The organism is Streptomyces sp. NPDC004134, from assembly GCF_042874195.1.
In the GTDB taxonomy this organism is placed as follows: Bacteria; Actinomycetota; Actinomycetes; order Streptomycetales; family Streptomycetaceae; genus Streptomyces.
Window position 1 is genome coordinate 171,288 of record NZ_JBIAMS010000002.1, and the last position, 54,408, is coordinate 225,695.

The window sequence follows — 54,408 nt, forward strand, 5'->3', positions numbered from 1 at the left end:
CCAGAGCAGGATCAGCGCGATGACGGCGTAGAGCGTGACCGCAAACGGGGTGTTGACGAGGCCGCTCAGGCTGCCGTCGCTGAGTTGCAGCGCCCGGCGCATCTGCTGCTCGGCGGCCGGGCCGAGGATGACGCCGATGATCGCCGGCAGCACCGGCAGCCCGTAGCGCCGCATGCCGAGCCCGATCAGGCCGATCACCAGCAGGATGACCAGGTCGACCGCCTCGCCGCTGACGGCGTACGCGCCGACCGCGGCGAAGAAGAGGATGCCCGCGTAGAGGTACGGCCGCGGGATGCGCAGCAGCTTGGCCCAGACGGGCGCCAGCGGCAGGTTGATGAGCAGCAGCAGGAACATCCCGACGAACAGCGACGCGATCAGGCCCCACACCAGGTCGGGTTCGCGGTCGAAGAGCAGCGGGCCCGGCTGGATGCCGTACTGCTGGAACGCGGCCAGCATCACGGCGGCGGTCGCGGTGGTCGGCAGGCCGAGCGTGAGCATCGACACCAGCGTCCCGGCCGCGGAGGCGGACGCCGCCGACTCCGGCCCCGCGACGCCCTCGATGGCGCCCTTGCCGAACTCGTCCTTGTGCTTCGACAGCCGCTTCTCCGTCACGTACGACAGGAAGGTCGGGATCTCCGCGCCGCCCGCGGGGATCGCCCCGAACGGGAAGCCGATCGCCGGCCCGCGCAGCCACGGCTTCCAGGTGCGCCGCACGTCGGAACGGGCCAGCCACGGGCGGCCGACGGGTATCGCGCCCTGGTTGTCCGAGCGCAGCCGGGCGGCCACCCACAGCGCCTCGCCGACCGCGAAGAGGCCGACCGCGACGATGATGACGTCGATGCCGTCGGCGAGTTGCAGCGAGCCGAACGTCAGCCGCTCCTGGCCGGTCATCTGGTCGAGTCCGACCAGGCCGATGGTCAGCCCGACGAGCAGCGAGGCGAAGCCGCGGATGCGGGAGCGGCCCAGCACGGAGGTCACCGCGATGAACGCGAGGACCATGATGGCGAAGTAGTCCGGCGCGCCGATGTCGACGGCCAGGTCGGCGATCAGCGGGGCCAGCGCGACCAGCAGGATCGTGCCGATCATGCCGCCCGCGAAGTGCCCGATCGCGGCGGCGGCCAGGGCCTGCGGGCCGCGGCCCGACTTGGCCATCGGATGGCCCTCGATGGCCGCGACCACCGCGGCGCTCTCCCCCGGGGTGTTGAGGAGGATCGAGGTGGTGGAGCCGCCGAACATGCCGCCGTAGTAGATGCCGGCGAACATGATGAGCGCGGCGGTGGGCTCGAGGCCGTACGTCACGGGGAGCAGCAGCGCGACGGCCATCGCCGGGCCGATGCCGGGCAGGACGCCGATCGCGGTGCCGAGGAGGACGCCGACGGCGGCCCAGAGGAGGTGGGCGGGCGTCAGCGCGGTGCCGAAGCCGTCGATGAGAGAGGTGAAGGAGTCCATCTCACAGCACCTCCATGAGCGGCCCGCCGGGCAGCGGGACGCCCAGCAGATTGTTGAAGACGGTGTACGTGACCACCGACAGCACGGCGGCCACCAGCGGATCGGTGGCGAACGCCCGGCTGCCCAGGGCGTAGGCCGCGCCCCAGAACAGCAGGGCGCCGGCGATGGGGAAGCCGACTTCGCCGATGAGGAAGGCGGAGGCGAGGAAGACCCCGGCGAGCAGCAGCACGGTGCGCCACTCTGAGGCCGCGTCCAGGTCGATGTCCTCGCCGCCCTCCGCCTCGCCCCTGCCGCCGCGCAGCACGTCGACGGCGAGGAGGGCGGCGACGACGAGGAGGGCGATGCCGATGACGGTGGGGACGGCCTCGGGGCCGACCGGGCCGCGCTGGGCGTAGTCGGTGTCCATGGTCAGCGCGTCGATCAGCACCACCACGCCGAGGGCCAGCAGCAGGACGCAGACGCCGAGTTCGGACTTGCCGCGCAGCAGCGCGAGCGGGCCGCCGGGGCCGCCGGCCGGGGCGGGCCCGGCGTCCGGGGCCGCGGTGCCGTCCTTGCCGTCCTTGCCGTCCGGGGCGTCCTTGCCGTCCGGCGGTTCCGCGGGGGTACGGGTCCCGCCCGCCGCCGGCTCGCTTCTCTTCGGCTCGTTCGTCACAGGCCCAGCTCCTTCAGCACCGAGACCACGCGCCGGTCCTGCGCGTCGAGGTAGTCGCCGAACTTCTCGCCGGTGAGGAAGGCGTCGGTCCAGCCGTTCGTCTTCAGCGACTGCCGCCACTCGTCGGTGTCGTGCAGCTTCTCGAAGAGGTGGATGAGGTTCTTGCGTTCGGTGTCGGACAGCCCCGGCGGGGCGACGAAGCCGCGCCAGTTGGTGAACGCCACGTCGATGCCCGTCTCGCGCAGCGTCGGCGCGTCCAGACCCGGGTGCCGCTCGCCGCCGGTGACCGCGAGCACCCGCAGGTCGCCCGCCTCGATCTGGTCGAGGTACTCGCCGACGCCGGAGACGCCGAACGCGACCTTCCCGCCGAGGATCGACGCGAGCAGCTCGCCGCCGCCGTCGTACGGGACGTAGTTGACCTCCTTGGGCACGATCCCGGCGGCCCGGGCCATCAGCATCGGCGCCAGGTGGTCAGGGCCGCCGGGGGACGAGCCGCCGCCGACCGGGGTCTTGCCCGGGGAGGCTTTCCAGTCGGCCAGCAGATCCTCGAACGTCTCGTACGGGGAGTCCGCGGGGACCACGACGATGTCGGGCTCCTCGGTCACCCGCGCGATCGGGGTGGTGTCGGCGAGCGTGTGGCCGGTGGTGTTGGTACGCACCGCGCCGCTGACCCCGAGCCCCATGGACATCGCGAGCTTGCCGTTGCCGTGCTCGTTGACCAGCCGGGACAGGCCCACGGTGCCGCCGGCGCCGGGGAGGTTGAAGACCTCGACGTTGCTGCCGAGGTCGGCCTCCTCGATGTTCCTCGCGATGGTCCTGGCGGTGATGTCGTAGCCCCCGCCCGGGGTGTTGGGCACCATCAGCTCCAGGCCGGGGATCCGGCTGCCGGTCGCCGCGCCGTCCCCCTCCGTGATGAGCGGCGGGCCGAGGAGCACCAGCAGCGCCGCCGCCGCGAGCGCGAACGGGGTGCGTAGAGTGGTCGGCAGACGCACGGTACGGGTCACCGCCTCTTCGTCGAGGAGCCGGCTCCGCGGAGCCGTGGATGATCACTGGGGTCCGGATGTCGCCACATGCTCCCGCCGCGGTCCCCAGGTGTCGCGCTTGTGAACGCAAGGAAACTTCTGGTCGTTCTGGTCCCGGCGCGGACCGCCCCGGAGCGCTAGCCTGACCGCCGTGATCCGGGTACTGGTGGTCGACGACGACTTCATGGTGGCCAAGCTGCACAGCCGCTACGTCGCGGCGACCGAGGGCTTCGAGGTGGCCGGCGTCGCGCACAGCGGCGCGGAGGCGCTGCGCGCCGTGGCGCGGCTGCGCCCCGACCTGGTGCTGCTCGACGTCTATCTGCCGGACATGGACGGCATCGGGGTGCTGCGGCGGCTGCGCGCGGGGGAACACGCGGACACCGACGTACTCATGATCACCGCGTCCCGGGACGCCGAAACCATCCGCGGCGCGCTGCACGGCGGCGCGCTGCACTACGTGATCAAGCCGTTCAGCCAGGCCGCGCTGCAGGAGCAGTTGCGCCACTTCGCCGCCACCCGGGCCCGGCTCGACGCACTCGACGACACCGGCGGGGTCCAGCAGGCGCACGTCGACCGCCTCTTCAGCACCCGCCCCACCGTCTCCGGCGCGCTGCCCAAGGGGCTCAACGTGCGCACCGCGGAGCTGGTGGAGCGGGTGCTGCGCGAGCATCCCGAGGGGCTCTCGGCCAGCGAGTGCGCGGAGGCGGCGGCCATCTCCCGGGTGGCCGCCCGGCGTTACCTGGAGCACTTCGCCGACTCCGGCCGCGCCGAGCTGTCGCTGAAGTACGGCGGCACGGGGCGGCCCGAGCACCGCTACCGCTGGGCCGGCTGAAGCGCACGCACCCGGCCGCGCCGGCGCGGGCGCGCGCACGCCCGGCCCGTACGCCCGCGGGCGGCGCCGTATACGACCCGTGACCGACCCGCACGCGCGCCCCGCGCGTCACCCCTACGGGTGCTTCCCGGGGTGCCGGCGCGACGCGGGGGGTAGTGCTGCCCCGGGCGCTGGACGCGAACGAACCCGGGGAGGGGCGGATGCCGCCTAAGCAGCCGTTCGAACTGCCGACCTTCTATCTGCCGTGGCCCGCGCGGCTCAACCCGCACGTCGAGCAGGCGCGGGCGCACTCGCGGGCGTGGGCGCGCGGGATGGGGATGCTGGAGGGCTCGGGCATCTGGGACACCGCCGACCTCGACGCACACGACTACGCGCTGCTGTGCGCGTACACCCACCCCGAGTGCTCGGCGGACGTGCTGTCGCTGGTCACGGACTGGTACGTGTGGGTGTTCTTCTTCGACGACCACTTCGTGGAGGCGTTCAAGCGCGACCGCGACCGGGCCGGCGCCAAGGCGTACCTCGACCGGCTGCCCGCGTTCATGCCGCCGGCGTCGTCCGGCGCGGACATGCCGGAGCCGCGCAACCCGGTGGAGGCGGGGCTCGCGGACCTGTGGGCCAGGACCGTGCCCGCGATGTCGGCGGGGTGGCGGCGGCGGTTCGCGCAGAGCACGGTCAACCTGCTCGACGAGTCGCTGTGGGAGCTGGCCAACATCGACGAGGGGCGGGTGGCCAACCCCGTCGAGTACGTCGAGATGCGGCGCAAGGTGGGCGGGGCGCCGTGGTCCGCGGGGCTGGTGGAGTACGCGGCGGCGGCGGAGGTGCCGGACCGGGTGGCCGGGTCCCGGCCCCTGCTGGTGCTGCGCGACACCTTCTCCGACGCCGTGCACCTGCGCAACGACCTCTTCTCGTACCAGCGCGAGGTGGAGGACGAGGGCGAGCTGAGCAACGGCGTCCTGGTGATGGAGACGTTCCTCGGCTGCGGTACGCAGGAGGCAGCCGAGCGCGTCAACGACCTGCTGACGTCCCGGATGCAGCAGTTCGAGCACACGGCGCTCACCGAACTGCCCCTGCTCTTCGCCGAGGAGGAGCTGACGCCGGCGGAGTGCGCGCGGGTGGTCGCGTACGCGAAGGGGATGCAGGACTGGCAGTCGGGCGGGCACGAGTGGCACCTGCGCTCCAGCCGGTACATGAACGAGGGCGCCGCCGCCGGCCCGCCCGCCCTGCCGTACGCGGCCGCGGCGCCCGGGGTGGACGTGCGCGGGCTGCTGACGGCGACCGGGGCGGCGCGGCTGCGCTCGTACGCGCACGTGCCGCACCGGCGGGTCGGCCCGTCGCCGGTGCCGGAGCTGCCCATGCCGTACGGGCTGCGCCTCTCGCCGCACCTCGACGCGGCCCGGACCCGGACGGTCGACTGGGCCCGCCGCACGGGTCTCCTCCAGCCCCAGCCCGGGGTGCCCGGCTCGCACATCTGGGACGGGCCGCGGCTGCGCGGCTACGACTTCCCGCTCTGCGCCGCCGGGCTGCACCCGGACGCGGACGAGGAGGAACTGGAGCTCGTCGCGCTGTGGCTGACGTGGGGCACGTACGCGGACGACTACTTCCCGGCCGTCTTCGGCCGCGCCCGCGACCTGGCGGGGGCGCGGACCGCGGCCGAGCGGCTGAAGCTGTGCATGCCGCTGACGGAGGCAACGCCCGTACCGCCGGCGGCGAACGCCATGGAGGCCGGGCTGACCGACCTGTGGGCGCGCACGGCCGGCCCGCAGGCGCCCCAGCGGCGGACGGCCTTCCGCGCGGCGGTGGACGTGATGCTGGACGCCTGGCTGTGGGAGCTGGGCAACCGGGTGCAGAACCGCATCCCCGACCCGGTCGACTACGCCGAGATGCGCCGGGCGACGTTCGGTGCGGATCTGACGATGTGCCTGGGCCGGCTGCGCCGCGGGCACGGGGTGCCGCCGGAGGTGTCCGGGTCCGGTCCCGTGCGCGCGCTGGAGAACTCGGCGGCCGACTACGCCTGCCTGCTCAACGACCTGTTCTCGTACCAGAAGGAGATCGAGTACGAGGGCGACATCCACAACGCGGTGCTGGTGGTGGAGAGCTTCTTCGGCGTCGGCCGTCCGGAGGCGGTGCGGATCGTGCACGACCTCGCGGCGGGGCGGTTGCGGGAGTTCGAGCACGTGGTGGCGGCCGGGCTGCCGGTGCTGTACGCGGACGTGGAGGCGGCGGAGGAGGTGCGCGCGGCGGTCGCGGGCTACGTACGCGATCTGCAGAACTGGATGGCCGGGATCCGCAACTGGCACCTGCACGTGCGGCGGTACGGGGCCGCGGAGCTGGCGGAGGACGCGGGCGGCCCCGGGCTGCCGGGCGGGGCACCGGCGGGTCTGGGCACGGCGGCGGCGCGGCCGGGGGCATGGGCCGGGGCGTGAGGGCCTGGCGGGGGAACCCGGCCCGGTACGGGCGGGGGCGCCCGGCTGAGTGCGGGCGGCCCGGGATCAGCCGAGCCAGCCGGGGCGTACCAGCCCCGACTCGTACGCCTGCACCACCAGTTGGGCCCGGTCCCGCACGCCGAGCTTGACCATGGTCCGGCTCACGTGCGTCTTCGCCGTCAGCGGGCTGACCACCAGGCGGCGGGCGATCTCGTCGTTCGACAGGCCCATGCCCACCAGCGCCATGACCTCCCGCTCGCGCTCGGTCAGCTCGTCCAGCGCCGCCGCCGCCGCGGGCTCCTTGGAGCGGGCGGCGAACTCGGAGATCAGCCGGCGGGTGACGCCCGGGGAGAGCAGCGCGTCGCCCTCGACCACGGCCCGTACCGCGCGCACCAGTTCCTCCGGCTCGGTGTCCTTGACCAGGAAGCCGGAGGCGCCGGAGCGGATCGCCTCGAAGACGTACTCGTCCAGCTCGAAGGTGGTGAGCATGACGACCTTGACGCCCGCCAGGTCCGGGTCGCGGGTGATCCTGCGGGTGGCCTCCAGGCCGTCGAGGACCGGCATGCGGATGTCCATCAGGACGACGTCCGGGCGCTGTTCGCGGACGAGGGCCACCGCCTGCTCGCCGTCCGCCGCCTCGCCGCACACCTCCAGGTCCTGCTGGGCGTCGAGGAGGGCGCTGAAGCCGGCCCGTACGAGCACCTGGTCGTCGGCGAGCATCACGCGGATCACTGGCGCTCCTCTGGGGTGTGGCGGGCGGGGGTCTCGCGGCCGGCGCTCACGGTATCCGCCGGGAGCGGGATGCGGGCCCGTACCCGGAAGCCGCCGTCGGCGCGGGTGGCGGCCTCGACGGTGCCGCCGAGTGCGGAGGCGCGCTCGCGCATGCCGACCAGGCCGTTGCCGCCGCCGGTGAGGCCGCTCGCGGTGGCGGGTCCTTCGTCGTCGATCTGGAGCTCCAGCTCGCCGGGGGCGTGGCGGACCAGGACGCGGGCGGTGCGCGAGCCGGAGTGGCGGACGACGTTGGTCAGCGCCTCCTGCACGATGCGGAACGCGGCCAGTTCGGTGCCCGGCGGCAGCGCGGCCCGCTCCCCCTCGACGGTGACGTCCACGGTGAGGCCGGCCGCGGCGGCCTGCTCCTTCAGCTCGCCGAGCCGGTCGAGGCCGGGGGCGGGCGAGCGCGGGGCGCCGCCGGGGGTGCGCAGCGCGTCGAGCACCTGGCGGACCTCGCCGAGGGCTTCCTTGCTGGCGGACTTGATCGTGGTCAGCGCCTCGCGGGCCTTCTCGGGCTGCTGGTCGAGGAGCGCGAGGCCCACTCCCGCCTGGATGTTGATGACGGAGATGCTGTGCGCCAGCACGTCGTGCAGCTCGCGGGCGATGCGCAGCCGCTCCTCGTCGGCGCGGCGGCGCTTGGCCTCCTCGCGCTCGGCCCGGGCGGCGGCCCACTGCTCGCGGCGCGTACGCATCAACTCCCCGCCCGCGACCACCGCCAGCACCCAGGCGATGACGAACAGCACCTGGCCCCAGTGGCCGCCGCCGTCGTCGCTCGGCGGCAGCCAGCGGTAGAGGACGGAGGTGTACGCGACGTGGCCGGCGAAGAGCAGCGCGAGCGCCCCCCAGACGGCGTGCCGCTCCCCCACCGAGATGGCGGCGAAGCAGGCCACGGCGGCGCTGAGGAAGATCGGCCCGTACGGGAAGCCCGTGGCCAGATAGCCGAGGCAGACGGCGACGGTGCCGAAGGCGGCGGTGCGCGGGTAGCGGTGGCGCAGCAGGAGGAGGACGGCGGCGGCGAGGAGGAAGCCGATGGCGCCGGGGAAGGGGTCGACGCGGTCGGTGGCCTGGGCGGCGCCGCGGGTGCCGATGACCATGAAGAAGGTCAGGAAGAGGGTGGAGCGCCAGGGGAGGCGGTCGCGGCTGGGCAGCCAGCGGAGCATGCCGGGCAGGCGGCCGCCGTCGTCGGGGGCGGTGCGCGGGCCGCCGGGGGCGTGGGGCCCGCCGAACGGGGGCCCCGGCCACCGCCGGCCGCCGGCCTCGTCGTCCCGTCCCCACCACGGGGGTCCTCCGCGTCGCATGGCTGAAACGCTAACCGGCGGCGGCGCCTTCGGGCGTCAGCCGTACGCGGACACCCGGCGTACTCCCGGTGGAGTACCTGCTCAGCGGGGGTGAGGCCGGTGGTTGCAGCAGGCACGCGATGCCGGGCCCCGGGGACGCGGGGCCCGGGGCGGTCACGGCCGGCCCGCCTCGGGGCGGCTACGCGGCGGGGGCGCGCAGCCCTATGCCGCGGCCCAGGTCCGCGGCGGCCCGCTCGAAGAACTCCTCGCGGGCGTGGACGACCTCGTGGAACTGGCCGAACACCTCGAAGCCGACGAGGCCGAAGAGCTGCGACCAGGCGGCGACCAGCCGCGCCATCGCCGCCGGGGGCAGCCGTACGTCCAGGCGGCGCACCAGTCGCTCGGCGTCGCGGAGCACGTCGGCGGACTCGACGGTCGCGGGGTGGAGCAGCCCGGCGTCGTCGGCGTCCTCGGCGACGCCGACGAGCGCGCGGGCGACGCGGGAGGCGTGGGCGGTGGTGGTCTCGGGGGCGGCGTAGCCGGGGACCGGGGAGCCGTAGAGGAGGGCGTACTCGTGCGGGTGGGCCAGCCCCCAGCGGCGTACGGCCTGGCAGGCGGCGGTCCAGCGGACGACGGGGTCGGCGGCGGGCGCGGCGGCGACGGCGCGCTCCACCGCGGCGCCGACGGCGTCGTAGGCGTCGATGATCAGCGCGGTGAGGAGGTCGTCGCGGCAGGGGTAATAGCGGTAGAGCGCCGAGGAGACCATGCCCAGCTCGCGGGCGACGGCGCGCAGCGAGAGGCGGGCGGCTCCCGCGTCGGCGAGCTGGCGCCTGGCCTCGGCCTTGATGCTCTCGGCGATCTCGGTGCGGGCGCGCTCCCTGGCTCCTGTGACCCTCGTCATGGGGCCCAGTCTGCCATCGGGAGAGCAGTGCACACAAACGAGATCGGCGCACAGAAACGAGATCAGTGCTCTTGATTTGGACCACCGCTCTAGTGCACACTGCTCTCCAGAGAGAGCAGTGCTCTCGGTTCAGATCAGCGCTCACCCCAGGAGGTCACGATGACCACGCAGCCCTACTACCTCAAGACCGGCCCCGTGGCCACGCGGCTCAACAAGGTGGTGGGCTGGCTCGCCCGCCACGGCGTCAGCATCATGGGCACCACGGAGCTGTCCGTACGCGGCCGCAAGTCGGGCAATATGCTGCGCCTGCCCGTCAACCTGCACGAGCACGACGGCGACCGGTACCTCGTCTCCGCCCGCGGCCACTCCCAGTGGGTCCGCAACATGCGCGCGGCCGGCGGCGGCGAGCTCCGCGTCGGCCGCAAGGTGCGCGCCTTCACCGTCGAGGAGCTGCCGCCCGCCGTCGCCGTGCCCGTGCTGCGCAGCTACCTCAAGCGCTGGGGCTGGGAGGTCAACCAGTACTTCAAGGGGGTGACGGCGGAGTCCTCCGACGAGGAGCTGCTCGCCGCCGCGCCCGACCACCCGGTCTTCCGCCTCACCGAGACCCGTTGAGCGCGCTCTTCCGGTCCAGCAGCCACAGCGCCCGGTGGGCCACGGGGTGGGTGCGGACGATCTCGCCGAGCGTCGTCGACCCCTGCGTGACCTTCGTGAACATGTGCCACGCCGGCCGGAATCCGGTCAGCGCCGCGTGGAACACCGCGGGGTGCCGCTCGAAGGCCGCCAGCATCCGCCGTCCGACCGCCATCTCCACGCCGAGGCCGGCCTTCACGGCGAACGCGTAGTTGAGCGCCTGGCGCCGCGCGTCCACCGCGTCCTGGGCCTCGGCGATCCGCACCGCCCACTCCCCCGCGAGCCGGCCGGAGCGCAGCGCGTACGAGATGCCCTCCCGGGTCCACGGCTCCAGCAGTCCCGCGGCGTCGCCGCAGACGACGACCCGGCCGCGGGACAGCGGCGAGTTGTGCGCCCGGCAGCGCGTGAGGTGGCCCGACGACAGGCTCGGCTCGAAGCCCGCAAGCCCGAGCCGGGCGGTGAACTCCTCCAGATAGCGCTTCGTCGCGGCGCCGTCGCCGCGGGCGGAGATCACACCGACCGTCAGCGTGTCGCCCTTGGGGAAGACCCAGCCGTAACTCCCGGGCAGCGGGCCCCAGTCGATGAGCACCCGGCCGCGCCAGTCGTCGGCGACCTCCGGCGGCACCGGGATCTCCGCCTCCAGACCCAGGTCCACCTGCTCCAGCTCCACGCCGACGTGGCTGCTGGTCCGCCCCGCGCTGCCGTCCGCGCCGACCACGGCACGGGCCAGCACCTTCTCGCCGCCCGACAGGTGCACGGCCACCGTGCGCCGGTCCGGCACGTCGGGCCCGTGCTGCTCGACCCGCGCGACGGTCACGCCCGTACGCAGCCGCGCCCCCGCGCTCTGCGCGGCCTCGGCGAGCCGGGCGTCCAGCTCGGCGCGGTTGACGAGCCCGAACAGGGTGCGGCGGGAGCGGCGCGTGCGGCCGAGGCGGCCGCGCATGGTGAACGTCACGGCGTTGACGCGGTCGCGCAGCGGCAGTTCGACGCCGTCGGGGAGCGCCTCGCGGGACAGCCCGATGATGCCGCCGCCGCAGGTCTTGTAGCGCGGCAGCTCCGAGCGCTCCAGGAGCAGGACGCTGCGGCCCTGTCCGGCGGCGGCGTACGCCGCGGAGGCACCGGCGGGGCCGGCGCCGATCACCACGACGTCCCAGACCTTCGGCTCCCCGCCGGCTTCTCCCCCGCCCTCGGCACGGGCCTCGGCGCCGACCTCCGCACGGGCCTCGGCACCGGTCTCCGCACCGGCCTCGGCACCGGTCTCAGTACCGGGCGCCACCGGCGGCGTCTTCGCGGCCCCTTCGTCCGGCGCCGCCTCCCCCGCCGCGTCCCGTGCGTCGCCCGGCGAACGGCCGTCCGCCGCTTCGCCCGCTTCGTTGCCCGCCTCGTTCTCGCTGGTCACGTTGGCTCTCTGCTCCTGTTTCCGGCCTCCCCCGCCCGGGGGCGCCCACCTGCCGCATCCTAGAACGACGTACCGCTGTGCGATGATCGTCACCGCTCGCCCCGATTCCGGGACCCGACACCGCAGGACACAACGCAGTTCGCCCGAGGAGCGTTCCCATGGACACCGATCGGCTCGCCGGCACCGTCGCCGGTCTGCTGCCGCGCGCCCGCACCGAACTGGCCGAGTTGGTCTCCTTCCGCTCGGTCGCGCTCATCGATCCGGAGCGCTTCCCGGCGACCGAATCCGACGCCGCCGCCCACTGGATCACCGACTCGCTGACCGCCGAGGGCTTCACGGACGTGCGGCTGCTCGACACCCCGGACGGCACCCGTTCGGTGTACGGGTACCTGCCAGGACCGGCCGGCGCCCCCACGGTGCTGCTCTACGCCCACTACGACGTACAGCCGCCGCTCGACGAATCCGCGTGGCTCAGCCCGCCGTTCGAGCTGACCGAGCGCGACGGCCGGTGGTACGGGCGCGGCGCCGCGGACTGCAAGGGCGGCGTCCTCATGCATCTGACCGCGCTGCGCGCGCTGCGCGAGAACGGCGGCGTGCCGGTCTCGGTCAAGGTCATCGTGGAGGGCTCGGAGGAGCAGGGCACCGGCGGGCTGCAGCAGTACGCCGAGCAGCACCCGGAGTTGCTGGCCGCCGACACGATCGTCATCGGCGACGTCGGCAACTTCCGCGTCGGGCTGCCCACGGTCACGGCCACGCTGCGCGGCATGACGATGCTGCGCGTGCAGGTGGACGCGCTGGCGGGGAACCTGCACTCGGGGCAGTTCGGCGGCGCCGCCCCGGACGCCCTCGGCGCCCTCATCCGGATCCTCGACTCGCTGCGCGCCCCCGACGGCTCGACCACGGTCGACGGCCTGGCGCCCGGTTCCCGGTGGGACGGCCTGGCCTACCCGGAGGAAACCTTCCGCCGCGACGCCAAGGTGCTGGACGGCGTGGAGCTGATCGGCACGGGCAGCGTCGCGGACCGCATCTGGGCCAGCCCCGCGGTGTCGGTGATCGGGATGGACGTTCCCTCGGTGGCCGAGGCGACGCCCTCGGTGCAGGCCACCGCCGCGGCGCTGGTGAGCCTGCGGCTGCCGCCGGGCCACGACTCGGCGGAGGCGACGGAGCGCCTGACGGCGCACTTCGAGGCGCACGCGCCCTGGGGCGTACGGGTGACCACCGAGTCGTACGGCTCGGGCGAGCCGTTCCGCGCCGACGTCACCAGCCCCGCGTACCGCGCGATGGCCGAGGCGCTGCGTGCGGCGTACCCGGGCGAGGAGATGCAGGTCGCCGGGCAGGGCGGGACTATCCCGCTGTGCAACACCCTGGCCGAGCTGTACCCGCGGGCGGAGATCCTGCTCATCGGGCTCTCCGAGCCGGAGGCGCAGATCCACGCGGTGAACGAGAGCGTGTCGCCGGAGGAGCTGGAGCGGCTGTCGTTCGCGGAGGCGCTGTTCCTGCACCGGTACGCGGCCGGGCGCGAGGACTGAGTCCGCGGGCCGGCGACGGCGGCCCCGCGGCCGGGCGGCCGGGCGCCGGCTTCGGCGAGCCGGTCCGGGGAATCCGCCCCGGACGGCCGGTCCGGGAAACAGGCCGGCGGGGTACGTCTGCCGGCGCGGGCGTCAGGCGACGTCCGTGAGCCGGGCGAAGACGACGACGTTGCCCTCGTAGCCGGGGTCGTTCCCGTCGCGGTAGCGGCCGCCGCAGGTGAGCACGCGGAGTTCGGCCCGGTCGGTGTCGCCGTAGACGCGCCGGCTGGGGAAGTCGGCGGCGTCGAAGACCTCGACGGCGTAGACGGTGAACTCCGCCGTGCTGCCGTCCTCCCGGTCGACCTTGACGACGTCGCCGCGCTTCAGGCCGCCGAGGCGGTAGAAGACGGCGGGTCCGGCCGCGTCGTCGACGTGCCCGGTGACGACGGCGGTGCCGGTGGCGCCGGGGGTGGCGGCGTCCCGGTACCAGCCGGCGAGGTTGCGCACGCCGGGCGGCGGCGCGGCGAGCCAGCCGTCGGGGTCGAGACCGACGTCGGTCAGCGGTGCGTCGACGCCGATGGCGGGGATCCGGATCGTGGCCGGCCGCGAGGCGGCCAGCGGCGGGTGCGCGGGCGGGCCGTCGTCGGCCAGGGCGCTCTCCGCGGAGGGCTGCGGCGGGCCGAAGCCGCCGGTGAGCGCGGTGTGGATCATCCCGATGCCCAGGAGCATGACGCAGATGACGACGCCCGCGGCGAACCTGTTGCGCAGCGTGCCGGCCACGCTCCGGCCGCCCCCGCCCCCGCCGTCGCCGCCGGGGTCAGGGGGCGGGCCGCCGGGCGCGGTGCCGTTCGGGGTGGCGCCGTACCCGGTCGTGTCGTGGGGCAGCGTGCCGTGCGGGGTCATGCCGTAGGGCATCGCGGCGTACGGGTCGATGGTGCGTTGCTCGTGCATGGTGCGGACCGTTTCTGCCCGAGGGAGCGCGGGGAGCCACGCGGGAAGGGGCGCGGGGCGGCGTACGGGAGCATCGTGCGCCCCGCGGCCCGGGGGCCGCGGGGCGGCACGCGCGATGCGGACCGGTGCCTGCGCCGGCTCAGTCGTCGCCGGGCGTCTCCCGGCGGCGTAGCAGCAGGGCCCCGCCGAACGCGCCGGCCGCGGTCAGCCCGGCGCCGCCGGAGAGCATCACGGTGTGGTCCTCCTGGGAGCCGCCGAGGCCGCCGCGGGCCGGATGGGCCGGCTTCGCCTGCTGCTCGGGCTCGGCGGGGCGGACCGCTTCCTTGCCCGGCTCGGCGGGCTCCGCGCCCTCCTTCCCCGGCTGCGACGGGAGCGCCGACTGGGTCGCCTCCTTGCCCTGTTGCTGACGCGGCCTGGACGTGGCGCCGATCTCCGACTTGCCGCCACCGGCGCCCGCGATGGTCAGCGGTGCGGTGCCGGACTCGGCGCCGCAGGTGAACGTCACGTCGAAGGCGGCGCCCGGCTTGGCGTCCAGGTCGACCACCACCTGCGCGCTCTGGGTGCCGCCGCCGGTGCCGAGGGCCGTCTTGTCGAAGACCGCCGACGAGGCCGTGGCTTCCTTCTCGCACTCGGTCACGGTCAGCTCGACAGTGCCGCCCGGCTTGACCGTCTTGGGGGAGACCGTGAAGCCGAAGGAGGTGATGTTGTCGTCGTTGCCCTGCGCCGTCGCCACCGTGGCCGTGAGGCCGGCGGCGAGGGCACCGACGGCCGCGGCGGCCAGCGCCGTGGATATGATCCGCATCGGTCGTTCGCTCCTGAAGTGGGGGACGCGACGACGTGGGCCGCCGCTAGCAGAGACGCTATGCAGCCGGAGCCGGTGACACTCACTCAAAAACTGCTGAATGGGGCAATAGCAGGGCCAATGGGGTTGCCACGGCCACCCCGCCGTCCCGCCACGTCCCTCGCGCTCCGCAGCCCTCGCTCCCTCGCGCCCTCGCTTCCTCGCGTCCCCCTAGGGCTACGCCCCGTCCGCGACCGGCGCCCCGCCCTCCAGGTAGACCGCCGCCCCCTGCCGCCGCGCCCGCAGCGCCCAGCGCAACCGGCTGAACCGCACCGACGGCAGCAGCCCGCCCGCCTCGTCCTCCGTGACGAACCGCCAGGCGCGCAGCTCCGGACCCGGCAGCAGCACACCGGCCGCCTCCGCGGGGCCCAGCCGCCCGCCGTCGTAGAGCAGCCGCAGCCCGCCGTACTCGGGCGGCCGGGGCGGCTCCCAGTCCACGACCAGCAGCCGCGGCGCCCGCCGCAGGCTCAGCCCCAGCTCCTCCGCCACCTCCCGGACGCCGCCGCGCGCCGGCGCCTCGCCGGGCTCGACGACGCCGCCGGGGAACTCCCAGCCCGGCTTGTACGTGGGGTCGACGAGGAGCACCCGGTCGTCCTCATCGAAGAGCAGCACGCCGGCGGCGAGCGTCTCGCCGGTGGGCTCGGAGTTCTGCACGATGTCGCAGTATCCGGCCCCGGCGCCGAGGCAGGAGGCGATCTCCTCGGCGGCCTCGCGTGCACTCTGACCTGCGGTGTCGACGAGATGAGCGTCACCGGCGAGCCAGTGCGGGAAGGACCCGGTGTGCAGGATCGTTTCGTCAAAAGAGACCAGCAAATGGCGTACTTCAAAGCCGCGCGAGGCCAGCCTGCCGAAGATCTCGTCGCGGTGCTCCTCGCGCCACAGCGCCGCCGGCACCACGAGCGGACCGTCCGCCTCCGCCAGCAGCGCCGCCGCCGTCTCGACCACCAGCCGGCGCCACGACGGCAGCTCCCGCTCGTCGCCCACCTCGTCCAGGCGCTTCTGCGGCAGCAGTGCGCGCAGTTGCCCGCCCGTCAGCTCCGGGTCGTAGAGAATGCTCCCCGGCGTCATCTCCACCAGCTCGTGCGCGACGCGGCGCAGACCCGTATCCCATGCACCGTTCAACCAGACGATCACATGTTCCCCCTCTCAGCCGCCCCCAGAGAGTTGCCCGCTACCCGCTCCCGGGGAAACTCCGTGCGAAGAGTTTGGCCGCAGGGCTACGTCACACCGCCGTAACCCGGCGCAATGACGCCGGGTCGGGGACGAAGCCGGGCGGCCGCGTGGCGCGTACGCGCTCATGCCCGGCCCAATCGTGCCGGACGGGGTCCGGCTGGGGGCCGTTCGGCCCCTCCACCGCACCCCGCCCACCAGGCAGGATGACGCCCACCTGCCCGCCTCGCGCGGGCCGGGTTCGGCGGCCCGGTCCGGAGGTCAGATGGGCTGACCGACGGCTCCCCCCGGGCCGCCGTAGCCCTTCCCCCTCGGGCCGCCGTCCGCTTCCCCGGCCGCGTCACCCCTTGGTCGAGCCGAGCGTGAGACCGGCGATGAAGTGCCGCTGCAGCAGCAGGAAGACGATGATCGTCGGCAGCGCGACCAGCACGGATCCGGCCGCGAGCAGGTTGTAGTCGGTGAAGAACTGGCCGCGCAGGTTGTTGAGCGCCGAGGTGATGGGGAGCTTGTCGCCGTCGGAGATGAAGACCAGCGCCCACAGGAAGTCGTTGTACATCCAGGTGAACTGCAGCGTCCCCAGCGCCGCCAGCGCCGGGCGGCACAGGGGCAGGGTGATCCGCCAGTACTGGGTCCACACCCCGGCGCCGTCGACGACCGCCGCCTCCAGGATCTCGGTGGGCAGCGCGCGCATGAAGTTCGCCAGCACGAAGATGCAGAAGCCGAGCTGGAAGCCGACGTTGACGGAGATGACGGCCCAGTACGAGTCGTACATCGTCATCGACTCGGACATCCAGTACGGCAGCTCGATGCGGTTGAACATCACGTACAGCGGCGTGACGATGACCTGCTGCGGCAGCAGGTTGCCCGCGGTGAAGAGGATGAGCAGGAAGAAGCCGCCGCGGATGCGCAGCCGGGCCAGCACGAAGGCGGCGAACGACGCCAGGAACAGCACGATCAGGACGCCGGGCACGGCGATGATGAGCGAGTTGACGAAGTACTTGCTCATCTCCGAGTCGGAGAACGCCTGCCGGTAGTAGTCGAAGGACAGCTTGCGGGGGAAGGAGAAGTAGCCGTGCTCGGCGGTCTCCTCGTACGGGCGCAGCGAGGCGTACACGGCGAGCAGCAGCGGGGCGAGGAAGGCCAGGGAGACCCCGCCGAGGAAGATGTGCACGCCGAACCGGCCGCGGCGCGGCCTCTTCCCGGCCGCCCGGTCCGGCTTCTCCGCCGGCGCCGCGGCGGGGCGCGGCGTGGTCGCTGTGGGTGTGTCGGCGGTCATCGGTGCTCCTCCCCGCGCATCTCCTGCACCAGGTACGTCACGATGAATCCCAGGGAGACGGTGAGCAGCACCACGGCGATGGCGGAGCCGAAGCCGATGCGGCTGGCCTCGCCGATGATGTTGTCGGTGACGAGCACGGAGAGCAGTTCCAGGCCGTTTCTGCCCTTGTTGATGGCGTAGACGATGTCGAAGGCGCGTAGCGCTTCGATGACGGTGATGACGAGGACGACGACGTTGACCGGCCGCATGGTGGGGAAGACCACGCGCAGGAAGGTCTGCCGCTCGTTCGCGCCGTCGATGGCGGCGGCCTCCTTCAGCTCGGGCGCCACCGCCTTGAGTCCGGCCAGATAGAGGATCATCACGTAGCCGGTGTGCCGCCAGCCGGCGGCCAGCAGCACCATCCAGATGTTGAGGTCGCGGTCGCCGAGCCAGTCGGTGGGGTTGTTCTCGTTGCCCAGGATGGCGTTCAGCGCGCCCTGGTCGCGGGAGAAGATCAGTTGGGCGATGAAGCCGACGACGGCGAGGGAGAGCACCACCGGCAGGTAGATCGTGGACTGGTAGAAGCGCGAGAAGCGCACGCCGCGGTCGATGACGACCGCGAGCAGCAGCCCGAAGGGCGTGGCGACCAGTCCCAGGAACGCGATCCACAGCAGGTTGTTGCGCACCGCCGGCCAGAACGGCGGGTAGTCGCCGCCGGCGAGCGTGTCGTAGTTGTCGCCGCCGACCCAGCTCAGGTCGGACAGGCCGTCCCAGGAGGAGAAGGAGAGGGTGATGGAGGCGACGGTCGGCCCCCAGATGATGAACAGGTCGAGCAGGATGGTGAAGCCCAGCAGCACGCCGATGACGGCGAGGTCGCGGGCGGTGAACCGCCTCGGACCCCGCCGTCGGGTGCGCCGCGCGTGGTTGACGAGCGGCACGGCGGGCTACTCCTGGCTCTCGGCGAAGATGGTCTTCTTCTGGCTCTCGATGCCGTTGAGCAGGCCGTCGATGTCGTCCGGGTCGTCGATGAAGTCCTGGAGCGCCTTGATCATGACCGTCGAGGCGAAGTCGGGGCGGGTGTCCCGGTCGAGGAACTGGGATATCTGTTTGGCGTTCGAGACCATCTCCGCCGCCTTCTTCTGCAGCGTGGAGTAGGCGGAGGTGTCGGCGCCGGAGTGCACGGCGACGTTGTTGGGGTCGGACTTCAGATACGCGTCCTCGGCGGCCGGGGTGGCGAGGAACTTCAGCAGCTCCTGGGCGCCTTCCTCGTTCTTGACCTTGGACGACATCAGGAAGCCGTCGATGGGCGCCTCGACCGCGTCCTGCCCGTGCTCGGGGGATATCTCGGGGAACGGGAAGAAGTCGAGGTCCTCGCGGTCGGCCTCGGCGAACTGCTGGCCGGGGTGCGGCAGGCCGAGCACGGCCATGCCGGTCTTCTTCTGCGCCAGCGACTGCGCGGCCTCCTGCCAGGTGCGGCCGTTGGCGCCCTTGTCGTGGTACGGCATGAGGCCGCGCCACAGGTCGAAGACCTCGCGCACCCGGGGGTCGGTCCAGGACTCCTCGCCGGCCATCAGCGACTTGTGGAACTCGTACCCGTTGGCGCGCATGTCGAGATAGTCGAACGTGCCCATGGCCGGCCAGCCGTCCTTGTCGCCGAAGGCGAACGGGACCAGGCCGTCCTTCTGCATCTGCTTGGCCAGGGCGGTGTACTGGTCGAAGGTCGTCGGTATCTCGTAGCCGCCCTGCTCGAAGACGCTCTTCCGGTAGAAGACCGCCCACGGGTAGTAGTAGAACGGCACGAAGTACTGCTTGCCGTCGGCGCCGGTGGACTGGTCCTTCAGCGCGCCGGAGAAGCCGTCGAAGCCCTTCCACAGGTCGCTGATCTCCGTGAGCAGCCCGCGCTCGGCGAAGAACTGCATGCGGTAGCCGGCGAACCACATGAACACGTCGTCCGGCTGGCCCTGCAGATAGCGGTTGATGTTCTCCTGGAACGTGTTGTGGTCGACGGTGTTGACCTCGACCTTCTTCTTCGATTTCTTCTCAAACAGGTCGAACGCGTCCTGGAACGCCTTGCGGGGCACCTCGTCGGAGGCGTTCGACCCCAGCGTCACGGTCTTGCCGTCCCCGCCCGGGCCGCTTCCGCAGGCGGCGAGCAGGGTCGGGAGGGTGACGGCACCGGCGCCGAGAGCGGCTCCTCGCAGCAGACTCCGGCGCGTCATCGGTGGTGCGGTGGTGGGGCGGCCTACAGTCCTGCTGGCAGAAGATGAGGCGCTCATCGCTCCCCTTCCGTGGAGTGTTAACCAAACACAACCGAACGAAGATTGTGGGATCACACCTCCACCCACCGGCACTGTCAAGGGTTTTGACCGAGTGTCAGCCAACTGTTACCGCATCTCTTCCGACAGAAGCGAACAAGCTCTACCGTAAACGCTCGTGTGACGCGTCCATGACCCAACACGTTCGCAGCACCCCCACCCAGAGGAGTGGATCCGATGCGGAAACTGCCATCCGCACGAAGAGCCGCCAGACCGTACGCGCGCGCGGTGATCGGTGCCGCGGGAGCGGTCGCGCTGTGCGCGGTCCTCACCGCGCCGGTCGCGGCGGCGCCCACGGGAGCCCAGACGCAGAGCGCGACCGCCGCCGCGAAGCCGGCGGCTCGGCCCGGGGCCCAGCCCGCGGTTCAACCCGGGGCGCAGCCGGCCGTGCGGCTGCCCGACGGGCTCGCGAAGACCCCGCCCATGGGCTTCAACAACTGGAACTCCACCCACTGCCGGGCGGAGTTCGACCACGAGATGGTCAAGGGCATCGCCGACATCTTCGTCGAGCGCGGCCTGAAGGACGCCGGCTACGAGTACGTGAACCTCGACGACTGCTGGGCACTCCCCCAGCGCGACGCGAACGGCAAGCTCGTCCCCGACCCCGTGCGCTTCCCCGACGGGATCAAGGCCGTGGCCGACTACGTCCACTCCAAGGGCCTGAAGATCGGCATCTACACCAGCGCCGGCACCAAGACCTGCAACTCCGCCGGCTTCCCCGGTGCCCTCGGGCACGAGGAGAGCGACGCGATGCAGTTCGCGGAGTGGGGCATCGACTACCTCAAGTACGACAACTGCAACAACCAGGGCGTCGACGCCATCCAGCGGTACACCAAGATGCGCGACGCGCTGAAGGCCGCCTCCGAGACCACCGGCCGGCCCATCGTCTACAGCATCTGCGAGTGGGGCCAGAACAAGCCGTGGGAGTGGGCCGCGGACGTCGGGCACCTGTGGCGTACGACCGGTGACATCAGCGACAACTGGTCCAGCATGCTCGGCATCATGAAGCAGAACCTGCCGCTCGCCGAGTACGCGGGCCCGGGCCGGTGGAACGACCCGGACATGCTGGAGGTCGGCAACGGCGGCATGACCGACACCGAGTACCGCACGCACTTCTCGATGTGGTCGATCATGGCGGCGCCGCTGCTCATCGGCTCCGACCTGCGCACCGCCGACGAGGCGACGTTCGACATCCTGGAGAACAGGGACGTCATCGCCGTCGACCAGGACCCGCTGGGCAAGCAGGGCGCCGTGGTCACCTCCGAGGGCGGCCGGTGGGTGGTCGCCAAGGAGATGGCGGACGGCAGCCGCGCCGTGGCGCTCTTCAACGAGTCGAACGCGCCGCAGCGCATCTCCACCACCGCCGAGGCCGTCGGACTGCCGGCCGCCGAGGGCTACCGGATGCGCGACCTGTGGCAGCACGCGGACTACAACACCGGCGGCGAGATCTCCGCGTCGGTGCCCGCGCACGGGACCGTGATGTACCGCGTGTGGCCCGGAGACGGCGCCGGCTCCTACCCGCCGGCCGCCGAGTTCGGCACCGACGCGACGCCGTACGTCGAGGCGGGCGAGGCGGCCGAGGTGACGACGACGTTCCGCAACACCGGCATCACGCCGGCGAAGAACGTCACGGTCGCCTTCGACGCCCCCGAGGGCTGGCAGGTGGAGACCGGCTCCCCCACCACCGCGAAGCAGCTCAAGCCGGGTGCCGAGCTGACCACCACGTGGCAGGTCACCGCACCCGCGGGCGCCGATACCGGCCGCCAGGAGTTCCCGCTCTCCGCCGGCTACGCGGCACCGTCAGGACAGAAGGTGTCGCTGACCTCGGCGGGCGCGGCGTACGTGGTCGCGAGCCCACCGGCGGGGACGACGTACGCGAGCGACTGGGAGTGGCTGGAAGCCGGCAACGGCTGGGGTCCTGTGGAGCGGGACACCAGCGTCGGCGAGCAGCCGGCGGGTGACGGCAAGCCGCTCACGATCGGCGGTCGGACGTACGCCAAGGGCCTGGGCGTGCACGCCGCCAGCGACGTCGGGTTCTACACCGGTGAGGAGTGCGAGACGTTCAGCGCCCAGGTCGGGGTGGACGACGAGACCGGGACCAACGGCTCGGTGTCCTTCGAGGTCTGGGCGGACGGCGCCAGGGTCGCGGACTCCGGCGTGCTGACGGGCGACAAGGCGGCGCAGCCGCTGTCCGCGGACATCGGCGACGCGCAGACCGTACGGCTGGTCGTCACCGACGGCGGCGACGGCGTGAACCACGACCACGGCGACTGGGCGGACGCGAAGTTCACCTGCTGACGCCCCGTCGGGTACGGCCGTGAAAGAGGGCGGGTGCGCCGCCGCGCCTGACGCACGCGGCGCCGCACCCGCCCGCGGGGCGCCGGCCCGGCAGCACCCGCTGCCGTACGCTCCGGGCCGCTGCCCCGCACCGCATCCGGCGGTCAGCCGGGTGCGGTGAACCGCCGCAGGCCCAGCTTCTGCGCCGCCGCCGCGGCGGCGCCGATCAGACCCGCGTCCGTACCGAGGTGCGCCGGGACCACCGCCACGTCCGCGGCGTACGACAGCGCGGCGTACGCCTTCAAGTGCTGCCGTACCGGTGCGAACAGCAGCTCCCCGGCCGCTGCCACGCCGCCGCCGATCACCGCGGCCTCGATCTCGACCAGCGTCGCGGTGGCCGCGATGCCCGCGGCCAGGGCCTTGGCGGCCCGGTCGAAGGAGGCCAGCGCCACGGGATCGCCGGTGCGGGCCGCCGCGGCGACGCCGGCGGCGGTGTCGTCGCCGTCCGGGCCCGGGGTCCAGCCGGCGGCCAGAGCGCGCCGGGCGATGTTCGGCCCCGAGGCGATCCGCTCGACGCAGCCGCGGCCGCCGCAGGGGCAGGGGTCGCCGTCGAGGTCGACGGAGATATGGCCGATGTGCCCGGAGTTGCCGGTGGGTCCCGGGTAGGGGCGGCCGTCGAGGACGAGCCCGCCGCCGACGCCGGTGGAGACGACCATGCACAGCGCCGCGGACCGGCCGCGGGCGGCGCCCTGCCAGTGCTCGCCGGCGGCCATGGCGACGCCGTCGCCGACGAGCACCACGGGCAGCCCGCCGGCGGCCTCGCCGACGGCGGCCACCAGCGGGTAGTCGCGCCAGCCGGGGATGTTCACGGGGCTGACGGTGCCCACGGAGGCGTCCACGGGTCCCGCGCTGCCGATGCCCACGGCGGTCACGCGGGCCCATCCCGCGGGGTCGGCGGCGGCCAGGTCGCGCAGCACCGCGGTGACGGCGGCGGCGATGGTCGCACCGTCCGCGGCGGCGGGCGTGGGCCGCTGGGCCCGGGCGAGAAGCCGGCCGCCGACGTCGACCAGGGCCGCGGCCGTCTTCGTACCGCCGATGTCGAGCGCGGCGACGAGCTCGGTCGGCTGGGCGGCGACCATCGTGGCGTCTCCTGGAGGGCCGGGGCGGGCGGCGGATGCGGTGCGCGGACAGTCTGCCCGTACCGTGACAACGTTGTCTAGCCCCTATCATCGGGCGCGTGTCCGATCACCTCACCGGCCCGCAGCGGCCCCGCTACGGCAGCCGTCCGACGATGAAGGACGTCGCCGCCCGCGCGGGCGTCGGCCTCAAGACCGTCTCGCGGGTGGTCAACGACGAGCCCGGCGTCACGCAGGAGACCGAGCGGCGGGTACGGGAGGCCATCGACGCGCTCGGCTTCCGCCGCAACGACAGCGCCCGCATCCTGCGCAAGGGCCGCACCGCCACCGTCGGGCTGGTGCTCGAGGACCTGGCCGACCCGTTCTACGCGCCCCTCAGCGGGGCCGTCGAGGAGGTCGCCCGCGCCCACGGCTCGCTGCTCATCCACGGCTCCAGCGGCGAGGACCCCGCGCGCGAGGAGGAGTTGGTGCTCGCGCTGTGCGCGCGGCGCGTGGACGGGCTGGTGGTGGTGCCGGCGAGCACCGACCACCGCTATCTGGAGCCGGAGCTGGCCGCGGGCGTGGCCGCCGTCTTCGTCGACCGGCCGCCGGGGCGGATCAGCGCCGACACCGTGCTCTCCGACAACTACGGCGGCGCCCGCCGGGCGGTCGAGCACCTCGCCGGCCACGGGCACCGCAGGATCGGCTTCATCGGCGACCACCCCCGCATCCACACCGCCGCCGAGCGGCTGCGCGGCTACCGGTCGGCGATGGCGGACGCCGGGCTGCCGGTGGCGGCGGGGTGGACCTCGCTGGGCAGCACGGAGCCGGCGCGGGTGGCGGCGGAGTGCGTACGGATGACGTCGGGGCCTGACGCGGTGACCGCGCTGTTCACGGGCAACAACCGGGTCACGGTCACGGCCGTACGGACGCTGACGGCGGGCGGGCGGGCGGCGGCGCTGGTCGGGTTCGACGACTTCGAGATGGCCGACCTGCTCTCCCCCGGGGTCACCGTCGTCGCCCAGGACCCGGCGGAACTGGGCCGCCGCGCGGCGGCCCGCCTCTTCCAGCGCCTGGACGGCGCGGTGGGCGACCCGGACCGGCTGGTCCTGCCGACCCGCCTGATCACCCGCGGCTCGGGCGAACAGCCGCCGGCGCCGTGACGCCCGGGCACGGTGCCGAGCCCCCCGGGGCGACCCGGCTTTCGCCATGCCGGGAACCGCGTTCGGCTACGGGCCGAGCGTCTGCTGCCGGTGTTCCGTGATCTCCGAGGGCTGCCACGACCCGGACGGCACGCCCCTCACCCGGCTGGACATCCCCGGCGTCCGGACCGTCGGCTGACGCCGTGCCCTCCCGCCTCCCCCTTTCCACGGGGGGTGTGTTCCGATCATCATGCGAAGTCCGTACGAGCACCGCCGCCACGCGCACAGAAAGGCCGGAATCCCATGGCCTCCCGTGAGATCCCCTCCGCCCCCGCCGACGTGCTGCCCGCCGACGCGGACGCCGCCCTGCTGGTCGGGCGCCTGCTCGACCCCGCCGACGGCGGCCCGAGTCTGGTCACCGTCCGCGGCGACGTCCTCGTCGACGTCACCGCCCTCGGACCGACCGTCTCGGATCTGCTGGAGCACCCCGACGCCGCCGGGCGCGTCCGCGGGGCCGCGGGTGGGCGGATCTGGCCGCTGGACGAGGTGCTGGCGGCCACCGCCGCCGGGGACGCGGCGCGGGCGCGGCTGCTGGCGCCGGTGGATCTGCAGGTGCTCAAGGCGGCCGGGGTGACGTTCGCGGACAGCATGATGGAGCCGGTCATCGAGGAGCGCGCGGGCGGCGTCGCCGCCGCGGCGGACGAGATCCGGGCGCGTATCGGCGCGCGGCTCGGCACCCGGCTGGAGACGGTACGGGCCGGCAGCCCGGAGGCCGTCGAGCTGCTGGCGTGGCTGCGCGAGCAGGGGCTGTGGTCGCAGTACCTGGAGGTCGGCCTCGGGCCGGACGCGGAGATCTTCACCAAGGGCCCGGTGCTGTCGGCGGTGGGGTACGGGGCGCGGATCGGCGTGGCCGCGGTCTCCGAATGGAACAACCCCGAGCCCGAGTTGGTCCTCGTCGTCGCCTCGGACGGCCGCATCGCTGGCGTCACCCTCGGCAACGACGTGAACCTCCGCGACGTCGAGGGCCGCAGCGCCCTCCTCCTGCCCCAGGCGAAGGACAACAACGCCTCCACCGCCCTCGGCCCGTTCGTCCGCCTCACCGACGGCACCTTCACCGTCGACTCCGTACGCGACGCGACGATCGCCCTGTCGGTGCGCGGCGAGGACGGCTTCGTGCTGCGCGACTCGTCCGACATGGCGCGCATCAGCCGGCCGCTGGAGACCCTGGTCGCCCAGGCCGTGAACCGCCGCCATCAATACCCGGACGGCGTGGTGCTGTTCACCGGCACGCTCTTCGCGCCCACCGCCGACCGCGGCGCACCGGGCAGCGGCTTCACGCACCGCGAGGGCGACTTGGTGGAGATCTCGACGCCTCTCCTCGGCACCCTGCGCAACACGGTCACCACCAGCGAGCAGGCACCCCCGTGGGAGGCGGGCATCCGCTCCCTGTACGCCAACCTCGCCCGCCGCGGCCTGCTCGGGACGCCGGCGTCATGACCTCTCCCCGCCGGCAGGGCCACCTTGTCCGGCAACACCGTTTCGGCGAGCACACCATCGCCGACCTGGCCGGGCTCTTCTCCGTCAGCCGCGCCACCGTCCACCGCGTCCTCGAACGCCACCGGAACGCATCCGCACTGTCGGCCTCAGGCGGGCAGTGACGTGCTGCCCTACGTCTAGCGGACAGGGCAGGTGGTCACCGGACCCGTCACCAGGATCGTGCCGTTCGGCGTCTTCGTCCGGATCGAAGACCGGGCGGACGGCTTCCAGGGGCTCGTGCACTCCAGTGAGCTGGATGAATCCTCCGGAGACACCGTCGAGGTCGGCGACGCGCTCACCGTGAAGATCACCGAAGTCGACATCGCGCGCCACCGCATTTCCCTGTCGCAGACCCGGGCCCGCACAACCCGCGCCGATGACGCCCCGACCACCACATGACCGCAACAGGGGGGGCCGCGCCGGCAGCCGGCCGGCCCGCGGGTCCGCCGTATCCGGCCAGCAGCCGCCCCGCCCTCACCCCCGCGGCCGGCGGCCCGCCAGCGTGTCGAGTTCCGTGCGTCCCAGGCCCGTTCGGTCCGTGACCTCCGGCTCGTCCACCGCCCCGCAGTCCAGGCCGCGCAGCAGGTAGCCGCTCAGCGCGCGGGCCGTCGCCGGTTCGTCGAGTACGGCGCCGCCCGACCCGCCCGCGCGCCCCGCGTACGCCGTCAGCCTGGCGCACGCCGCGTCCAGGCCCTCGCGGTAGAACGCGTACACCGCCGCGTACCGCGTCGGCAGGTGCCCCGGATGCATGTCCCAGCCCTGGTAGTACGCCCGCGCCAACGACCGCCGCACCAGCCCGTAGTGCAGCCGCCAGGCCGCGTGCACCTGCGCCGTGCCGCCCACCGGCAGCACGTTCGTCGAGCCGTCGGAGAGCCGTACGCCCGTGCCCGCCGCGGCCACCTGCATCACGGCCTTCGCGTGGTCCGCCACCGGGTGGTCCATCGACTGGTGCGCCGCGCTCACCCCGCACGCCGCGCTGTAGTCGAACGTGCCGTAGTGCAGCCCCGTCGCCCGCCCGCCCGCCGCGTCGATCATCCGCGCGACCGTGGCGCGGCCGTCCGCGCCGAGGATCGCCTGCGTCGTCTCGATCTGGATCTCGAAGCCGAGCCGCCCCGCCGCGAGGCCGTGCACCCGCTCGAACTCCCCCAGCAGCGCCGCCATCGCGCTCACCTGCTCCGGGTACGTGACCTTCGGCAGCGTCAGCACCAGCCCGGCCGGCAGCGTGCCGCCGCCGGCCCGCAGCAGCGCGGTGAGGAAGAGGTCGAGCGTGCGGATGCCGCGGTCGCGGACGGCGGCCTCCAGGCACTTGGCGCGGATGCCGGCGTACGGCGGCGCACCCCCGCGGGCGACGGCCCGCGCGATCAGCCGGGCTGCGGCCACCGCCGCGGCGTCCTCCTCGTCGTCGGGGCGCGGCCCGTAGCCGTCCTCGAAGTCGACGCGCAGGTCCTCGACCGGCTCGCGCACGAGCTTGGCGCGCACCCGGTCGTAGACCTCCGCCGCCGCCCCGGCCGGCAGCCCGAGCGCGGCGGCCAGCACGCCGGCGTCCGGCGCGTGCGCGTCGAGGGCGTCGAGCGCCTGGCGGCCCCATTCCCGTACGGTACGGGCGCCGAAGGCGTCGGCGGGGACGTAGACGGTGTGCACGGGCTGGCGGGTGCCGGGGTCGCCGGGGTACCGGCGGGCGAGTTCGGCGTCGACGGGTCCGAGGGCGGCGGCGATCCGGGCCCGTACGGTGGCGCCGATCGACGTCGGGGCCGAGTCGTCCTGCGCCACCATGCGCCCTCCCGATGTTCAACAAAACGTTGAATCCGAACATATCCGGGCGTCCGCGAACCGTCAACGGACAGCGCTCACGCCCCGCGTGCCACCGCCGCGCCCCGCCGGGTCACCACCCACAGCACGAACCCGAGCCCGCTGAACCCGGCCCCCAGCGCGCAGACGGCGCTCCATCCGGCCGCCGCGTAGAGCGAGGTCGCGGCGATGGCGCCGGTGGCGCTGCCGACCGCGTAGAAGACCATGTAGCCGCCGATGAGGCGGCTGCCGGCGTCGGGGCGCAGCGCGTAGATCAGGGTCTGGTTGGTGACGTGGACCGCCTGCACGGCGAGGTCGAGCAGGATCACCCCGGCGATCAGCGCCCAGAGCGAGCCGCGCGTGAAGGCCAGCGGCAGCCAGGAGAGGGCGAGCAGCGCCAGGGCCGCGCCCGTGGTCCGCCCGGAGAGCCCGCGGTCGTTCAGGCGGCCCGCCGCGGACGCGGCCAGGGCGCCGACGACACCGATCAGGCCCAGCATCCCGATGGCGCTGTGCGACCAGGAGTACGGCTCCTCGCTGAGCGGCAGCGCGACGCTGCTCCACAGGGTGCTGAACGAGGCGAAGACGAGGAGCCCGAAGAGCGCCCGGAGCCGCAGCAGCGGTTCCCGTACGAACAAGGTCACCGTGGAGCACAGGAGTTGGCCGTAGCGCAGGCTCGCCGGGGGCGTACCGCCGCGCCGCGGCAGCACGCGGTGCAGGACGAGGGCGAGCAGGGCGGTGAGCGCGGCCGAGGCGAGGTAGACGGAGCGCCAGCCCGCGAGGTCGGCCAGGACGCCGGAGACGGTACGGGCGAGCAGGATGCCGATGACCACGCCGCCGGTGACCAGCCCGACGACCCGGCCGCGCGCGGCGGGCGGGGCGAGCGACGCGGCGAAGGCCACCAGCGTCTGCGTGACGACCGCGAGCAGCCCCATCGCGGCCATTCCCGCGAGCAGCACCGCCGCGGTCGGCGCGGCGGCCACCACCGCCAGCGCCGCCACCAGCAGCAGCAACTGGGCCACGACGAGCCGTCTGCGGTCGGCCATGTCGCCCAGCGGCACGAGCAGGAAGAGCCCGATCCCGTATCCGACGTGCGTGAGGGTGACGATGCCGCCGACGAGCGCCGGGCTCATGGCGAGGTCGTCGCCCATGGCCACCAGGAGCGGCTGGGAGAAGTAGACGTTGGCCACCGCGGCGCCGCAGGCGACGGCGAACAGCATGACGACGCCGCGGGACAGGGCGGGTCTCTCTTCGCTACGCGCTTCGGCCCGCCGGGTCGCGGCGTCGGCTCTGCCGGGCATGGGCACTCCCCCTCGATTTGGTTTCATCTTGCTACCAGCAAGACGGTAGCCCGGCTTGGTAGCATGTTGCAACCGACTTTGAGAGGAGACCGCCATGGTGGCCAGGACGCGCTTCGACGACAGCGAATGCCCCGTCGCCCGGTCCGTGGACGCGATCGGCGACTGGTGGTCGCTGCTGATCGTGCGGGACGCCTTCGACGGCAGCAGGCGGTTCGGGGAGTTCCAGCGCGGTCTCGGGGTGGCGAAGAACATCCTCACCGCGCGGCTGCGCACCCTCGTCGACGGCGGCGTCCTCGCCTCCGTCCCCGCCTCGGACGGCAGCGCCTACCGCGAGTACGTGCTGACGCCGAAGGGCGAGGCGCTCTTCCCCGTCATCGTGGCGCTGCGGCAGTGGGGCGAGGAGAACGCCTTCGCGCCCGGCGAACCGCACTCGGAGCTGCTCGACCGGCGGGAGGGGCGGCGCCTGCGCGGCCTCGAGGTGCTGTCGGCGGACGGGCGGCGGCTGCGTCCCGGCGAGACCGAGGTACGCAAGGTCCCGGCCGGGTGACGCGCGGGTGGCACCGGCCCCGGGCGCCTCAGGACCAGGCGCCCGCGAGCCAGGCGGCCCACAGCGCGACGGGCACCGCGAACGTCAGCAGGCGCAGCGCACCGTCCGCCGTCGCGGCGGCGGCGCGGTGCGGCGGCCAGGGCAGGGGGCGTACGCCGGGATCCGTGCCCGGCAGCGGGGTTCCGGCGGCCGCGGCGGCCGTCGCCGCCAGGGACGCGGCGGCGCGCCCGGCCGGAGTCTGCTCGTCCGGTACGTCACGGGGGCCGCCCGCGCCGTCCACACCGGCCGCACCGTTTACGCCGGCCGCGCCGCCCGGGACGTCCCCCGGCGGCACCTCCGCGCCCAACTCCCGGGCCACGTCCAGGAGGAGCGCCCGCTGCCGGGCATGCGTCCCCCGGTCCGGCTTCCCGCCCGGCCGGCCCGCGCGCGCCGCGCCGGGGGCGCCGGCCCGTAGCACGAAGGCGGACGCCTCGTCGTACACCGCGTACAGCGCCCCGCCGTCCCGCTCAGGGCCCGGCGCGACCGCCGCCGGCAGCGCCGCGTCCCGGTCCGCCGCGCGCAGCAGCGCCGCCGCCCCGCGCAGCGCGGCCGCCGCCTCCGCACCGCCGAGGACCCGGCCCCCGCCCGCGACCGTCGTACGCACCGCGGCCCCCGCCGCACCGCCCGGCACCACCAGCGACACCGCACCCCGCTCGGCGACCACCCAACTGCCGCCCCGCGGCCGGAACCCGCGCCGCCGCAGCCAGTACCCCGCCACGCTCGCCGCGCCGACGACCGCCGCCGCGCCGAGCAGCCACGGCACCGGCACGTCCCCGGTGATCCGCAGCAGCACCAGCAGGGCGTACGCCGCCGTGAACCGCGGCCACGTGCCCGGCAACCCGCCGTACGGCGGGCTCCACTCCCGTGCGCCCCGCGGCAGCCAGGCGTACGGGCTCGTGCCACCGCTCGCGCTCATGCGCCGCATCCTCCCACGCGCCGCACGCCCCCAACCACGGCGCCACAGCGGCACCTCCGCGACGTCTCCGCGGCACCTCCGCGACGTCTCCAGGCACGCGGAAGGGCCCGCGGCACACGCCGCGGGCCCTTCCGAACGGCAGCAGGGCACGGCGAGCGCGGTGAGCCGCGCTCGCCCGCCGCGCTCAGCCCTTGCGGGCCTTGACCTCACCGGTGAGCTGCGGGACGACCGCGAACAGGTCGCCGACGACGCCGTAGTCGACGAGGTCGAAGATCGGCGCCTCGTTGTCCTTGTTCACGGCCACGATCGTCTTCGACGTCTGCATCCCGGCCCGGTGCTGGATCGCGCCGGAGATGCCGGCCGCGATGTAGAGCTGCGGCGAGACCGTCTTGCCGGTCTGGCCGACCTGGTGCGAGTGCGGGTACCAGCCGGCGTCCACCGCCGCCCGGGAGGCGCCCACGGCCGCGCCGAGGGAGTCGGCGAGTTCCTCGATGATGCGGAAGTTCTCCGCGCCGTTGACGCCGCGGCCGCCGGAGACGACGATCGCCGCCTCGGTCAGCTCGGGGCGGCCCGTCGACTCGCGCGGGGTCCGGCCCACGACCTTCGTACCGGCAGCGGACTCGCCGAAGCCGAACGTCAACTGCTCCACGGCGCTCTCGACCGGGGCGGCCTCGGGGGCGGCGGAGTTGGGCTTGACGGTGATGACGGGGGTGCCGCGCGAGACGCGCGAGCGGGTGGTGAACGCGGCGGCGAACACGGCCTGCGTGGTGACCGGGCCGTCGTCGCCGGCCTCGACGTCCACGGCGTCGGTGATGATGCCGGAGCCGATTCGCACCGCGAGGCGGGCGCCGATCTCCTTGCCCTCCACCGACGAGGGCAGCAGTACGGCGGCCGGCTGCACCGCGTCGTAGGCGGCCTTCAGGGCGTCGACCTTCGGTACGACGAGGTAGTCGGCGAACTCGGCGGCGTCGGCCGTCAGCACGCGCACCGCGCCGTGCTCGGCGAGCACGGGCGCCGCGGCGTCGACGCCGGGGCCCAGGTGGACGGCGACCGGGTCGCCGATCCGGCGGGCGAGGGTCAGCAGCTCCAGCGTCGGCTTGCGCACGGCGCCGTCGACGTGGTCGACGTAGACGAGGACTTCAGTCATGGATCTCGTTCTCCTGCGATACGAGGGCGGAAGGCGGAACGGCGAAGGGGGTGCGGGGCCTCAGATGAACTTCTGGCCCGCGAGGAACTCGGCGAGCTGCTTGCCGCCCTCGCCCTCGTCCTTGACGATCGTGCCGGCGGTGCGCGCCGGGCGCTTCGTGGCGTCCTCGACCTTGGTCCAGGCGCCCGCCAGGCCGACCTCCTCGGCGTCGATGCCCAGGTCGTCCAGGTCCAGGGTCTCCACCGGCTTCTTCTTCGCCGCCATGATGCCCTTGAACGACGGGTAACGGGCCTCGCCCGACTGGTCGGTCACGGACACGACGGCCGGCAGCGCCGCCTCCAACTGCTCGCTCGCGGCGTCGCCGTCGCGGCGGCCGGTGACCTTGCCGTCGGCGACGGCGACGGCGGAGAGCTGGGTCACCTGGGGCACGCCCAGGCGCTCGGCGAGGATCGCGGGCAGCACGCCCATCGTGCCGTCGGTCGAGGCCATGCCGCAGACGACGAGGTCGTAGCCGACGTGCTCGACGGCCTTGGCCAGGACCAGCGAGGTGCCCATGACGTCGGTGCCGTGCAGCTCGTCGTCCTCGACGTGCACGGCCTTGTCGGCGCCCATGGACAGGCCCTTGCGCAGCGCGTCGCGCGCGTCCTCGGGGCCCACGGTCAGCACCGTGATCTCCGCGTCGCCGGCGGCCTCGGAGATCTGCAGGGCCTGTTCGACCGCGTACTCGTCCAGCTCCGACAGCAGGCCGTCGACGGCCTCGCGGTCGGTGGTCAGGTCATCGGAGAAGTGCCGGTCGCCGGTGGCGTCGGGCACGTACTTCACACAGACAACGATCCTCAAGCTCACGCCGGCTCTCCCACCGCTTCGTATCGAGACACTGCCGTGCTGGCAGCATAGGCGTCATCGACGGCTGCCACCGGGCGGATCCGGTGGTCGCCGTCCAGTTTATTACTCGCCAGTAAACCCGTGCGAGCGCCCTTCGCTCAAGGTCGACCGGCTGTGACATTTCCTACCCGTTCCGCCCGCCTCGGCTCCTCCGTGATCGCCGCTCCCAGCGCGGCGATGACGTCGGCCTTGCGCGGCAGGCCCGCGGCACGTCGTACGACCCGGCCGTCCGCGTCCAGCACGAGGACGGTCGGCGTCCTCGTCACCTCCAGCCTGCGGACGAGCCCGAGGTGGCTCTCGGCGTCCACGTCCACGTACGCCACGCCCGCGACCATGCCCGCCACGTCCGCGAGGACGCGCCGTGTGGCCGCGCAGGGGCGGCAGAAGGCGCTGGAGAACTGCACGAGCGTGGCCCGCTCCCCCAGCGCTTGCGCGTCGAGGTCCGCCGCCGTCAGCCGCTCCACCCGCTGCCCCACCGCCCGCTCGGCCGCCGCCCGTTCCGTCCCCGCTCGTTCCGTCGCCGCCCGTTCCGTCGTGCCGTCCGCCATGCATTCCAGCATGCAGCACCGCCGCGTGGTCAATGACAAGATCCCGTCACGCCGAAGGGGTGGGTCTGGCGCGGGGCGCACACGTCGTGCACGATCGGGGTGTACGCACCTACGCACGCGTAACTTCCGCCGGGAGCTCCTGACCCTCCGGGCCGGAGAAGGGACCAGCCCGGCATGGCAGACCTCGTGTACCCGCCCGTCGTCGGCATCTGCAGAACCGCCTTCAAGGCGATGGACCTGCGGATCGACCTGAAGGGCCAGGAGCACGTGCCGCGCCGCGGCGGCGCGGTCCTGGTGAGCAACCACATCAGCTACCTGGACTTCGTCTTCTGCGGCTACGCGGCCCGGCCGGCGAAGCGCTTCGTGCGCTTCATGACCAAGGAGTCGGTCTTCCGCCACCGCGTCTCGGGACCGCTGCTGCGCGCGATGAAGCACATCCCGGTCGACCGCGCGCAGGGCGGGCAGGCGTTCGCGCACGCGCTCAAGGCGCTGCGCTCCGGCGAGGTCGTCGGGGTCTTCCCGGAGGCGACGATCTCGCAGTCGTTCACGCTGAAGTCGTTCAAGTCGGGCGCCGCGCGGCTCGCGCAGCAGGCGGGGGTGCCGCTGCTGCCGATGGCGGTGTGGGGGACGCAGCGGATCTGGACCAAGGGCCGGACGCGGGACTTCGGGCGGAACCACCTGCCCATCACGATGCGCCTGGGCGCGCCGGTGCCGACCGGGGACGGGGTCGCGGACGCGCCGGCCGGGGCGGCGCAGGAGGACGCGGAGAAGCTGACGGAGCGGCTCAAGGGGCGGATCCAGGAGCTGCTGGAGGCGGCGCAGCACGCGTACCCGGACCGCCCGCGGGGGCCGGAGGACGACTGGTGGCAGCCGGCGCACCTGGGCGGCAGCGCGCCGGCGCCGGGGGTCTGAGCGGCGGGCGGCCGGGGGCCGCACGGCGGGCGCCGGGGCTGCGCTGCGGGGGCCGGAGCTGCGCGGCGGAGGGCCGGGGCGTATCGCCGGACCTGCCTCGACGGGCCGTAGCCTCACCCTCGATCTCGATCTCGATCTCGATGTCAGGTCGAGGGTGAGGTTCAGGGTGGCGGGCCGGCCTCAGGCCGGGTCGCGGATCTCGATCTCGGCGCCGGGCGAGCTCTTCTGCAGCGCCTCGGCCAGCTCCTCGGCCGCGGCGGTCAGCTCCTCGTACGTCATCGGCTCCTGCCGCTCCAGCAGGAACAGCGCGTTCGTGGAGTCCTCGGTGAGGCGGGTACGGACGCCCTGGCGCCAGTTCCAGCGGCGGCAGGTGACGCCCGCGCCGTCGCGCCAGACGACCTCGCCGGCGTCGGGGTGCTCCTCGTCGAAGCGCTCCTCGCCGGTGGCGCGGATGAGGTGCATGTCGCCGTCGGTCTGGTCGGTGTCCTCGCCGCCGACGGGGACGAGGTGGGCGACGCTGACGGCGTTGTAGATGTCGACCAGCCGGTTGATGCGCGGCAGGCCGGCGTCGGCAAGGGCGCGGCGGGCGAGCGCCTCCGCGGAGTTGCGGAACTTGGACGGCTTGGCGCCGAAGGCGGCGTACGCGGCCCGCCACGCCTGCATGTGCGGGTCCTGCTGCGGCGGGGTGTCGCCGAGGCGCGCGGCGAGGCGGCGGGCGGCGTCGTCGAGGAGCGCGGCGCCTGCGGCGTCGCTGGGGCCGCCGACGAGGCCACGGGCGACGACGGTGACGTGGGCGAAGCCGGGGGCGAGGGCGCGTACGTCGTCGGCGACGTGGGTGCGGAGGGTCATGCGGTCCTTCTGTTCTCGGGGCGGGTCGGGGGCTGGTGGGCCGCGGTGGTGCCGGGGCGTACGGCACGGTACGGGAGGCGGGTCCGCGGGGGTGCCGCGGGCGGCGGCTTTGTCAGTGGGGCGGCCTACCCTTGGGCGGGTGTGCGGGGTTGTGTGGGGGTTTTGGAGTTTTCGGGGGTGTGCAAGCCGGCACGGGCGTGCAGTCCGGCGCGGGCGTGGGGTGCGGCGCGAGCGTGGGGCCGGGGCGGGTGCGGGGGCCGGGGTTACAGGGCGGTGGGGAGGATGCGGTCCAGGTGGCGGCGGTCGGTGGCCGCGTGGAGCGCTTCGAGCGTAGCCGGGTGGGGCGTCGCCCGGACCAGCAGGTCGTCGCGCTCGCCCGCGGACGGGTCCGGGGCGAAGGCCAGTTGCTCGCGGTCGAGGCGGAACTGCGCGTCCACGCCCGGCTTGTTGCCGCGCGGGTCCTGGCGGATCCAGTCGCGCCCCGGCAGCCGAAGCGCGACCAGGCCGTGCAGTACGCCGAGGTGCTGGTAGCAGAAGCCGGCCGGTATGCCCTGCGCGCGCAGCAGGGCGACGAGGGCATGGGCCTTGGCGTAGCAGATCCCCGTACGGGCCTTCAGCACGTCCGAGGCGCGGCAGGTGACGCGGAGGTCCCCGGCGTCGTTGGAGTGGGGGATGGTGTCCCGTATGAACTCGTAGGCCCCCTTGGCGTACGCTTCCGGCGCCTCCGCGACCTCGCGCAGCCGGTACGCGGTCCCGGCCACGAGCGGGTGCTCGTGGTCGACGACCGCGTCGGCGGCGAGGTACGCGGACAGGTCGGGCCGCTCCTGCTGGAGTTCCATGCAGAGGAGCGTATAGGCATGCGGCGGTTACGTCCTCCGCATTTCCTCCGCGATCGCGGCGACGAAGGTGTCGACGTCCTCCTCCGTGGTGTCGAAGGAGCACATCCAGCGCACCACGCCGTCCGCCTCGTCCCAGAAGTAGAAGCGGAAGTCCTTCTGCAACGCCAGCGACACGTCGTGCGGCAGCCGGGCGAAGATGCCGTTGGCCTGCACGGGGTGCAGCACCTCGACGCCGTCGACGCCGCGTACGCCGTCGGCGAGGCGGGCGGCCATCGCGTTGGCGTGGCGGGCGTTGCGCAGCCACAGGTCCCTGGCGAGCAGCGCCTCGAACTGGGCCGAGACGAAGCGCATCTTGGAGGCGAGCTGCATCGAGAGCTTGCGCAGGTGCTTCATCGCGCGTACGGCGCCGGGGTCGAGCACGACGACGGCCTCGCCGAGGAGCATGCCGTTCTTCGTGCCGCCGAAGGAGAGGATGTCGACGCCGGCGACGTTGGTGAACGCGCGCATCGGCACGTCCAGGCTCGCCGCCGCGTTGGCTATCCGGGCGCCGTCGAGGTGGACGCGCATGCCGCGGCGGTGCGCGTGGTCGCAGATGGCGCGGATCTCGTCCGGGGTGTAGACCGTGCCGTACTCGGTGGCCTGGGTGATCGAGACGACCTGCGGCATGGCACGGTGCTCGTCGTCCCAGCCGCGCGCCTCGCGGTCGATCAGCTCGGGGGTGAGCTTGCCGTCCGGGGTGGGTACGGTCAGCAGCTTCAGTCCGCCGACGCGCTCGGGGGCGCCGCACTCGTCGACGTGGATGTGCGCGGTGTCCGCGCAGATCACCGCGCCCCAGCGGTCGGTGACGGCCTGGAGCGCGACGACGTTGGCGCCGGTGCCGTTGAACACCGGGTAGACGTCGGCGTCCATGCCGAAGTGGCCGCGGAAGACGTGCTGCAGGTGGGCGGTGTAGTCGTCCTCGCCGTAGCTGACCTGGTGGCCCCCGTTGGCCAGGGCGAGCGCGGCGAGGATCTCCGGGTGCGCGCCGGCGTAGTTGTCGCTGGCGAAGCCGCGCGCCGCCGGGTCGTGGCGGCGCTTGGCGTCGGTGCGCGGAGCCTGTCCCGCGGCTCCCGTGGTCGTCGTGGTCATGGCCGGGCGGTGAGCCACAGGCGGGTCCCGTTCAGTTCTTGCGCGGGCCGGTCCCAGACCTCCGCGATGTTGTCGGCAAGGTCGTCCACGTCGGTGAAGCCGGTGAACTTGGCGTTCGGCTTGGCTTTGCGCATCGCGTCGTTCACCAGCGCCTTGACCACCAGGATGACGGCCGCTCCCGCGGGCCCGTCCAGCCCCTCGGCCTCCCCGGCCTTGCGGAAGCCGTCGGCCATGGCCAGCGTCCACGCCTCGGCGCCGGCCTTGGCGGCGGCGTACGCGGCGTTGCCCGCGGTGGGCTGGCTGGCGCCGGCGGCGCTGACGAGGACGTAGCGGCCGCGGTCGCTGCGGCGCAGCGGCTCGTCGAACGCGAGGGAGGTGTGCTGCACGGTACGCAGGAGCAGGTCGTGCAGCACGGTCCAGTCGGCCAGGTCGGTGGTGGCGAAGGAGCGCGAGCCGCGCCAGCCGCCGACGAGGTGGACCAGGCCGTCGACGCGGCCGTAGTCCTTCTCGATGCGCTCGGCCCAGGCGTGGGCGGCGTGCAGGTCGAGCAGGTCGACCGTGTCGCCGGTGACCTGCGCCGCGCCGCCACCCGCGGCCCGCGCCGCGCTCACGGACTCGGCCAGCCGCTCGGCGTCCGCGTCGCAGCCGACGAGGACCGCGCCGGCCTTGGCGAGCCGGCACAGCGCAGCCCGGCCCGCGGGCCCGCCCGCTCCCGCCACGGCCACGACGGCGCCGGTCAGCGGCCCGCTGTTTCCGTTACTGCCGTTTGCCCCGGGGCTCATGACGATCTCCTCCTCCGCTGCCCTGCCGACCGCGGGGTCCGTCACGCGGCGTCCGCCAGTTCCGCGGTCTCGGCCGTGATGCCCCGCGTCGACTCGATCACCTTGCGCAGCTTCTTGGCAAGGGCCTCATAGAACATGCTGAGGGGAAACTCGTCGGGCAGCACGTCGTCCACGAGTTTCCGCGGCGGCTTTGCCAGGTCCAGGGCGTCGGGGCCCTTGGCCCAGGTGGAGCCGGGGTGCGGGGCCAGGTAGGTGGACACCAGGTCGTACGCCTTGAACCAGTGAACCAGCTTCGGGCGGTCGATGCCCTCGCGGTACAGCGTCTCGATCTCGTTGCGCAGCCGTCCGGTGACCTCGCGGGCCAGGTCCCAGTCGACGGACAGCCGGTTGTCGGTCCAGCGCAGCGCGTCGTGCTTGTGCAGGTACGCGAAGAGGAGCTGGCCACCGAGACCGTCGTAGTTGCGGTTGCGCTCGCCGGTGACGGGGAAGCGGAACAGCCGGTCCATGAGCACCGCGTACTGCACGTCGCGGCCCTGCGGGAAGCCGTCGGCGGCGAGCTTGCCGGCCTCGTGGAAGGCGGTGAGGTCGCAGCGCAGCTCCTCTATGCCGTACATCCAGAACGGCTGCCGCTGCTTGATCATGAAGGGGTCGAACGGCAGGTCGCCGTGGCTGTGCGTACGGTCGTGGACCATGTCCCACAGCACGAACGTCTGCTGGGCGCGCTCCTGGTCGGTGAGCAGGCCGCGGGCCTCTTCGGGCAGCTCGAGACCGGTGGCCCCGGCGGCGGCGGTGCTGACGCGGCGGAAGCGGGCGGCCTCGCGGTCGCAGAAGATGGCGCCCCAGGTGAAGCGCGGGGGGACCTCGCGCATGGCGATGGTCTCGGGGAAGAGCACGGCGGAGTTCGTGTCGTACCCGGCGGTGAAGTCCTCGAAGGTGATGCCGAGGAACATGGGGTTGTCGTAGCGGGTGCGCTCCAGCTCGGCGAGCCAGCCGGGCCAGACGACGCGGATGACGACGGCCTCGAAGTTGCGGTCCGGGTTGCCGTTCTGGGTGTACATGGGGAAGACGACGAGGTGCTGCAGCCCGTCGGCCCGGTGGTCCGCGGGGTGGAAGGCGAGCACCGAGTCCAGGAAGTCGGGCACGCCGAAGCCGCCGGCGGCCCACCGGCGCAGGTCGGCGACGACGGCGTCGTGGTACGCGGCGTCGTGGGGCACCAGCGGGGACAGCTCCCGTACCGCGGCGGCGGCGCGCTCGACCGCGTCCTCGACGGCGGGACGCGCCGGTGCGCCCTCGGCCTCGAAGTCGATCGAACCGTCCTTTGCCTGCCAGGGGCGGACCTCCTCGACGGCCGCCTTGAGCCGCTCCCAGGCGGGGTGCTCGACTACGCGCGGGGCGTCCGCGGCGGACAGAACGTCACCTTCCGCGGTTGCGGAAGCAAGAATTTCCGTCATGGACCACTCCTACGTTAAGAACTTCCTGTTTCCCCACCGTATCTCTGCACCAGGACCTCCCTCAAGCGGGCCTCCGGGAAACCTTGCGCAGCTCGCGGGTACGGAACGTAAATCTTCCGGCGATCCGTGGTTTACCCCCTGGCCCTTCCCGTTCCCCACGCCGTACGGGTGCCCGGGCAGCCGCGCGGGGCGGCCCTCCCACCTCCGGGTGACCCCGCCCGCGGCTCCGCGTCGACCCGCCGTGCGGACCCGCGCACGACCGGTGTCGATCTCCCCGAATTGGCCTAGGCTTTGCGCCAGTCTGTGACGGACCGCCGACGGAGGGCGAGAGCGCAGTGTCATTTCTGACCATCGGTCACCGCGGGTTGATGGGCGTCGAGCCGGAGAACACGATCCGCTCCTTCGTTCGCGCGGATCGCGAGGGCATGGACGCCATCGAGCTCGACGTGCATCTGAGCAAGGACGGCCACCTGGTCGTCATGCACGACCCCGACGTGGACCGCACGACGGACGGCGAGGGCCCCATCGCCGACTTCACGCTCGCCGAGCTGCGCGAGCTGGACGCCGGCCAGGGCGAGCGCGTCCCGACCTTCGACGAGGTGGTCGAGGCGGTGAAGGGCCGGCTGCAGGTCGAGATCAAGGACGCCGCCGCGGCGAAGGCCCTCGCCGGGGCCATGACCGCGCACGACCTCGTCGGCCGCGTCGAGGTGCTGTCGTTCCACGACGAGGCGCTGGCGGAGATGCGGCAACTGCTGCCCGACGTGCCGCGGGTGCTGGTCGCCAGCCACTACGGGCTCGGGGTGGTCGACCGCGCCCGCGAGGTCGGCGCGGTCATGCTGTCGCTGAACATCCGCCGGCTGACGCTGGAGCTGGCCGACCGCGCGCACGACGCGGGTCTGAAGGTCATCGCCTGGACCGTCAACACCCCCGAGGAGCTGAAGCTCGCCCGCGGCCTGGGGCTGCAGGGCGTGGTGACGGACTTCCCCGGGATGAAGCACTCGGTGCGCTTCACCGCCTGACCCGCCGCGCGCCCCCTGCGCCCGCTCCTTGCGCCTGTGCGCTCGCGTGCGGGCGCAGTCGTGCGGGCAGCCTTCCGTCAAAGCGCCCTGCACTCCGGGCCGGCACCGGCCGGCCGCCGCAGTCGTGCCGCGGGGCCGCCGCCGTCGTCGTCCGAGGGGGCCCGCGGATGCACGGACCGCCGCTCGCCGGCCTGCTGCTGACCGCGCTCTGCGCGGGCGTCGCCGGGCTGTGTCTGCTACGGATGCGGGCCGTCGCCGCGGAGGAGCGGCGCGGCGCCGCGGGGGACGCGCTCATGGGTCTGGGGATGGCGGCGATGGCCCTTCCCGCGGGGCTGCCGGGGCCCGCGGCGTGGACGGCGGGTGCGTTCGCGGTGGTCTTCGGCGCCGCGTTCGTACGGGCCGTGCTGCCGCTGCGCGCCGCCGGGCACCATCTGCACCACGCGATCGGGGCGCTGGCGATGGTGTACATGGCGGTGGCCATGGGCGCGGCCGGCCACGGCGGGCACGGCGCCGCCGCCGGGCTGCCCGCCGTCACCGCGGGGCTGCTTGCGTACTACGTGCTGTATGTGCTGCACGGGGGGCTGAGGCCGGTCGCCGCGGGAGCAGGGGGTCCGCGGGGGCCGGTCCCGGCCGGGACGGGGACCGTCGCGGGGTGGGCGGCGCGGCCCGAGCTGGCCGGTGCGTGCCGGGTCTGCATGGGGACGGGCATGGTCGCCATGCTCCTCGCCCTCTGACTGCCCGGTGTCGTCCGTCACTTCACGGGCGGACACGTACCGGCCGGCGCCCCGGCTCCGTACGCTGATCACATGGTGATCCCGCTCACGCTGCTCGCCTTCGCCGTCGTCGCCGCCGCGGTCGCGCCCCGGCTGCTGACCCGTGCCGCGTGGGCGGACCGCGAGCCGGTGCTCGCGCTGTGGGTGTGGCAGTGCGTCGTGGCCGCCGTGCTGCTGTGCTGCGGGCTGGCCATGTCGCTGAGCGCCGCCGTGGCCTGGGCGCAGGTGCACAGCGGGGTCTTCGCCCCGGCGCCGGCCGCGGTGCGGGACGCGTACGGCGACGCCACCGGCGCCACCTGGGCCGCGGTGCTCGCCGTGGCGCTGGCGGCGGGCGGGCTGTGGACGTCCGTGATGTTCGTACGCGAGGTCCGTACCGCCCGGGTGCAGCGCCGCCGGCGCCGCGAGGAGCTGCGCCGCCGGGCGCCGCTGCTGCCCGGCGAGGACACCGGCGCCGAGCGGCTGGTGGTGCTGGAGGGCGAGCGCCCCGACGCCTGGTGGCTGCCCGGCGGGCAGGCCGCCCAGCTCGTCATCACCACGGCCGCCCTGCGGCGGCTGAAGAAGCGCCAGCTCGACGCGGTGCTCGCGCACGAGCAGGGGCACAGCCGGGCCCGCCACCACTGGCTGCAGCACTGCGCGGGCGCGCTCGCGGGCGTACCGAGCTTCCCGGTCTTCCGGGCCTTTCGCGACGAGGTGCACCGGCTGTGCGAACTGGCCGCGGACGACGTCGCCTCGCGCCGCTTCGGACGGATGACGTTCGCCACCGCACTGGTCGAACTCAACGAGGAGCGCGGCGTGTTCGGCCCCGGGCCCGGCCACGGCCACCACGCCCACCTCCCGCAGCGCGTCGACCGGCTGCTCGCGGCGGCGCCGCGGTTCACCCCGGCCCGCCGGCTGCGGCTGACCTTCGCCGCGCTGGCGGCGCCCGCCGTACCGCTGCTGGTGGCTTTCGGCCCCGGGCTCAGCGCGCTCGCGTAGGGTCGGCGTCGTGACAGCCGCCGCGCCGCGCCACGCCTCCCCCGCCCTGCGCCTCACCGCCGCCGTCCTCACGCTGCTGAGCGTCCTGCTCACGGTGCTGGTGGCCGCCACCTGGCAGCCGCTGATGGACGCCGACGGCACCGTGGCCCGGCGGCTGCACTCCGCCGCCCTGTCGGAACCGGGCTGGACCAAGGCGAACCGGATCATGACCGACTGGGTCTGGGACCCCGCGACCATGCGGCTGCTGATCCTGGCCGTGATCCTTTGGCTGCTGTGGCGCGGCGCGCGGCGGCTGCCGCTGTGGCTGGCGAGCGCGGTCGCGGTGGGCTGGGTGCTGCAGTACGCCCTGAAGGCGGGGGTCGGCCGGGACCGGCCGAAGTGGGCCCACCCGGTGGACTCCGCCTCGCACGCCGCCTTCCCCTCCGGCCACGCGATGACGGTCGCGCTGGTCTGCGGCCTGCTGCTGTGGGTGCTGAGCCGCACGCCCGGCGTGCCGGCGGGCCTGCGGTACGCCGCGTGGACGGCCGCGGCCGTGTCGGTGGCGGGCGTGTGCTTCACCCGGGTGTGGCTGGGGGTGCACTGGATGAGCGACGTGATCGGCGGCGCCCTGATGGGCGCGGCCGTCGCGGCGATCGCGGCGGTGGCGTACGGCGCGGTGGAGCGGTCCCCGCGCGACGAGCGGTCGGAGGTACGCGGATGAGCCCCAAGGCAGTGCTCTTCGACTTCTCCGGGACGCTGTTCCGCATCGAGCCCGCGGTGCGGTGGCTGCGCGCGGCGCTCGACGCCTCGGGGGTGGCCGCCGACGACGCCGCGGTCGTGCGGTACGCGGCCGCGCTGGAGCGCGCGGGGGCGCTGCCCGGCGGCAGCTTCCCCGAGCGCGTACCGGAGTCGCTGGCGGAGCTGTGGCGGACCCGGGACCGGAGCATGGAGCGGCACCGGGCGGCCTACACGGGCCTGGCCCGGCTGGTCCCGCTGCCGTGGCCGGACGGGATCTACGAGGCGCTGTACGAGCGGCACATGGCGCCGGCGGCGTGGGACCCGTACCCCGACGCGGCGGCCGTGCTGCGCCGGCTGCGGGAGCGCCGGGTGCGGGTGGGGGTGGTGAGCAACATCGGCTGGGACCTGCGGCCGGTGTTCCGCGCGCACGGGCTCGACGCGTACGTGGACGCGTACACGCTCTCGTACGAGCACGGGGTGCAGAAGCCGGACGCGCGGCTGTTCCGGGTCGCGTGCGAGGCGGTCGGGCGGGCGCCGGAGGACGTGCTGATGGTCGGCGACGACCGCCGCGCCGACGGCGGCGCCACGGCGCTGGGGTGCGGCTACTTCCCGGTGCACCACCTGCCTGCCGCCGAACGCCCGGACGGGCTGCGGCCGGTGCCGGCGCTCGTCGGCTGACAGCGCGTAAGGCCGCCGCCAGCGCGGGAGTCCGGCTTCAGGCGGCCGGCATCTCGGCGGCCGGGTGGATGGCCAGCTTGAACTGCGCGTGGGTGATGCGCGCGCTCCGCCCGCCGTTGTGGCGGACGAGGAACGCCAGCGGGGTGCGCGGCCGGACGAAGATCTCGTGGTGCTTGTGGCGGTACTCGCCGCCCGGGGTGCCGGCGTGGTCCTCGGTGGCGGTGGCGTCGTAGCCGCCGGCGAGACCGAGCGGGTCGCGGACGAACCGGTCCCGGACCTCGGTGTAGTCGCCCGTCTCCCAGTACACCATCGCGGTCAGCGACCCCCAGCCCTCCCGGCTCGGCCAGATCAGGCCGGAGCGGCGGTCCGGGAAGGAGGACCGCTTGCCGTCCGGCTGGGCCGCCTGGTGCATGCCGTGGGCGTCGAACGACTCGCGGGAGCCGTACGGGAAGCGGACGATGTGGTACTCGCCGTCGGCGGGTATGACCTGCGGTTTGTCGACGATGAGCGAGCAGATGTAGACAGCCATGCGACTCCCGTTCGGGGTGGGGAAGTGCACGGCACAGTGGACTCCGTACACCGTCCTGTCAAGGAGCGGTGCCGGGGTCCGCGAGGATGACGGGGATGCGGGAGCGGACGTAGTCGCGGGCCAGCGTGGCGCGGCGCAGCCGCCACAGCGGGGCGGTGCGCGCCGGGTGTTCGGCGTAGCGCCGGTCGCGGATGTCGTCGACCAGGGCCGCGGGGGCGCCGGTGGCGGCGAGCACGTCGAGGGCCTCGCCCTTGGTGATCAGGCGGCCCTCGCGCAGGGTGACGCCGGCGCGGGCGACGGTGATCGGGCCGAGGTCGACCCAGACGTCGCGCAGCCACCGCCGCCGCCGCGAGGCGGTGGCCGGCAGCCAGTACTCGGCGAGGTCCTTGCGGATGAACGCGGTCAACTCCGCGTCCGGCAGCGGCGGGAGCAGCCCGGAAGGGCCGGGACCGTGCAGCACCAGCGCGCCGGTGTGCAGCTCGCGCCGGGTGACCGGGGTGACGGGGCGGCTGAACAACTCGGCGTGGGCCCAGGTGAGGTGGTCGAGGCCGGCGCCGGCGAGGCGGTCCACGGCGACGTACGAGCAGTGCAGCTTGGCGGCGAGCGGCACCTCGCTGTGGAGCCTGCGGTGCAGCGCCTCCAGCCGTCCGCGGGCGGCGGGGTCGGCGCCGACGTCATGGCGGACGACGGCGATGAGGTCCAGGTCGCTGCGGTACGGGCGGTAGTCGCCGAGGGCGAGCGAGCCGTGGGCCCACAGTGCTTCCAGCGGCACCGCGGCGCGCAGGGCGGCGAGGAAGCGGTCCAGGAGCGGCCGGGCGGCGTCGCGCGAGGTCACGTCAGGCCGCCAGCAGTTCGTCGAGGCCGGCGCGGGCCAGCTCCTCCAGCTCGTCGAGCGCGGCGCGGGCGCGGGCGGCGGTGCCGGGGTCGTGCTCGGGCAGGCCGCTGGCGACGAACTCGTCCTCGTCGAGCCGGAGCAGGGTCTGCCGGTCGCCGGAGAGCCACAGGTCGAGCTCCAGGTCGTGCACGGTGACCCGGTCCTCCTCGACGCGGGCGGGTCTGGCCACGTCGCAGTACCAGCCCTTGACGCGGCCGTCGGCGGCCCGGATCTCCTTGACCGAATACCAGCGGTCGCGCCAGAAGTGCTCGGTCCACACGTCGCCCTGCTCGAACCGGACGTACCCCGCGTCGCGCTCCTTCGGGCCGGCCCAAGGGGCCCGTACCACCGCGTGGTTGCCGTCGTCGCGGACGACGACCGCGGGGTAGCTCAGGCCCGGCCTGAGCTGTTTGACCAGCGTGACCTCGACCTCGCGGCCCGGTGTCAGCATGCCCATCCTCCCGTACGCGTCCCCCCGGGCACGGTACCGCAGCGGGCCGGCCGGCCACGGCAATTGGTGAGGCCCCGCGACGGGGGAGCGCGGGGCCTCACACCGTCAAACGGCCGACGGGGGCTCCGGGTTCCCGGCAGGACGAAAAAACTCCGCGCCGAGACATGGTGGGCTCAGGCGATCCCCCGCATCGCCCGAGCCCACCGCTCCACCCGGCACCGGGCGTGCTCGCCTCAGTACCGGAAGCCTCGCTGAGTATACTGGCTCTCAGCCAGTGAAGGCAGGAGTTACAGGATGTCCCCCCGCAGGCCCGCAGTCAATGAAGAACTCCGACGCCGTTCCAGGGAGCGTCTGCTGCAAGCCACGGTGGAGCTGGTGGACGAACGGGGCTTCGAGGGCACGACCTTGGGAGACATCGCGGAACGCGCGGGTTCCGCGCGCGGTCTGGTCTCGTACTACTTTCCCGGCAAACGCCAGTTGGTGCAGTCGGCCGTCCACCGGCTGATGCATCTTACGCTCGGGGCCGCCCTGGAGCGCCCGTCCCACACGGAGGACGGGCAGGAGCGGATGGCCCGCGCGATCGACGCGGTCCTGGGGCTCTCGCAGGACCACCCGGTGCTCATGCGGCACCACATGGCGGGCATCCTGCAGGCGGACGGCTTCATCCAGTGCGCGGAGCAGCAGCAGCTCGCGGTCCTGCTGCGCGAGACCGTGGCGTGCTGGGGCTCGCCCCACCCGGACACCGAGTACCCGATGCTGCGCGCCCAGCTCATGGGCGCGGTCTTCGCGCTGCTGCTGCCGGGAGTCCCGATGCCGCTCGACCGGCTGCGCGGCGAGTTGTTCCGGCGGTACGGGCTGGACTGGCACCTCGGCGTCCCGCCGGAGGGCGTGCTGCCCTTCGACGGGACGCCGGTGCAGGCCGCGCACCGGCGGTAGCCGCGGGAAGCGGCCACCGCCGGGTACGCGGCCCGGACGGTGCGCGGACCGGTGCCGACCGGCGAGGTGCCGGTCAGCGGTGCCCGCGGATCAGCGGTAGTCCGGCTGCGTCTGCGTGTTCAGCTCGGGCAGCCGCACCCAGCGCGCGCTGTCCGTGCGCCGGTCGTTGATCTTCAGGACGTCCAGGCCCTTGGCGATGTCGTTGGAGTAGACATAGCCGTTGTAGTAGTACGCGGACCAGGAACCGCCGGTGACGAGGGAGGTGTCCGAGAGCGGGCCGCGCTCGAAGTAGCCGATCTCCTTGGGCTTGCTGGAGTCGGTGAAGTCCCAGACGGAGACGCCGCCCTGGTACCAGGCCTGCACCATGATGTCGCGGCCGCCGGCCACCGGGACCAGCGAGCCGTTGTGCGCGACGCAGTTCTCGGTGTCCGCCTGGTGCCGCGGGATCTTGTAGTAGCTGCGGAAGATGAGTTCGGACTTCTTGCCGCGCTGCTTGAGGTCGTAGATCCCGTTGGCGCCCTGCTTCGGGCCGATCTCCTCGTTGCAGGTCGCGGCACCGCCGCCGCCCAGCTCGTCGGTGAAGACGACCTTCTTGCCGTCCTTGCTGAACGTCGCCGAGTGCCAGAAGGCGAAGTTCTCGTAGTCACTGACCTGATCGATGACCTTGGGCTTCGCCGGGTCGGAGATGTCCATCAGGATGCCGTCGCCCATGCAGGCGCCGGCCGCGAGGCCGAGCTTGGGGAAGGCGGTGATGTCGTGGCAACCGGTGGTGGCCGACTTGCCGGGGCTGCCCGGGTTGCCGCCCTCGGGGAACAGCACCGGGAAGTCGATGACCGCCGAGCGCTCCGGCGCGGACCGCGGCACCTTGACTATGGAGATGCCGTCGTGCGGCGGCTTGCAGTCGGGGAAGGTGTCGCTGGGCGAGTACGAGGAGACGTAGAGGTAGACGTCCCTGCGCTCCGGCACCATGGTGTGGGTGTGCGAGCCGCAGGCGGTCTCGACGGCGGCGACGTACTCGGGGTTGCGCTTGTCGCTGATGTCGAAGACCTTCATGCCCTCCCAGGAGTCCTTCTCCGTGGCGGGCTGGGTGGTGCTGTTGCAGGAGTCGTCGCTGCGCGACGAGTCGGTGGACAGGAACAGCAGGTCGCCCGAGACCGACACGTCGTTCTGCGAGCCGGGGCAGAGCACCTCGCTGACGACCTCGGGGCTCTTGGGGTTGGCGATGTCATAGATGACGAAGCCGTCGTAGTTGCCCGCGAAGGCGTAACGGCCCTGGAAGGCGATGTCGGAGTTGGTGCCCTGGAGGGCACCCTTGTCGAGGTGGGCGACATGCTCGATGTTGTCGCTCTTGTCGATCTCGTCCACGCCCGGCACGTCACCGCGCTCGATGGCGTCCTGCGCCTGCGAACGTTCGGTGCTGCTGAGCTTCTTGGGGGCGTTCGGCCCGTCGCCCGGGCCCGGCACCGCCGCCGCGGTGCCGGCGGTCAGCAGCGAGCCCACGAGCCCGATCAGGGCCGCGGCCGCGGCCAGACCTCTGCGCCGCGTTCGTGATCTGTGCAACGACGTCACGTGATTCCCTCCCAGTGGTACGCCTACGGCAGTTGAAATCAAGGCAGTATCCCGCCATGCATGTACAGAACAACAGACGGAAACACAGTTGTAATGGAAACTTTTGGTCCTGTCAGTACTCGGTCGTGCTAGACCTACCTGGCAACTCGCCGGAACCACCTGTACGGAGGTCACCTTGCGGCACCGTCGCGCGCTCGCCTCAGCCGTTCCGCTCACCGCCGCCCTGCTGCTGGCCGGCTGCACCGGGGGCGACTCGACCGACGACGCCGGGGACGGCGGCAAGGCGTCCGTCATCGCGCCCGGGAAGCCGGGTGAACAGGCGGCCACGATCCCCGCGGACGAGGTCGAGGAGGCGCGCGGCGACGACCGGCCCAACTCGTCGGACACCACGTACATGCGCGACATGATCGAGCACCACGGGCAGGCGATCGTGATGACCGACCTCGCCGAGGAGCACGCGGGCGCGAAGAACGTGCGCAGCATCGCCGAGCGGATCGCCGCCGGGCAGCAGCCGGAGATCGCGGTGATGGAGGCGTGGCTGGAGGAGAACCCGGGCGGCGGCGAGGACGGCCACGGCGGGCACGGGAGCGGGCACGAGGGGATGCCCGGGATGGCGAGCGAGGCGGACCTCGACCGGCTCCGGGCGGCGCGCGGCGGGGAGTTCGACGCGCTCTTCCTCAAGCTGATGATCGCCCACCACGAGGGCGCGGTGAAGATGGCCGAGGAAGTGCTCGGCAAGGGCAACAACGAGTACGTCGAGCAGTTGGCGACCGGAGTGATCGCGCAGCAGCTCAGCGAGATCGGCCGGATGGAGAAGCTGGCGTAGCTCCCCGGCCTGCGGTTCCGCGCGTCCCGGGGGCGTTGTCAGTGGCCGGGTGCAGACTGACCCGTAGTCGACGACGAGGTCGCACGGAGGTGGACCCTATGCAGGACGTGGTGCTGGCGGTCGGAACGCGCAAGGGGCTGTTCCTGGGACGGCGCCGGGCCGGCGCGTGGGAGCTGGACGGGCCCCACTTCAAGGCCCAGGCGATCTATTCGGTGGGCATCGACACCCGCGGCGCGGTGCCGCGGGTGCTGGCCGGGGGCGACAGCGCCCACTGGGGCCCGTCGGTCTTCCACTCCGACGACCTCGGCGCGACGTGGGAGGAGCCAGGGCAGCAGCCGGTGAAGTACCCGAAGGACACCGGCACTTCGCTGGAGCGGGTCTGGCAGTTGCAGCCCGCGGGGGCCGAGGCCCCCGGTGTGGTGTACGCGGGCACGGAGCCCGGCGGCCTGTTCAGGTCCGTGGACGGCGGCGAGACGTTCGAGCTGATGCGGTCGCTGTGGGACCACCCGACGCGGGAGAAGTGGGAGCCGGGCGGCGGCGGGCTCGCGGTGCACACGGTGGTCACCGACCCGCGGGACGCGGAGTCCGTGACGGTCGCCGTGTCCGCCGGCGGGGTGTACCGCACGGTGGACGGCGGGGCGAGCTGGGCCCCGTCGAACTCGGGCGTGCAGGTCGTCTTCCAGCCGGAGAAGTTCCCGGAGTTCGGCCAGTGCGTGCACAAGGTCGCGCGCGACGCCGTGGACCCGGACCGGCTCTATCTGCAGAACCACTGGGGCGTCTACCGCAGCGACGACGCCGGGGCCACCTGGACCGACATCGGCGCAGGACTGCCCTCGGACTTCGGCTTCGCCGTCGCGGCGCACCCCTCGCGCGCCGGCACCGCGTACCTCTTCCCCATCACCGCGGACGCCGACCGGGTGCCCGCGGAGAACCGCTGCCGGGTCTACCGCACGTCGGACGCCGGCGCGACCTGGGAGCCGCTGTCGGCCGGGCTGCCGGCCGAGGACCACTACGGCACGGTGCTGCGGGACGCGCTGTGCACCGACGACGCCGACCCCGCGGGGGTGTACTTCGGCAACCGCAACGGGGAGGTCTTCGCCAGCGCCGACGAAGGGGAGAGCTGGACGCAGCTCGCCGCGCACCTGCCGGACGTGCTGTGCGTACGGGCCGCGGCTGTCTGAGACGTGGCGGGTGGGGGTCCGTGGAGCCAGTAGAGTGACCGGCCATGGCTGGACGTCCTCTCCCCGACATCGTCGAAGCCGGCTGGGCCAAGGCCCTGGAACCGGTCGCCCAACAGATCGCCGCCATGGGCGACTTCCTCCGCGCCGAGGTCGCGGCGGGACGCACCTACCTGCCCGCGGGGCCGAACGTGCTGCGGGCCTTCCAGCAGCCGTTCGACGACGTACGGGTGCTCGTCGTCGGCCAGGACCCTTACCCCACCCCTGGCCACGCCGTGGGCCTCAGCTTCTCCGTCGCCCCCGACGTGCGTCCGCTGCCCGGCAGCCTGGAGAACATCTTCCGCGAGCTGCACAACGACCTGGGCCACCCCCGCCCGGCCAACGGCGACCTCACGCCCTGGACCACGCAGGGCGTGCTGCTGCTCAACAGGGCGCTCACCACCGCGCCCAGGCGCCCCGCCGCGCACCGCGGCAAGGGCTGGGAGCAGGTCACCGAGCAGGCCATCCGGGCGCTCGCCGCCCGCGGCCGGCCGCTGGTGGCGATCCTGTGGGGCCGCGACGCGCGCAACCTGCGCCCCATGCTCAGCGACTACCCCGCCATCGAATCCGCCCACCCCTCCCCCATGTCCGCCGACCGCGGCTTCTTCGGCTCCCGCCCCTTCAGCCGGGCCAACGAGCTGCTGCAGAAGCAGGGCGCGGAGCCGGTGGACTGGACGCTGCCGACGAACGGATAGCCGCCATGACCAGCGCAACGGCCCGATGGGTGCTCGGCATCGACTCCGGCGGCTCCGGGCTGCGCATCGCCGCGGCGGCCGTGCCCGCGGACGGCGGCGACCCGGCGGAGAGCGACGCCGCGGTGGAGACCGCGGGCCCCGTCGCCACCGGGGACAACGGCATCGACGCCGACGACCTGCTCGGCAAGCTGCTGCCCGCCGCGCACCGGCTGCTGGACGCGGCAGGCGCCGAGTCGTTCGCCGCCGTGTGCGTCGGCGCCGCCGGCATGGCCAGCCTCGGCGCCGATCTGCGCGCCCGGCTGCCGCACGCCCTGGCGGACGCCCTCGGCGCAGGGCACCTGGCGCTCGCCGCCGACGGCGTCACCGCGTACGCGGGCGCCGTCGGGCAGCACCCCGGCGCCGTCGTCGCCGCCGGCACGGGCATGATCGCGGTCGGCACCGGGCTCGACGCGGCGGGGTGGCGGCGGGCTGACGGCTGGGGGCACCTGCTCGGCGACTGCGGGGGCGGCGCGTGGATCGGGCGGGCGGGTCTGGAGGCGGCGATGCGGGCGTTCGACGGCCGCCGCGGGGGCTCCGCGGCGCTGCTGGCCCGGATGGAGACGGTGTTCGGCACCGGTACGCAGATGCCGGGCATGCTGTACCCGCGGCCCGACCGCCCGGCGGTGCTGGCCTCGTTCGCCCCGGAGGTCGCCCGCTGCGCGCCGCACGACCCGGTCGCCGCCGCGATCCTCGCCGAGGCGGGCGAGCACATCGCCGCCGCGGCCGTCGCGGTCTGCCCCGCGGACCCGGGCAGCGCGGTCGCGCTCACGGGCGGGCTCTTCGGGATCGGGGAGCCGCTGCTCGCGCCGCTGCGCGCGGAGCTTGCGGTACGGCTCCCGCGCGCCCGGGTGTCGACCGCGGCGGCGACGCCGCTGGCGGGGTCGCTGCGGATCGCCGCCGCGCTGGCGGCCGACGAGCTGCTGCTGCCGGTGGAGCGGGGCATGCTCGACGTCTGGTAGGCCGCCTTCCCTGGCGGCGGGCGGCGCCGGCGCGGGGACCGCGCGTAACGGCGCGGGGACGATCCGTACGAGAGCCGTCACCGCCTGTCCGCCGGTGTGCTCCCGCGGTCACGCCCGCGGGCGAATGGCGACCCCGGGCATGTGGCGGACCGCACGGAGGCGTTAGCATGCGGCGCCATGAGCTCTGCCGATGGACACGCAGCCGGTCTGCCCGTACGTATGCCCCGCCGACAGCCGGGGCGGCACCGCAAGCCGGAGCGGCCGAGCGCGCCCGAGGGCGCGCCGGCGCTGGTCCTGGCCGTGCCCGGGGCACCGTCCGCGGAGATTCGCGGCCTGGCGGAGGAGGTGCTCAGCATCGCCCGCTCCGACCTTCCGGGGCTCGACGGCCGGGTTGCCTACGTCCAGGGCGAGAACGAGGAGTTCCCGCCGCTGGCGGCGGTGCTCGCGCAGGCCGCGGCGCAGCGCGCGGCGCTCGCCGAGGCCGGGACGCTGGAGGTGGCGGAGGACGTGCCGGTGGCCGTCGTGGTGCCACTGCTCGCGGGCCCGGACCCGGTGCTGCTGGACCGGCTGCGCGACGCGATCACGACGAGCGGGACGGCGGTCGAGCTCACCGACGTCCTCGGGCCGCACCCGCTGCTCGCCGAGGCCCTGCACGTGCGTCTTTCCGAGGCGGGCCTGGCCCGCGCGGACCGCGCGCGGCTGTTCACGGTCGCGACCGCCGCGGACGGCATCATCCTCGGCGCCGTGGGCGGCGAGGAGGCCGTGCAGGCGGCGGGCGTGACGGGCATGCTGCTCTCGGCGCGGCTGGCGGTGCCGGTGATGGCGGCGGCGCTGGACCGGCCGGGCGCGGTGGCCAAGGTCGCGGAGTCGCTGCGGAGTTCGGGTTCCGCGCGGCTCGCGCTCGCGCCGTACGCGCTGGGCCCCGAGCTGCCCGCGGGGATGCTGGCCGCCGCGGCGGAGGAGGCGGCCTGCGAGGCGGCGGAGCCGCTGGGCCCGTACCCGTCGGTGGGGCAACTGGCGCTGACGCAGTACACGACGACGCTGGGCATCGCGCCGCAGCCCGCCGGGTCCCCGCTGCGCTGACGCAGCCGCAGGACATCGGAAGCCGCCGGCGTGCGCCGGCGGCTCCGCTGTTTTCAAGGTCGCTTCCCCGCACCCGGAGTACGGGCCGGCCCGTGCGCCCGGGTCAGGCGAACACGACGCACGACGCCGCCGGCAGCGCGGCCGAGCCGGAGCGCCTCGGCGTACCGCTATCTGCGTCGATGTCGAACCAGGTGACGTCCCCGGAGCGCTCGTTGGCCGCGTACAGGTGCCGGCCCTCCGGGTCGATCGCGAGGTCCCGCGGCCAGGTGCCGCCGCAGGGGACGTTCGAGACGAGGTCGCGGACGCCGCCGTCGTCGCCGAGCGCGAGGGTGGCGACGACGTCGGGACCGCGGACGGCGGTCCAGCAGAAGCGGCCGTCCGGGGAGACGGCGATGCCGGAGGCGTACGGGGTCTCGTCCGCCGCGGCCGTCTCGTCCGTCAGCAGCGGTGCCTCGGCGAGCGGTTCGAGGGTGCCGGTGGCGGCGTCCCAGGAGCAGACGGTGACGACGGGCTCCAGCTCGCAGGCGACGTAGACGCGGTGTCCTTCCGGGTGGAAGGCCAGGTGGCGCGGGCCGGTGCCGGGACGCAGCGGCACCTCGTGGTTCAGCCGCAGGGCGCCGCGGTCGGCGTCGAGGGCGCAGACGAGGACGGAGTCGGTGCCGAGGTCGACGCCGAGAACCCAGCGGCCGGTCGGGTCGGGGACCACCTGGTGGGCGTGCGGGCCCTCCTGCCGCCCGGCGACCGGGCCGCTGCCCTCGTGCTGGAGCAGCGCGGCGGGGCCGGCGAGGGTGCCGTCGCGGTTGACGGTCACCGTACTGAAGCTGCCCGAGGTGTAGTTGGCGGTGAGGACGTGGCCGCCGGCGAGCGCGAGGTGGGTGGGGTGGTCGCCGCTGACGGGTACGGGGTCGCCGGCGGGCTCGGGCTTGTCGTCGGCGAGCCGGAACGCGGCCACGCTGCCGCCCTCGGTCTCGCTCACCGCGTACAGCAGGCCGCCGTCGGCGACGGCGAGGAAGGAGGGGTCGCGCAGGGCGTCGGTCGAGTGCCGCGGGGTGAGGGCGCCCGTGCCGGGGTCGATGTCGGCGACGGTGATCCCGGCGCCGCCGCCACTGGAGAACGAGCCGACACAAGCCCGCAGAACCGATTCACCCATGCGTTTTCCCCTTCCAGCAGGTCCGGAGCCGGTCCGGGCGACCCTACCCGACGATCTCCCGGCCGTCCGGCGGTCTCCCGCACGCCCGCTTCCCGGCCCGGTCCTGCCTGCCAGGCCCGTACCGCATCGGGTGGTTGTGCAGCACAATGTGGTCCGCGCAGGGGCCGCGCACCGTGAGATCACCCCCCACCCGAGGAGACTCAGCATGCACGGAGCGCACAGCACCCGTATCGCGGCCGCCCTGGTGTCCGCCGCCGCCCTCCTGGCCGGCTTCCAGGCGGCGGCCGCCGCCCGGCCCGGGGACGCCGCCGAGGTGATCGACGTGTCCACGGCCGACGAGTTGGAGGCGGCCCTCGCCGCCGCGGGACCCGGCGACACGATCCGCATGGCGGACGGCACGTACCGCGGCAACTTCGACATCACCGCCTCCGGCAGCGGCTCCGCGCCCGCCACCCTCACCGGCTCCGCCGGCGCCGTGCTGGTCGCCGGCGGCGGCTACGGGCTGCACCTGGACGGCGCCTCGTACTGGAACCTGACCGGTTTCACGGTCACCGGCGGCCAGAAGGGCATCGTGATGGACGCCGCGGGCCACGTGGACATCGCCTCCGTCACCGTGCACGACCTGGACATGGAGGCCGTGCACTTCCGCAACTCCAGCTCCGACGGATCGATCACCGACTCACGGATCCACGACACCGGGCAGAACGGCCGCGGCATGGGCGAGGGCGTCTACGTCGGCAGCGCGGGCGGCACCGGCGACCGCAGCGACCGCATCCTGATCGAGGGCAACACGATCGGCCCCGGCGTCGGCGGCGAGAACGTCGACATCAAGGAAGGCACCACCGGCGCCCGGATCATCGGCAACACCTTCGACGGCAGCGGCCTGACCGGCGCGAACTACGACGACTCGTGGGTCGACATCAAGGGCAACGACGTGCTGGTGGCGGACAACACCGGCCGGGGCACGACGAACGACGGCTACCAGACCCACGAGGTGCAGGACGGCTGGGGCTGCAACGCCACCTTCCGCGGCAACGAGTCCGACCTCGGCGGCGCGACGGGCCCCGGCAGGTACGCCATCAACGTCACCAACTACGACGCGCAGAACTGCCCCGTGACCGTCTCCGGCAGCAACACCGTCAGCGGCGGCCGCGGCCTGGTCAACCCCGGCATCCCGGTCACCGGCTGACCGCTGCGACCGCCGACGGACCCGGGGCGTCCGCTTCGTGCGGGGCTTGGCATGCTTGCCGTATGAGCGCCACCGCTACCACCGCCGTCGTCTTCGACCTCGACGGCACCCTCGTCGACAGCGAACCGAACTAC

Annotated in this window: 55 protein-coding genes (2 of these 55 running past the window's edge); 25 read left to right on the forward strand and 30 right to left on the reverse strand. The window is 73.8% G+C overall.

The genetic code is table 11. The features are described 5' to 3' along the window. The 3 genes in view from ACFYVJ_RS03995 to ACFYVJ_RS04005 are tightly spaced (at most 1 nt apart) and all read right to left on the reverse strand, a layout consistent with a single transcriptional unit that may run on beyond the window. Positions 1-1,449 carry the 5' portion of a tripartite tricarboxylate transporter permease gene (locus tag ACFYVJ_RS03995; protein WP_388886385.1) on the reverse strand. The gene continues 66 nt to the left of window position 1, outside the view, so only the first 1,449 of its 1,515 coding nucleotides appear in the window; its start codon is at positions 1,447-1,449; the stop codon falls past the left edge of the window. Between the two features lies 1 nt (position 1,450). Further along, positions 1,451-2,101, reverse strand: a complete 651-nt coding sequence (locus ACFYVJ_RS04000) for a tripartite tricarboxylate transporter TctB family protein (RefSeq protein WP_388886386.1) — start codon at positions 2,099-2,101, stop codon at positions 1,451-1,453. Beyond that, the gene (locus ACFYVJ_RS04005; RefSeq protein ID WP_388886802.1) at positions 2,098-3,093 is read right to left on the reverse strand and encodes a Bug family tripartite tricarboxylate transporter substrate binding protein; all 996 of its coding nucleotides are present in this window, start codon (positions 3,091-3,093) and stop codon (positions 2,098-2,100) included. Before ACFYVJ_RS04005 ends, ACFYVJ_RS04000 begins: the two co-directional genes overlap by 4 nt. 181 nt (positions 3,094-3,274) lie before the next feature. On the opposite strand from ACFYVJ_RS04005, the gene ACFYVJ_RS04010 reads away from it, so the two are divergent. Beyond that, positions 3,275-3,955: a response regulator gene (locus ACFYVJ_RS04010; protein ID WP_388886388.1), complete on the forward strand. Its 681-nt coding sequence runs from the start codon at positions 3,275-3,277 to the stop codon at positions 3,953-3,955. 200 nt (positions 3,956-4,155) lie between these two features. Next, positions 4,156-6,378 (forward strand): germacradienol/geosmin synthase, encoded by a 2,223-nt coding sequence (locus tag ACFYVJ_RS04015; RefSeq protein WP_388886390.1) that lies wholly within the window; start codon positions 4,156-4,158, stop codon positions 6,376-6,378. Positions 6,379-6,444: 66 nt separating this feature from the next. On the opposite strand, the gene ACFYVJ_RS04020 is transcribed toward ACFYVJ_RS04015, so the two are convergent. The 3 genes from ACFYVJ_RS04020 to ACFYVJ_RS04030 all read right to left on the reverse strand — a co-directional run bounded on the left by ACFYVJ_RS04020 (position 6,445) and on the right by ACFYVJ_RS04030 (position 9,327). Beyond that, entirely contained in the window at positions 6,445-7,110 is a 666-nt protein-coding gene (locus tag ACFYVJ_RS04020; RefSeq protein ID WP_388886391.1) for a response regulator, read from the reverse strand. Next, entirely contained in the window at positions 7,107-8,447 is a 1,341-nt protein-coding gene (locus tag ACFYVJ_RS04025) for a sensor histidine kinase (protein ID WP_388886393.1), read from the reverse strand. The genes ACFYVJ_RS04020 and ACFYVJ_RS04025 overlap by 4 nt, the downstream gene beginning before the upstream one ends. A 178-nt stretch (positions 8,448-8,625) precedes the next feature. After that, positions 8,626-9,327, reverse strand: a complete 702-nt coding sequence (locus ACFYVJ_RS04030) for a TetR/AcrR family transcriptional regulator (protein ID WP_388886395.1) — start codon at positions 9,325-9,327, stop codon at positions 8,626-8,628. A gap of 159 nt (positions 9,328-9,486) precedes the next feature. Here ACFYVJ_RS04030 and ACFYVJ_RS04035 point away from each other — a divergent pair, with 159 nt between their 5' ends. After that, positions 9,487-9,939, forward strand: coding sequence for a nitroreductase family deazaflavin-dependent oxidoreductase (locus ACFYVJ_RS04035; protein ID WP_388886397.1), 453 nt, complete (start codon positions 9,487-9,489; stop codon positions 9,937-9,939). Here the strand turns inward: ACFYVJ_RS04035 and ACFYVJ_RS04040 are convergent. Continuing rightward, complete coding sequence (locus tag ACFYVJ_RS04040; protein WP_388886398.1) at positions 9,923-11,356, reverse strand: geranylgeranyl reductase family protein; 1,434 nt, start codon at positions 11,354-11,356, stop codon at positions 9,923-9,925. The genes ACFYVJ_RS04035 and ACFYVJ_RS04040 overlap by 17 nt on opposite strands. Before the next feature lie 158 nt (positions 11,357-11,514). On the opposite strand from ACFYVJ_RS04040, the gene ACFYVJ_RS04045 reads away from it, so the two are divergent. Beyond that, a complete protein-coding gene (locus tag ACFYVJ_RS04045; RefSeq protein WP_388886400.1) occupies positions 11,515-12,885 on the forward strand; it encodes a dipeptidase in 1,371 nt (456 codons plus the stop codon). A gap of 132 nt (positions 12,886-13,017) precedes the next feature. Here the strand turns inward: ACFYVJ_RS04045 and ACFYVJ_RS04050 are convergent, their stop codons facing one another. The 6 genes from ACFYVJ_RS04050 to ACFYVJ_RS04075 all read right to left on the reverse strand — a co-directional run bounded on the left by ACFYVJ_RS04050 (position 13,018) and on the right by ACFYVJ_RS04075 (position 19,300). Then, on the reverse strand, positions 13,018-13,815 hold the full coding sequence (locus tag ACFYVJ_RS04050; RefSeq protein ID WP_388886401.1) for a class F sortase: 798 nt from the start codon (positions 13,813-13,815) through the stop codon (positions 13,018-13,020). Between the two features lie 139 nt (positions 13,816-13,954). After that, positions 13,955-14,617 (reverse strand): hypothetical protein, encoded by a 663-nt coding sequence (locus ACFYVJ_RS04055; protein ID WP_388886403.1) that lies wholly within the window; start codon positions 14,615-14,617, stop codon positions 13,955-13,957. Positions 14,618-14,833: 216 nt separating this feature from the next. Further along, entirely contained in the window at positions 14,834-15,790 is a 957-nt protein-coding gene (locus ACFYVJ_RS04060; protein WP_388886404.1) for an NUDIX domain-containing protein, read from the reverse strand. Between the two features lie 376 nt (positions 15,791-16,166). Beyond that, a complete protein-coding gene (locus ACFYVJ_RS04065) occupies positions 16,167-17,102 on the reverse strand; it encodes a carbohydrate ABC transporter permease (protein ID WP_388886406.1) in 936 nt (311 codons plus the stop codon). Continuing rightward, complete coding sequence (locus ACFYVJ_RS04070; RefSeq protein ID WP_388886408.1) at positions 17,099-18,019, reverse strand: carbohydrate ABC transporter permease; 921 nt, start codon at positions 18,017-18,019, stop codon at positions 17,099-17,101. Before ACFYVJ_RS04070 ends, ACFYVJ_RS04065 begins: the two co-directional genes overlap by 4 nt. Before the next feature lie 6 nt (positions 18,020-18,025). Beyond that, complete coding sequence (locus tag ACFYVJ_RS04075; protein WP_388886410.1) at positions 18,026-19,300, reverse strand: ABC transporter substrate-binding protein; 1,275 nt, start codon at positions 19,298-19,300, stop codon at positions 18,026-18,028. A gap of 273 nt (positions 19,301-19,573) precedes the next feature. On the opposite strand from ACFYVJ_RS04075, the gene ACFYVJ_RS04080 reads away from it, so the two are divergent. Beyond that, on the forward strand, positions 19,574-21,694 hold the full coding sequence (locus ACFYVJ_RS04080) for an NPCBM/NEW2 domain-containing protein (protein ID WP_388886411.1): 2,121 nt from the start codon (positions 19,574-19,576) through the stop codon (positions 21,692-21,694). A 143-nt stretch (positions 21,695-21,837) separates the two neighbouring features. Here the strand turns inward: ACFYVJ_RS04080 and ACFYVJ_RS04085 are convergent, their stop codons facing one another. Further along, positions 21,838-22,812, reverse strand: coding sequence for an ROK family protein (locus ACFYVJ_RS04085; RefSeq protein ID WP_388886413.1), 975 nt, complete (start codon positions 22,810-22,812; stop codon positions 21,838-21,840). 152 nt (positions 22,813-22,964) lie between these two features. Between ACFYVJ_RS04085 and ACFYVJ_RS04090 the strand changes: the two genes are divergently transcribed. The 5 genes from ACFYVJ_RS04090 (at position 22,965) to ACFYVJ_RS04110 (ending at position 25,865) form a co-directional block, all read left to right on the forward strand. Further along, positions 22,965-23,951, forward strand: coding sequence for a LacI family DNA-binding transcriptional regulator (locus tag ACFYVJ_RS04090; RefSeq protein ID WP_388886804.1), 987 nt, complete (start codon positions 22,965-22,967; stop codon positions 23,949-23,951). A gap of 46 nt (positions 23,952-23,997) precedes the next feature. Beyond that, on the forward strand, positions 23,998-24,129 hold the full coding sequence (locus tag ACFYVJ_RS04095; RefSeq protein WP_388886415.1) for a hypothetical protein: 132 nt from the start codon (positions 23,998-24,000) through the stop codon (positions 24,127-24,129). Between the two features lie 104 nt (positions 24,130-24,233). After that, the gene (locus ACFYVJ_RS04100; protein ID WP_388886417.1) at positions 24,234-25,427 is read left to right on the forward strand and encodes a fumarylacetoacetate hydrolase family protein; all 1,194 of its coding nucleotides are present in this window, start codon (positions 24,234-24,236) and stop codon (positions 25,425-25,427) included. Beyond that, complete coding sequence (locus ACFYVJ_RS04105; protein ID WP_388886418.1) at positions 25,424-25,588, forward strand: hypothetical protein; 165 nt, start codon at positions 25,424-25,426, stop codon at positions 25,586-25,588. The genes ACFYVJ_RS04100 and ACFYVJ_RS04105 overlap by 4 nt, the downstream gene beginning before the upstream one ends. A gap of 31 nt (positions 25,589-25,619) precedes the next feature. Beyond that, positions 25,620-25,865, forward strand: coding sequence for a S1 RNA-binding domain-containing protein (locus tag ACFYVJ_RS04110; RefSeq protein WP_388886420.1), 246 nt, complete (start codon positions 25,620-25,622; stop codon positions 25,863-25,865). Positions 25,866-25,940: 75 nt separating this feature from the next. Here ACFYVJ_RS04110 and ACFYVJ_RS04115 read toward each other — a convergent pair whose 3' ends face one another. Next, a complete protein-coding gene (locus tag ACFYVJ_RS04115) occupies positions 25,941-27,239 on the reverse strand; it encodes a DUF6986 family protein (RefSeq protein ID WP_388886421.1) in 1,299 nt (432 codons plus the stop codon). Between the two features lie 74 nt (positions 27,240-27,313). Continuing rightward, complete coding sequence (locus ACFYVJ_RS04120) at positions 27,314-28,552, reverse strand: MFS transporter (RefSeq protein WP_388886423.1); 1,239 nt, start codon at positions 28,550-28,552, stop codon at positions 27,314-27,316. Positions 28,553-28,646: 94 nt separating this feature from the next. On the opposite strand from ACFYVJ_RS04120, the gene ACFYVJ_RS04125 reads away from it, so the two are divergent. Beyond that, positions 28,647-29,099: a winged helix-turn-helix transcriptional regulator gene (locus ACFYVJ_RS04125; protein WP_388886425.1), complete on the forward strand. Its 453-nt coding sequence runs from the start codon at positions 28,647-28,649 to the stop codon at positions 29,097-29,099. 28 nt (positions 29,100-29,127) lie between these two features. Here ACFYVJ_RS04125 and ACFYVJ_RS04130 read toward each other — a convergent pair whose 3' ends face one another. From ACFYVJ_RS04130 to ACFYVJ_RS04145, 4 genes are all read right to left on the reverse strand, one after another. After that, positions 29,128-30,054 (reverse strand): hypothetical protein, encoded by a 927-nt coding sequence (locus ACFYVJ_RS04130; protein WP_388886427.1) that lies wholly within the window; start codon positions 30,052-30,054, stop codon positions 29,128-29,130. 184 nt (positions 30,055-30,238) lie between these two features. Further along, positions 30,239-31,201, reverse strand: a complete 963-nt coding sequence (locus ACFYVJ_RS04135; protein ID WP_388886429.1) for an electron transfer flavoprotein subunit alpha/FixB family protein — start codon at positions 31,199-31,201, stop codon at positions 30,239-30,241. A 60-nt stretch (positions 31,202-31,261) separates the two neighbouring features. Continuing rightward, entirely contained in the window at positions 31,262-32,047 is a 786-nt protein-coding gene (locus tag ACFYVJ_RS04140; RefSeq protein ID WP_388886430.1) for an electron transfer flavoprotein subunit beta/FixA family protein, read from the reverse strand. 137 nt (positions 32,048-32,184) lie between these two features. Next, positions 32,185-32,634 carry a TlpA family protein disulfide reductase gene (locus ACFYVJ_RS04145; RefSeq protein ID WP_388886431.1) on the reverse strand — a complete coding sequence of 150 codons (450 nt, stop codon included), beginning with the start codon at positions 32,632-32,634 and terminating at the stop codon, positions 32,185-32,187. 174 nt (positions 32,635-32,808) lie between these two features. Between ACFYVJ_RS04145 and ACFYVJ_RS04150 the strand changes: the two genes are divergently transcribed. Further along, the gene (locus ACFYVJ_RS04150; protein WP_388886433.1) at positions 32,809-33,546 is read left to right on the forward strand and encodes a lysophospholipid acyltransferase family protein; all 738 of its coding nucleotides are present in this window, start codon (positions 32,809-32,811) and stop codon (positions 33,544-33,546) included. A gap of 180 nt (positions 33,547-33,726) precedes the next feature. Here ACFYVJ_RS04150 and ACFYVJ_RS04155 read toward each other — a convergent pair whose 3' ends face one another. From ACFYVJ_RS04155 to ACFYVJ_RS04175, 5 genes are all read right to left on the reverse strand, one after another. Then, positions 33,727-34,395: a B3/4 domain-containing protein gene (locus tag ACFYVJ_RS04155; RefSeq protein ID WP_388886435.1), complete on the reverse strand. Its 669-nt coding sequence runs from the start codon at positions 34,393-34,395 to the stop codon at positions 33,727-33,729. 263 nt (positions 34,396-34,658) lie between these two features. Next, the gene (locus ACFYVJ_RS04160; protein WP_388886437.1) at positions 34,659-35,234 is read right to left on the reverse strand and encodes a transglutaminase family protein; all 576 of its coding nucleotides are present in this window, start codon (positions 35,232-35,234) and stop codon (positions 34,659-34,661) included. A 27-nt stretch (positions 35,235-35,261) separates the two neighbouring features. Next, positions 35,262-36,362 carry a threonine aldolase family protein gene (locus ACFYVJ_RS04165; RefSeq protein WP_388886439.1) on the reverse strand — a complete coding sequence of 367 codons (1,101 nt, stop codon included), beginning with the start codon at positions 36,360-36,362 and terminating at the stop codon, positions 35,262-35,264. Then, complete coding sequence (locus ACFYVJ_RS04170) at positions 36,359-37,144, reverse strand: SDR family NAD(P)-dependent oxidoreductase (protein ID WP_388886441.1); 786 nt, start codon at positions 37,142-37,144, stop codon at positions 36,359-36,361. Before ACFYVJ_RS04170 ends, ACFYVJ_RS04165 begins: the two co-directional genes overlap by 4 nt. A gap of 41 nt (positions 37,145-37,185) precedes the next feature. Then, on the reverse strand, positions 37,186-38,595 hold the full coding sequence (locus ACFYVJ_RS04175) for a DUF6421 family protein (protein ID WP_388886443.1): 1,410 nt from the start codon (positions 38,593-38,595) through the stop codon (positions 37,186-37,188). Positions 38,596-38,930: 335 nt separating this feature from the next. Between ACFYVJ_RS04175 and ACFYVJ_RS04180 the strand changes: the two genes are divergently transcribed. From ACFYVJ_RS04180 to ACFYVJ_RS04200, 5 genes are all read left to right on the forward strand, one after another. Then, on the forward strand, positions 38,931-39,614 hold the full coding sequence (locus ACFYVJ_RS04180; RefSeq protein WP_388886445.1) for a glycerophosphodiester phosphodiesterase: 684 nt from the start codon (positions 38,931-38,933) through the stop codon (positions 39,612-39,614). Between the two features lie 167 nt (positions 39,615-39,781). Beyond that, positions 39,782-40,348, forward strand: coding sequence for a DUF5134 domain-containing protein (locus ACFYVJ_RS04185; RefSeq protein WP_388886446.1), 567 nt, complete (start codon positions 39,782-39,784; stop codon positions 40,346-40,348). A 72-nt stretch (positions 40,349-40,420) separates the two neighbouring features. Then, positions 40,421-41,362, forward strand: coding sequence for a M56 family metallopeptidase (locus tag ACFYVJ_RS04190; RefSeq protein WP_388886448.1), 942 nt, complete (start codon positions 40,421-40,423; stop codon positions 41,360-41,362). A gap of 10 nt (positions 41,363-41,372) precedes the next feature. Continuing rightward, entirely contained in the window at positions 41,373-42,062 is a 690-nt protein-coding gene (locus tag ACFYVJ_RS04195) for a phosphatase PAP2 family protein (RefSeq protein WP_388886450.1), read from the forward strand. Further along, complete coding sequence (locus ACFYVJ_RS04200; RefSeq protein WP_388886452.1) at positions 42,059-42,757, forward strand: HAD family hydrolase; 699 nt, start codon at positions 42,059-42,061, stop codon at positions 42,755-42,757. Before ACFYVJ_RS04195 ends, ACFYVJ_RS04200 begins: the two co-directional genes overlap by 4 nt. Positions 42,758-42,794: 37 nt before the next feature. Here ACFYVJ_RS04200 and ACFYVJ_RS04205 read toward each other — a convergent pair whose 3' ends face one another. From ACFYVJ_RS04205 to ACFYVJ_RS04215, 3 genes are read right to left on the reverse strand one after another with little or no spacing between them, the layout of a single operon-like run. Beyond that, the gene (locus ACFYVJ_RS04205; RefSeq protein WP_388886454.1) at positions 42,795-43,286 is read right to left on the reverse strand and encodes a hypothetical protein; all 492 of its coding nucleotides are present in this window, start codon (positions 43,284-43,286) and stop codon (positions 42,795-42,797) included. Between the two features lie 58 nt (positions 43,287-43,344). Further along, on the reverse strand, positions 43,345-44,121 hold the full coding sequence (locus tag ACFYVJ_RS04210; RefSeq protein ID WP_388886456.1) for a nucleotidyltransferase domain-containing protein: 777 nt from the start codon (positions 44,119-44,121) through the stop codon (positions 43,345-43,347). A gap of 1 nt (position 44,122) precedes the next feature. Continuing rightward, positions 44,123-44,611, reverse strand: coding sequence for a DUF402 domain-containing protein (locus ACFYVJ_RS04215; protein WP_388886457.1), 489 nt, complete (start codon positions 44,609-44,611; stop codon positions 44,123-44,125). Between the two features lie 294 nt (positions 44,612-44,905). Here ACFYVJ_RS04215 and ACFYVJ_RS04220 point away from each other — a divergent pair, with 294 nt between their 5' ends. Then, the gene (locus ACFYVJ_RS04220) at positions 44,906-45,547 is read left to right on the forward strand and encodes a TetR/AcrR family transcriptional regulator (protein ID WP_388886458.1); all 642 of its coding nucleotides are present in this window, start codon (positions 44,906-44,908) and stop codon (positions 45,545-45,547) included. Positions 45,548-45,637: 90 nt separating this feature from the next. Here ACFYVJ_RS04220 and ACFYVJ_RS04225 read toward each other — a convergent pair whose 3' ends face one another. Then, entirely contained in the window at positions 45,638-47,116 is a 1,479-nt protein-coding gene (locus ACFYVJ_RS04225) for an LVIVD repeat-containing protein (RefSeq protein ID WP_388886460.1), read from the reverse strand. Between the two features lie 175 nt (positions 47,117-47,291). Between ACFYVJ_RS04225 and ACFYVJ_RS04230 the strand changes: the two genes are divergently transcribed. The 5 genes from ACFYVJ_RS04230 (at position 47,292) to ACFYVJ_RS04250 (ending at position 51,935) form a co-directional block, all read left to right on the forward strand. Continuing rightward, the gene (locus ACFYVJ_RS04230; RefSeq protein ID WP_388886461.1) at positions 47,292-47,942 is read left to right on the forward strand and encodes a DUF305 domain-containing protein; all 651 of its coding nucleotides are present in this window, start codon (positions 47,292-47,294) and stop codon (positions 47,940-47,942) included. Positions 47,943-48,040: 98 nt separating this feature from the next. After that, on the forward strand, positions 48,041-49,123 hold the full coding sequence (locus ACFYVJ_RS04235) for a WD40/YVTN/BNR-like repeat-containing protein (protein ID WP_388886462.1): 1,083 nt from the start codon (positions 48,041-48,043) through the stop codon (positions 49,121-49,123). Between the two features lie 44 nt (positions 49,124-49,167). After that, complete coding sequence (locus tag ACFYVJ_RS04240) at positions 49,168-49,854, forward strand: uracil-DNA glycosylase (protein ID WP_101425747.1); 687 nt, start codon at positions 49,168-49,170, stop codon at positions 49,852-49,854. A 5-nt stretch (positions 49,855-49,859) separates the two neighbouring features. Beyond that, positions 49,860-50,852, forward strand: coding sequence for an N-acetylglucosamine kinase (locus ACFYVJ_RS04245; RefSeq protein WP_388886463.1), 993 nt, complete (start codon positions 49,860-49,862; stop codon positions 50,850-50,852). A 177-nt stretch (positions 50,853-51,029) separates the two neighbouring features. After that, positions 51,030-51,935: a hypothetical protein gene (locus ACFYVJ_RS04250; protein ID WP_388886465.1), complete on the forward strand. Its 906-nt coding sequence runs from the start codon at positions 51,030-51,032 to the stop codon at positions 51,933-51,935. Positions 51,936-52,038: 103 nt separating this feature from the next. On the opposite strand, the gene ACFYVJ_RS04255 is transcribed toward ACFYVJ_RS04250, so the two are convergent. Continuing rightward, positions 52,039-53,085, reverse strand: coding sequence for a lactonase family protein (locus tag ACFYVJ_RS04255; RefSeq protein WP_388886467.1), 1,047 nt, complete (start codon positions 53,083-53,085; stop codon positions 52,039-52,041). 205 nt (positions 53,086-53,290) lie between these two features. Here ACFYVJ_RS04255 and ACFYVJ_RS04260 point away from each other — a divergent pair, with 205 nt between their 5' ends. Together ACFYVJ_RS04260 and ACFYVJ_RS04265 are read left to right on the forward strand one after the other, a co-directional pair. After that, positions 53,291-54,274, forward strand: a complete 984-nt coding sequence (locus ACFYVJ_RS04260) for a right-handed parallel beta-helix repeat-containing protein (protein ID WP_388886469.1) — start codon at positions 53,291-53,293, stop codon at positions 54,272-54,274. Between the two features lie 62 nt (positions 54,275-54,336). Next, a protein-coding gene (locus ACFYVJ_RS04265; RefSeq protein WP_388886471.1) for an HAD family hydrolase crosses the window boundary here: on the forward strand, positions 54,337-54,408 show its 5' portion. 615 nt of this gene lie beyond the right edge of the window; only the first 72 of its 687 coding nucleotides appear in the window; it begins with the start codon at positions 54,337-54,339; the stop codon falls past the right edge of the window.

Excerpts from the sequence above, each read along its gene's own strand:
- ACFYVJ_RS04015 (WP_388886390.1), top strand. The coding sequence starts at position 4,156 with ATGCCGCCTAAGCAGCCGTTCGAACTGCCGACCTTCTATCTGCCGTGG.
- ACFYVJ_RS04025 (WP_388886393.1), bottom strand. The coding sequence starts at position 8,447 with ATGCGACGCGGAGGACCCCCGTGGTGGGGACGGGACGACGAGGCCGGC.
- ACFYVJ_RS04030 (WP_388886395.1), bottom strand. The coding sequence starts at position 9,327 with ATGACGAGGGTCACAGGAGCCAGGGAGCGCGCCCGCACCGAGATCGCC.
- ACFYVJ_RS04035 (WP_388886397.1), top strand. The coding sequence starts at position 9,487 with ATGACCACGCAGCCCTACTACCTCAAGACCGGCCCCGTGGCCACGCGG.
- ACFYVJ_RS04045 (WP_388886400.1), top strand. The coding sequence starts at position 11,515 with ATGGACACCGATCGGCTCGCCGGCACCGTCGCCGGTCTGCTGCCGCGC.
- ACFYVJ_RS04050 (WP_388886401.1), bottom strand. The coding sequence starts at position 13,815 with ATGCACGAGCAACGCACCATCGACCCGTACGCCGCGATGCCCTACGGC.
- ACFYVJ_RS04055 (WP_388886403.1), bottom strand. The coding sequence starts at position 14,617 with ATGCGGATCATATCCACGGCGCTGGCCGCCGCGGCCGTCGGTGCCCTC.
- ACFYVJ_RS04065 (WP_388886406.1), bottom strand. The coding sequence starts at position 17,102 with ATGACCGCCGACACACCCACAGCGACCACGCCGCGCCCCGCCGCGGCG.
- ACFYVJ_RS04075 (WP_388886410.1), bottom strand. The coding sequence starts at position 19,300 with ATGACGCGCCGGAGTCTGCTGCGAGGAGCCGCTCTCGGCGCCGGTGCC.
- ACFYVJ_RS04080 (WP_388886411.1), top strand. The coding sequence starts at position 19,574 with ATGCGGAAACTGCCATCCGCACGAAGAGCCGCCAGACCGTACGCGCGC.
- ACFYVJ_RS04085 (WP_388886413.1), bottom strand. The coding sequence starts at position 22,812 with ATGGTCGCCGCCCAGCCGACCGAGCTCGTCGCCGCGCTCGACATCGGC.
- ACFYVJ_RS04090 (WP_388886804.1), top strand. The coding sequence starts at position 22,965 with ATGAAGGACGTCGCCGCCCGCGCGGGCGTCGGCCTCAAGACCGTCTCG.
- ACFYVJ_RS04095 (WP_388886415.1), top strand. The coding sequence starts at position 23,998 with ATGCCGGGAACCGCGTTCGGCTACGGGCCGAGCGTCTGCTGCCGGTGT.
- ACFYVJ_RS04100 (WP_388886417.1), top strand. The coding sequence starts at position 24,234 with ATGGCCTCCCGTGAGATCCCCTCCGCCCCCGCCGACGTGCTGCCCGCC.
- ACFYVJ_RS04105 (WP_388886418.1), top strand. The coding sequence starts at position 25,424 with ATGACCTCTCCCCGCCGGCAGGGCCACCTTGTCCGGCAACACCGTTTC.
- ACFYVJ_RS04115 (WP_388886421.1), bottom strand. The coding sequence starts at position 27,239 with ATGGTGGCGCAGGACGACTCGGCCCCGACGTCGATCGGCGCCACCGTA.
- ACFYVJ_RS04120 (WP_388886423.1), bottom strand. The coding sequence starts at position 28,552 with ATGCCCGGCAGAGCCGACGCCGCGACCCGGCGGGCCGAAGCGCGTAGC.
- ACFYVJ_RS04125 (WP_388886425.1), top strand. The coding sequence starts at position 28,647 with ATGGTGGCCAGGACGCGCTTCGACGACAGCGAATGCCCCGTCGCCCGG.
- ACFYVJ_RS04130 (WP_388886427.1), bottom strand. The coding sequence starts at position 30,054 with ATGAGCGCGAGCGGTGGCACGAGCCCGTACGCCTGGCTGCCGCGGGGC.
- ACFYVJ_RS04135 (WP_388886429.1), bottom strand. The coding sequence starts at position 31,201 with ATGACTGAAGTCCTCGTCTACGTCGACCACGTCGACGGCGCCGTGCGC.
- ACFYVJ_RS04145 (WP_388886431.1), bottom strand. The coding sequence starts at position 32,634 with ATGGCGGACGGCACGACGGAACGGGCGGCGACGGAACGAGCGGGGACG.
- ACFYVJ_RS04150 (WP_388886433.1), top strand. The coding sequence starts at position 32,809 with ATGGCAGACCTCGTGTACCCGCCCGTCGTCGGCATCTGCAGAACCGCC.
- ACFYVJ_RS04155 (WP_388886435.1), bottom strand. The coding sequence starts at position 34,395 with ATGACCCTCCGCACCCACGTCGCCGACGACGTACGCGCCCTCGCCCCC.
- ACFYVJ_RS04160 (WP_388886437.1), bottom strand. The coding sequence starts at position 35,234 with ATGGAACTCCAGCAGGAGCGGCCCGACCTGTCCGCGTACCTCGCCGCC.
- ACFYVJ_RS04165 (WP_388886439.1), bottom strand. The coding sequence starts at position 36,362 with ATGACCACGACGACCACGGGAGCCGCGGGACAGGCTCCGCGCACCGAC.
- ACFYVJ_RS04170 (WP_388886441.1), bottom strand. The coding sequence starts at position 37,144 with ATGAGCCCCGGGGCAAACGGCAGTAACGGAAACAGCGGGCCGCTGACC.
- ACFYVJ_RS04175 (WP_388886443.1), bottom strand. The coding sequence starts at position 38,595 with ATGACGGAAATTCTTGCTTCCGCAACCGCGGAAGGTGACGTTCTGTCC.
- ACFYVJ_RS04185 (WP_388886446.1), top strand. The coding sequence starts at position 39,782 with ATGCACGGACCGCCGCTCGCCGGCCTGCTGCTGACCGCGCTCTGCGCG.
- ACFYVJ_RS04190 (WP_388886448.1), top strand. The coding sequence starts at position 40,421 with ATGGTGATCCCGCTCACGCTGCTCGCCTTCGCCGTCGTCGCCGCCGCG.
- ACFYVJ_RS04200 (WP_388886452.1), top strand. The coding sequence starts at position 42,059 with ATGAGCCCCAAGGCAGTGCTCTTCGACTTCTCCGGGACGCTGTTCCGC.
- ACFYVJ_RS04205 (WP_388886454.1), bottom strand. The coding sequence starts at position 43,286 with ATGGCTGTCTACATCTGCTCGCTCATCGTCGACAAACCGCAGGTCATA.
- ACFYVJ_RS04215 (WP_388886457.1), bottom strand. The coding sequence starts at position 44,611 with ATGCTGACACCGGGCCGCGAGGTCGAGGTCACGCTGGTCAAACAGCTC.
- ACFYVJ_RS04220 (WP_388886458.1), top strand. The coding sequence starts at position 44,906 with ATGTCCCCCCGCAGGCCCGCAGTCAATGAAGAACTCCGACGCCGTTCC.
- ACFYVJ_RS04235 (WP_388886462.1), top strand. The coding sequence starts at position 48,041 with ATGCAGGACGTGGTGCTGGCGGTCGGAACGCGCAAGGGGCTGTTCCTG.
- ACFYVJ_RS04240 (WP_101425747.1), top strand. The coding sequence starts at position 49,168 with ATGGCTGGACGTCCTCTCCCCGACATCGTCGAAGCCGGCTGGGCCAAG.
- ACFYVJ_RS04245 (WP_388886463.1), top strand. The coding sequence starts at position 49,860 with ATGACCAGCGCAACGGCCCGATGGGTGCTCGGCATCGACTCCGGCGGC.
- ACFYVJ_RS04250 (WP_388886465.1), top strand. The coding sequence starts at position 51,030 with ATGAGCTCTGCCGATGGACACGCAGCCGGTCTGCCCGTACGTATGCCC.
- ACFYVJ_RS04255 (WP_388886467.1), bottom strand. The coding sequence starts at position 53,085 with ATGGGTGAATCGGTTCTGCGGGCTTGTGTCGGCTCGTTCTCCAGTGGC.
- ACFYVJ_RS04260 (WP_388886469.1), top strand. The coding sequence starts at position 53,291 with ATGCACGGAGCGCACAGCACCCGTATCGCGGCCGCCCTGGTGTCCGCC.